Here is a 54,599-nt window from a genome sequence, read left to right as displayed (position 1 = left end):
TTTCAATGGGTTGGTGTGTCGGACCATCTTCACCTTGTCCAATGGAATCGTGAGTCATCACCCAAATTACGCCAGCTTGGGAAAGGGCGGATAAGCGGATGGCAGCACGCATATAATCTGTGAAGATCAAGAAGGTAGCGCCGTAGGGAATTAATCCCGAACTGTGCAGCGCTATACCATTACAGATTGCGCCCATACCATGTTCCCGCACACCAAAGTGGATGTTGGGGTTTTGATATTGCCCTTTTTGGAAGTCGCCCTTGCCCTTGATTTCTGTCAGGTTAGAGTGAGTTAAGTCAGCCGAACCACCAATCAATTCAGGTAAAACCGCCGCCAGTTTGTTGAGGCAAGTTTCTGAGTGTTTGCGGGTGGGCAATCCTTTGTCTTCGGGGGTGTAGGTGGGTAGTACTTTATCCCAACCATCGGGTAGTTTGCCGCTTATGTAGCGTTCAAATTCAGCCGCTTCTTGGGCATACTTCGCTTTGTAGTCCGCAAAGGTTTTGTTCCATTCGGTTTCGTAACCTGCGCCGCGCTCAACAGCTTTGCGTGTGTGGTTGAGAGCGTCTTCGGGTACTACGAAAGGCTCGTATTCCCAACCCAAATTTTTCCGAGTCAATGCTACTTCGTCTCCACCAAGGGCAGCACCGTGAACACCAGCAGTGTTTGCTTTATTGGGTGAACCGTAACCAATGGTGGTTGTTACCTTAATGAAAGAAGGCTTATCGGTTACAGCTTTAGCTTCGGCGATCGCTTTTTCAATCGCCGCTAAATCGGTATTACCATCTTTGACGTGCAGAACGTGCCAACCGTAAGCTTCAAATCGCTTGGAAACATCTTCGGTGAATGCCACATCTGTGGAACCGTCGATGGAAATGTGGTTGTCGTCGTACAGAGCGATGAGTTTGCCTAATCCCAAGTGTCCTGCGAAAGAAGCCGCTTCACCGGAAATACCTTCCATGTTGCAACCATCACCTACAATCACGTAGGTGTAATGGTCAACAATCTTGGTATCGGGTTTGTTAAATTTAGCGGCAAGGTGCGCTTCAGCGATCGCTAAACCGACTGCATTGGCAATTCCCTGACCTAGTGGCCCGGTGGTGACTTCCACGCCTGGGGTCATGAAGTTTTCGGGGTGTCCAGGGGTTTTGGATTCCCATTGACGGAATTGCTTGATATCTTCAATGCTTACACTGTCGTAGCCTGTCAAGTAAAGCAGGGCATACTGCAACATCGAGCCATGACCGGCTGACAAAACAAAGCGATCGCGGTTAAACCATTTGGGATTCTTGGGGTTAAACTTCAAAAAGCGATCCCAAAGTACAAAAGCCATCGGAGCCGCGCCCATCGGTAGTCCTGGGTGTCCCGATTTGGCCTTTTCTACGGCATCAACAGCCAAGAAGCGGATTGAGTTAATACAAAGTTCTTCGAGGGACAGTTCTTTGAGGGATTGGGTTGCAACAGTCATAATCTCTTGTTTTTAACGACGGGTTAGCACTCTTCGTAGGTTCTCTTGCTGGGGTTATTTTAGATTCCCCACAGTATCCTCATCATCCCATTCCCGCTTGTGGATGGACAAGCGGGATCTCCTGAGTTTCTGGTGATAAATCAAGCTAATAATTGGGTCATGCTGAACGCTTAAATTATATCGGAATGATATTTCTGATACTTTGGGCATGGGGCATTGGGCATTGGGCATGGGGCATTGGGCATTGGGCACTTGTACTGAGCGAAGTCGAAGTATTGGGCATGGGGCATTGGGCATGGGGCATTGGTTATTTCCCTTGTCTCCCTCATCCCCCTCATCTCCCTCATCCCCCTCATCTCCCTCTGCCTCCTGCCTCCTGACTTTTTTTAGAGGTATTTCTTAAAGGCCAGTGTGACATTATGACCGCCAAACCCAAAAGAATTGGATATTGCCACCTCGACTTTTTGAGCGCGGCTAGAGTTAGGCACGTAATCTAAGTCACACTCTGGATCGGGATTTTCCAGATTGATTGTCGGTGGAATTTGGTCATTAGCGATCGCCAGTACTGTTGCCACTGCTTCAATACCTCCAGAACCGCCCAATAAATGACCTGTCATCGATTTGGTGGAGCTAATTGCCACCTTATAGGCATATTCTCCCAAGGCTTTTTTGATTGCTGAGGTTTCAGTTGAATCATTCGCTGGGGTGCTAGTGCCGTGAGCATTAATGTAGCTGATTTCTTCGGGAGTTATTCGTGCATCCTTGAGGGCTAGTTCGATCGCTCTAGCGGCTCCGAGTCCACCAGGTACGGGGGAGGTGATATGGTAGGCGTCACAGGTCATCCCATAGCCGATCATTTCGGCATAAATGTGAGCGCCGCGACTGATTGCGTGTTCTAGTTCTTCTAGAATTAAAATTCCTGAACCTTCACCCAAAACAAATCCGTTGCGATCGCGGTCAAAGGGACGGCAAGCTGTATATGGGTCATCATTGCGAAAAGAGAGTGCCTTACAAGCGGCGAACCCAGCTATCGACAACGGTGTGACAGCTGACTCCGTTCCGCCGCAAATCATCGCCTGGGCGTATCCCCCTTGAATTAAGCGAAAAGCATCTCCGATGGCGTTAGAGCCAGCAGCGCAGGCAGTTACAGGACAGGAGTTTGGCCCTTTAGCACCCGTGTGAATTGCCGTTAATCCTGCGGCCATATTGGCGATCATCATCGGGATCATGAATGGACTACAGCGATCGGGGCCACGGTTGAGGTAGATAGTTTGCTGGTCTTCTAATACCTTAATACCACCAACGCCAGAACCGATCATGACACCTACCTGTTCTGCATTCAGGTCATTGATCACTAACTCCGCGTTAGATAGAGCCTGTTTTGCTGCCGCAACCCCAAATTGGGCAAATCGATCCATGCGCTTGGCCTCTTTGCGCTCCAAGTAATCATGTGGATCGAAGTTTTTCACTTCACCAGCAATGCGGCAATCATGGCGAGACGCATCAAATAATGTGATGTAGTCTATGCCATTTCGTCCACTCAATAATCCATCCCAATATTCTGTTGCTGTGTTACCTATAGGTGTAATCGCGCCAACACCAGTTACAACAACGCGTTTACGTGTATGATCTGTCATGATTCAGTTAAAAATGGCGAAAAAGCAGCAGGCAAAAAATTCCAGACTAGCGACTAGTAGCGCAACGCCGAATTCGTAATTCGTAATTCGTAATTCGTAATTACGTTTTAGCAAGGGTTTCAGACATTACAAATGGGTGGCTTATTTACGCCGTGCTGTACTAGGTACTGTTTAGCCAGCGCAGTAAGAGCGTCACCCGAAGGGTCTTAAAGATTTCCTTTATGAGAGACTGGCGTTAGTGTCAGCGTTAGCGACGTTCCTAACGTCACCCTTCGTGTGACTAGGTGAGCCAGAAAAATCTCCCCAATCCCCAATCAAGAGTTAAGCTGATGCGGTAACTTTGTTATTGATGTAGTCTACTGCGTCTTGAACCGATATAATCTGCTCGGCAGCTTCGTCGGGAATTTCGATATCAAATTCTTCTTCTAAGGCCATCACCAGTTCAACGGTATCCAAAGAATCTGCTCCTAGATCGTCCATAAACTTGGACTCGGGTTTGATTTTGGCAGGGTCGTCAACACTCAATTGTTCGGTGACGATTTTCTTGACCTTTTCAAAAAGTTCCGTTTGGCTCATAAATAATAAAAGTCCTTAACCAGTTGCGAGAATCTGCTCATTTAGAGGAGACATTGTTTTGAGCATATACATCTTATCTTGACATCCTCACCGTCCTAAAGGAGCAATGATTCCTCACCACGCTACCACCCCAACGGGAAGTAGTTGCTGAATGGGGTTGACGCTTCAACAAGCACTGCCTCTACTGAGGTCTTACACGCTCTCCACGTCCGTTTTAAGTCTCGGAATGCCCTCCCGCGACTAACGAACACAAGCAAAAAATGACTTGCTTTCAGCTTCTGGGATAGATTTTAGACAATTGCCCAGTTGCTTTTCTCTACGCCTGCTCTCACCGTAACTGTTTCAACGTGTCTTGAGCCTAGAGTTCTATTTTTAACTCCATTCGCAGTTTATCAAAAAGCCGCCCTAGAAGTGCGTAGCTCTGTGTCCCATTTTTTCAGTTAAGCGCAATCGCCCTTATACTACTAAGTTTTTCTGTAAGAAAACCTTTCTTCTAAAAAGAATCGGGTAAGTTTTCTCTTAACACTACGTGAGTTCGACAAATCTTGTTTGACCTCTCCCCCAACCCCTCGACCTTGGCGTCAGCCTGCCGTTAGGCAAGCCCAGAGGGGATTCAGAAGGCAGAAGGCAGTTCTTGCTGAAGGCAGAAGGAACCCAAGAAAGTTAATTGGGTGAGATTGAAAACTTGGACATTTTATACCTCGCTGCAAGCAGTCTCGGTATAATTATTTATTTTTACTGAGCTTTAAACTCTGAAACTTTAGTTCTCATTATACTTTCTTACCTTCTGCCTTCTGCCCTCTGCCCTCTGCCTTTCTTTGTAAAAAGCTTAATTTTTCGTTGCCCCTCCCTTTCCGTTTCGGAGAGGGAGGCTGTCCGGGAGAGGTTCATCGAACTCACGTTAACACTTGGTCAATGGAGCGTGCTACGCGATCGCTGATACCGTGTAAATGCTTCGGCTTTCCAATTATTGCTAAAATTTTTTACAATGTCTCGATCAGTATTTACAGCCTTCCTAGCAATCAGAATATGTAGACGCGGCGGCTTTGAACCTAGACGGTTAAATAATTCGTAATTCGTAATAGAGCCTCCGGCACGCACTCGCGTTCGTAATTCGTAATTAAGTTTTGTGACGGGGATTTAAACCCACTCGTACAGAATTCATACTGAATTCTGACTCCTGAGTTCTGAATTCTTCTTATAAAACAGTTATTGTTTAGAGCGATCGCTCTAACCCAAACATACTTCTATGCTATCTCACACCCTGAAATACGCTTACTTCCCCGGTTGTGTTGCCCAAGGCGCCTGTCGGGAACTTTACCAGTCAACTCAAGCGCTGACGCAAGCACTGGGGATTGAATTGGTTGAACTTAAAAAAGCTGCTTGCTGCGGTTCTGGCACATTTAAAGAAGATTCTCAACTGCTAGAAGATACAGTCAATGCCAGAAATATTGCTTTAGCAGAAGAATTAAATCTGCCCTTACTTACTCATTGCAGCACTTGTCAAGGTGTTATCGGTCACGTCAACGAACACCTGAAAGAATGCCAAACTACTAACCCTGCTTACATTGAACAGGTTAATGGCTTGCTCCATAAAGAAGGCTGTTCACCTTATCGCGGCACTGCTGACGTTAAACATCTCCTTTACGCCTTAGTAACAGATTACGGTTTAGAGGAAATTACCAAACGTGTCACCCGGAAGTTAACTGGATTAAAATGTGCGGCTTTTTATGGCTGTTATCTCCTCCGCGCCCAAAAATCTATGCCCGATGATGACCCGTTCCAACCGGAAGCGATGGAAAATATGTTTCGGGCCGTGGGTGCAACACCAATTTATTACCGAGGGCGGACGCAATGTTGCGGTTGGCCGCTTTCTAGTTATGCTACTACCCAATCTTTCAAAATGGCGGGGATGCATATTCAGGACGCTTTGGCATCTGGTGCTGACTGTATAGTTACGCCTTGTCCTTTGTGCCACTTAAATTTAGATTCGCGTCAGCCAGAAGTGGAAAAGGTGATTGAACAGAAACTAGGTTTACCAGTGTTGCATTTACCTCAGTTAATTGCCTTGGCACTTGGGGTTAGTCCAAAAGAATTGGGTTTAGAACGTCACATTGTTTCCACAAAGCCAGTGTTGGAGAAATTAGGATTTTAGTTTATGAATTAGAAGTTTCGAGTTCTGAAGCTCAACTGCCGAGTAAAAAGGTGCAACTGCCGAGTAAAAAGGTGCAACTGCCGAGTTAAAAGGCTCAACTGCCGAGTTAAAAAGTTCAACTGCCGAGTTAAAAGGCTCAACTGCCGAGCTAAAAGGCTCAACTGCCGAGTTAAAAGGCTCAACTGCCGAGTTAAAAGGCTCAACTGCCGAGTTAAAAGGTTCAACTGCCGAGTTAAAAGGTTCAACTGCCGAGTTAAAAGGCTCAACTGCCGAGTTATATTATCGTATAGGGGCACGGCATGCCGTGCCCCTACGGGTGTACCTCACATAAACGAGAACCGCTATAAGTAATCAAGCGGACATGATATTAAAACCTCGTTTCTAGTCAGAGACTAGAAATGCTGCTCTTGGCGGCTCTGCCGCCAGTGAGGGAGGCGGAGCCTCAACGAGGGGCATTCCCAGTCGGAGACTGGGAACGAGATAGCGCAGCCGAAGTATTACGAATTACGAATTAATACAAGTGCGACTACAGCTTGAACTAACTCTTCTGAGTCAAGGGGCTTTGTAACCTGCCGTTGATAGCCACTGGCGATCGCAGTTTGTCAAATCAATCGTCTCGTCAGTCATTCTCAGTTTCTCAAACTCCTTAATGTTTGGATTGCACTTCTGGGTAATAGCGATCGATCTGAAAAGTATTTTCGGAAATTATCCAACAGAAATATTGGTGCCAGTCGTCAGAATACAGGAAACGTATTCTGTGCGACACAACGACCGGCTCAGTGCATCGCTGGCGGATGAATAATCGGCGTTTAATTCAGTGGTGGTAACAGACTTGTGCCGAGCGCAGTCGAGGTAGCGCGGCCGTTGTGCGGGTCCCAATCCCCGACTGATGGTTACGTAGCTCTGCCGAAGTATTGATTCTGATTCCTGAATTCTGACTTCTGAATTCTTCTTCAATCATTGCTATTTTTAAATTTACGTTGCAATTGTTTTAGCGATTGATACATATCTGGCAAGCGGCCATAAACAGCACATACTTTGAGATATAGTTTATGAGGAATGGCTGGAGTTCCAGAGACAATTTCTCCTGGTGCAACATCGTGTAAAATGCCAGTTTGAGCCGATGCGATCGCCCCATCACCCATTTTCGCTTGATTGGCAATTCCGACTTGCCCAGCTAGGATTACCCGATTCCCAAGTTTGACAGCGCCCGCCATCCCAGCCTGACCTGCGATCGCACAACCAGAACCAATTTGGCAACCGTGACCTATTTGCACTAAATTATCTATTACTGTACTGCGACCGATGCGGGTTTCTCCGACGGCTGGGCGGTCAATGGCGGTATTGCAGCCTATTTCTACGCTATCTTCTAAGACTGTATAGCCAGATTGTTGCATTTTGAACCAACCAGTCCGAGTAGGAACAAAACCAAAGCCTTCTGCACCGATGACAGCACCACTGTGAATGACGCAATCTGCACCGATGCGGGTGCGTTCGTGGATGGTACAGTTGGCGTGTAAGGTGGTGCGATCGCCGATTTTGGCATCTGGATAAATCACCACATTCGGATGAATGATTGCGCGATCGCCAATTTCTACGCCTTGTTGAATCACAGCATGGGGGCCAATATAAACATCACTACCAATTTTTGCGGTGGAGTGAATCACAGCAGTGGGATGAATTTCTGGGATGGGGCGATATGGTTGGTAAAAAAGTGCGATCGCTTTGGCAAACAACAGTCGCGGATCTGAGGTCGCTATCCAGACAATACCGCTTTGGTGTGCAAGCACCTGTAATTTTTCGTCTTGGGGCAAAATTAAAGCACTAGCATTGGTCTTGCCGATAAAAGACCCAAATTTTGCACCTTCTACGTAGCTGATAGTGCCGTTAGTAGCTTCATCAATGGCTGCTACCCCGGTAATTTCTGGGTCATGGTCTGGGTTGCTAGTCAGGCTATGATTGGTGGCGGCATCACCAAATTGGCGGAGGATTTCGCTGAATTTCATTGTTGGGTGTGTTCAAAATTGATCTACAAAGGATGGTAGCTTTATTTTTGCCATTTTGTGCTAGTCAGATAATTAGTAAACCTCTTACGAAAATACTTGAACCGCCAGGGACTTAAGTCCCTGGCTAATAGCAAAAGTCCGTTTCAACGGACTAAAACTAGTGTTATTAGTCGGTTGAAAACGACTTGAGCTATTAGCCCAAAAATTTATTTTTGGACGGGTGTTTGACTTTTGCAAGAGGTTAATTAAGGGACTTCCAAATACAAAATACTCAACTACTTCTTGTGGATTGGATAATTTATTTGTTGGAAATCCCTAATTAAGATAGAGATGATTCATCCTCCAGAAAGTTCGAGGTTTTGAAATGATTAATAATATACAAGAATTAAGAGAGCGCTTGTTTACTAGTGGAATAGTAAAAAATGAGCAAGAGCTACAAGGATGTACCTTAGAGGAAATTGCATACATTGAGAGTAAATATGGAGTTTTGCCAAGGACTTATAGGGAAATCTTAGGCTTACTTGGGCATAGTGCCGGAAAGCTTGTTAGCAGATCGGAATTTGAGTTTTACTTCCACCAACTTATCAAAATGAATGAGTGGCAGCGAGAGACTATTCTTGAGTCAATTGCTGAGGGAGAAGAATGTACTATCTTAGCTGAAAATGCCTTCTGTATCGTTGCTAGAAATGGAGACCCATGTTTTATTATTGCCGATGGACAAGATGATTGTTCTGTTTATATGCTACATGAAAATGGTACAATCGAAGAAATACACACATGTGTTATGGATTGGATAGAGGTATATGTAAAAGATGCTGAACATTGGATAAGGAAAGGAGTAAGATAAACTTTCAAAGTTATCTTTTTGATAAGAAATTTTAACGATAACGGTTATAGTAGTCTGATACATTAATTTTGATAAGTTCATAGTAAGGACTTTAGTGCTTACTACGAACTCTCTTAAACTCTCATAATCTCTGTGGTGGCACTAATCGCTACTCGCCATTGCCACTCCTGCTAAATACCCGGTTGTCCAAGCACTTTGGAAGTTAAACCCACCGGTGATGCCATCAATATCTAAGATTTCTCCGGCAAAATAAAGACCGGGAATTAATCTACTTTCCATTGTCTTGAAGTTGACTTCTTTGAGGTTGATGCCGCCACAGGTAACAAATTCTTCTTTGAAGGCTCCTTTGCCGTTGATTAAATATTGTCCCTGAGTAAGTTCTTGCACCAGTTGATTTAAGGTTTTACTAGATATTTCTGCCCAACGGTCTTCTGTGGTAATGCCTGCACGAGCAATGATATATTGCCAGAGACGATGCGGTAGATCAACGCCGCGATGCAATGCGATCGCTTTCTTTCCCCATTCATCTTTAACTGCTAAAACTTTTTCTCGCACTTGTTCTTGGTGCAAATCAGGCAGCCAATTAATCAATAATCTGGCTTGATAGCGGCTTTCGTGCAGAACTCTCGCACCCCAAGCAGAAAGCTTCAAAACGGCGGGTCCACTCAAACCCCAATGGGTAATTAGCAATGGCCCAGTTTGTTGTAATTGCGATTTTCCACCCGCAGATAACCGCAATTGGGCAGGGTTAACGCTAACTCCAGCTAATTCCCTCAGCTTTTGATCGAGAATATTGAAGGTAAATAACGAGGGTACTGGCGGTTCAATTTGATGACCTAACTCTCGGACAATTTTATAACCCACAGGGCTGCTGCCGGTTGCCAGAAGTAAGCGATCGCATTTAATTGTCTCTCCCGACTTCAGAAGAATTTCAAACCCCCCATCTGCTGCGGTTCTCACTGAAGTTACATGTGTACCGATACGGAGTTTTACCCCAGATGTCGCCACGGCTTTAATCAGACATTCCACAATGGTTTCTGAACTATTGGTGACAGGAAACATCCGGCCATCAGCTTCAGTTTTGAGATAGACTCCACCAGCAGCAAACCAAGCTACTGTATCTTGAGGCCCAAACCGAGTCAAAGCACCCCGCAAAGCTTTTGCACCTCTGGGGTAATTTTGCACTAACTCCTCAGAGTCAAAGCAAGCATGAGTAACATTGCAGCGTCCGCCACCAGAAATTAGCACTTTTGCTAGGGGTTGGCGACTGGCTTCGAGTAAAGTAACTTCGGCATCAGGATTGACTCTAGCACAAGCGATCGCGCCAAAAAATCCTGCTGCCCCACCCCCAATAACTACAATTTGTAACGGTAGCAAATTCTAAAATTTCTCAATAGCACGTACTTTACTAGGCTAGCCGTTATCTTCACTCTTCAACTAGTTCAAATTGGTCTTTTGTAGCACCGCAAACGGCGCATACCCAATCATCTGGTATATTTTCAAAAGCTGTTCCCGGTGCGATGCCGCTATCTGGATCGCCTACTTCTGGGTCATATTCATAGGCGCAAACAGTACATATATACTTTGCCATGCTCCTTTCCCCTAGTAAATTATTGGCATTGCTTTACTATTAAATACTTTTGGTAGTGAGTCAAAATAGGCACGCTACAATTCTTAAACGAGACTACGGCATGAAAATTATCAAATTAAACCGCAACGCGAGAGTCATTAGTCCTTGAGTTACCACGCCGACTCTTTAACGTGGTTTGAATTAGTCCTAATCATTAGTTTTTTTCGCCCACCCAACGGCCACGCTCAGGGCATCGCCAGGGGCGAAGTATGTACCAAAAACTCTTGTATCTTAGACTAATGACCAATGACCAATGACCAATGACTAATGACCAATGACTAATGACTCCTTTATAAATCAGATTAAAAACGCCACCATCTCCTTTGGGCGTAACTGATAATCGCGATCGCGATCGCCCCAAGTAGCAATAGCCAAATAATTCCACCTGGAATAAAAGTGAGAATACCAAAGCCTCTCAGTACCCAGACGGCAACGCTAATGCCGAGAAGGATACCAAAAATCTGGATTAATCTACGATTTAAAGAAGATTGACTCACCTACTTTTCCTCTCAACTCAACAGACATTACATTTGATATTGACAATAAGATATGAAGTTACGATGAAATTACGGTTTCATCATAAATAACACATGAAAATCGAGAAATGCTATTCAAACGTTGGGGTAAGTGCTTGATATTAGATCCCGTTTGTGCAATTCTAGCTGTTAACAATGCAGTTTTTCATCTACAGATATTGCTTTGATTAAACTGACTTAAGTCTTGATTGTGTTAATTGTGTTAAGAAATACAGCTTTGATCGTAAACTGTCTGAAATAATTACCAAAAAATCACAGTTTCCAGAATAAGTATTAGACTGGAACTAAAATTTAATGGGTTGGATCTAAATCAAGTTTTATAGCTTGTAGTTTTAACTCCATTTAGGTGGATGAGTTGAGGAGTAACTTAAGTCTTATGTCTGCGTCTTATATATCAGACTCAATTATTGCAGGTTCAGATATGGCTTGGAATCAAGACAAGCAAAAGTTGCTGGTAGAGGGTGAAATTTTGGTAGAAACGCGATCGCACAAGATGTGGGGTGGCGCTGTCACAGCCTGGATGTATTTGCCGATGGTGCGATCGCAAGTCTGGCAACAATTAACTGATTACCCTCGGTGGGTACAATATTTTCCTGACATCATCAAAAGCGAAGTTTTGTATAAGGACGATACCAAACATCTGTATCAAGTAGCACAAAAAGCCTTTATCTTTTTCACGGCTCAAGTTGAAATTTATCTCAACGTTATAGAAGTGCTGGGGCAGCAAATCCAATTTCGCATGGTAAAAGGGACTTTTGAGGACTTTAACGCCAATTTAGAACTCAAAGATTGCGGTAATGGCACAATGCTAGCTTATACTGTGCAAGCTACACCTCTGATTCCAATTCCATCTATTTTCATTCAACAAGCAATGAACTTTGAGTTACCTACAAATATGCGTAAAATGCGACAAGTGCTTTGTAAGAGTCAAAATAATTCGTAATTCGTAATTCGTAATTATTACGCCACGAATGTTTCACAAAAAAACGCCAAGACGTTCTTATACCAATTTAATGTGAAGTTGCACATATCTTGATCCCTCTAAATCCCCCTTAAAAAGGGGGACTTTGATAGATGTTTTTCCGGTTCCCCCCTTTTTAAGGGGGGCTAGGGGGGATCGAATTCTATGCAGCTTCATAAAAAATTGGTATTAGTTGATTTTGCTTCTTGGCGTGAGATTATCTTCAATTAGCTACTAAACACCTCAACAGGTAAGCGACTAAACGATAACCTTTCATTCTGCACATCTACAAAAATAGTGTCGCCGTCGTTGAATTCGCCGCGCAAGATGTGTTTAGCAATTTGAGTTTCTAACTCTCGCTGAATCGCTCGCTTCAGTGGACGCGCCCCATATACGGGGTCATACCCTACTTCTGCTAAAAAGTCAAGTGCAATATCTGAGAGTTTGAGGGATATTTTGCGATCGCTAAGTCTTTTCCGCAATCTCTCCACTTGCAATAGCACAATTTGCCGCAATTCCTTCTTATCTAAACCGTGGAAGATGATGATTTCGTCAACTCGGTTCAGGAACTCTGGACGGAAGCTATTTCGCATCGCCTCCATGACTCGACGGCGCATTTCGTCGTAGTGGGCGTTATCTCCAGCGACATCGAGAATATACTGTGAACCGATGTTGCTGGTCATGATGATAATAGCGTTCTTGAAGTCCACCTTATGACCTTGGGCATCAGTGACGCGACCATCATCAAGAATTTGCAAGAAGATATTAAATACATCGGGGTGTGCTTTCTCGATTTCATCAAAGAGAATCACTGAGTAAGGACGGCGACGAATCGCTTCTGTAAGTTGTCCGCCTTCTTCATAACCCACGTATCCTGGAGGCGCACCAATCAGCCTGGAGACGGCGTGTTTCTCCATATACTCCGACATATCGATTCGCACCAGCGCATCTTCGCTATCGAACATATACGCCGCCAGCGCTTTCGCCAATTCAGTTTTACCCACACCCGTCGGCCCAAGGAAAATAAAGCTAGCAATGGGACGATTCGGATCAGCCAATCCAGCGCGCGATCGCTGAATTGCATCCGCTACAGCTGTGACTGCTTCTTCTTGTCCAATCACGCGACCGTGTAGTTCATCTTCTAAATGCAGCAGTTTCTCTTTCTCCGATTCCACTAATTTGCTAATGGGAATCCCTGTCCATTTAGAAATAATTTCAGCAATATCAGCTTCTGTGACTTCTTCCCGTAATAGTGATTTACCACTTCTTTGAGTGCTTGCCAATTCAGCTTCTACTGCTTCCAATTGACGATGCAAACTGGTTAAAGTGCCGTATTTCAACTCGGCAGCGCGGTTAAGATCGTAGTCGCGTTCTGCTTGCTGAATCTCTAAGTTAGCCTGTTCAATCTCTTTTTTAACGGACTGAATTTTGTCAATGATATCTTTTTCAGACTGCCATTGAGTATTCAGTGTTCTTTGTTCTTCTTTGAGATCGGCAATTTCTTTTTCCAGTCTTTCTAGACGTTCACGAGAAGCTGCATCACTTTCTTTTTGTAGTGATAGCTTCTCCATTTCCAATTGCAGAATCTTGCGATCAATTTCGTCGAGTTCTTCTGGTTTGGAGGTAATCTCCATTTTTAATCTAGCTGCGGCTTCGTCTACCAAATCAATTGCTTTATCTGGGAGGAAGCGATCGCTAATATAACGACTCGACAATATAGCTGCTGCAACTAAAGCACTATCAGAAATCTTTACCCCGTGGTGGTTTTCATAACGTTCTCTCAACCCGCGCAAAATCGAAATACTATCTTCCACACTGGGTTGATCCACATAAACTTGCTGGAAGCGTCTTTCCAGTGCGGCATCTTTTTCGATATATTTGCGGTATTCATCCAAAGTTGTCGCCCCAATGCAGCGTAATTCGCCCCGCGCCAACATCGGTTTTAACAAGTTACCCGCATCCATCGCGCCTTGGGTTGCACCAGCGCCGACAACGGTGTGAATTTCATCAATAAATAAAACAATCTTACCGCCAGATTCGGTAACTTCTTTTAATACCGCTTTCAGACGTTCTTCAAATTCACCCCGAAATTTTGCCCCTGCAATCAAAGCACCCATATCTAAAGCGATTAGCTTGCGGTCTTTGAGAGATTGAGGTACATCACCTGCAATAATGCGCTGTGCTAATCCTTCAGCGATCGCAGTTTTACCAACACCAGGTTCACCAATTAACACAGGGTTATTTTTGGTGCGGCGTGACAAAATTTGGATAGTGCGGCGAATCTCATCATCCCGCCCAATCACTGGGTCAAGTTGACCTTTACGGGCGGCTTCGGTGAGGTCGCGCCCGTATTTTTCCAGTGCTTCGTATTTGCCTTCTGGATTTTGGTCGGTCACTTTTTGGCTCCCCCGAATTTGTTTAATAATATCTTTTAGTTTGCTTTCGTCTAAACCGAATTCTTGGAATAAACCTTTGCCAAAGCGGTCATCTTTAGCGTAAGCCAGCAATAAGTGTTCAATTGAAATATATTCATCTTGAAACTCTTTGCGATATCCGTCTGCTCGATCTAGAAGTGTATCCAAGCTGCGTCCTAAATAGACAGAACTGCTGCTACCAGATACTTTCGGCTGACGTTGTAAAAATTGTTCAGTGCGATCGCGCAGTTTTTGAAGGTTAACACCCGCCTTGGTGAAAATCGCAGTTGCTAGACCATCTTGTTCTAGCAGTGCTTTCATCAGATGTTCACTTTCTATCTGCTGTTGTTGATATTGCTTAACAATATCGGGGGTATGAGCGATCGCTTCCCAGGCTTTTTCTGTAAATTGGTCAGGATTAGTAGGTTGCATAGGCTTTTTCAGTTAAAAGGGCGGTTGTAAACCGCGTCTACACAGGCAAAACCCACCTCCGTGGGTTACAAAAAGCTTTATTCTCTCTTAGTCCACGAAGGTGGACTTCGTTTGTATAGCCGCGAATTCTATTCGCCCTGGCTCTAAGTTGACACTAATGTACTACCAGAACCCCAAGTAAAGAAAATTTCTGCTTTCAATAGACATTGTAAGAACAGGAGAGCGATCGCCTAGATCGGTGTTCACGTCTTGTAAAAGTGGTATTTTCCCCTAGTCCCCATTTCTTATAGGCATCGCCGTTATAGCAAATGCGATCGCCGTTATAGCAAATGAGGTCGCCGTTATAGCAAATGCGATCGCCGTTATAGCAAATGAGGTCGCCGTTATAGCAAATGAGGTCGCCGTTATAGCAAATGTGGTCGCCGTTATAGCAAATGCGATCGCCGATATAGCAAATGCGACCGCCGATATAGCAAATGTGGTCGCCGTTATAGCAAATGCGATCGCCGTTATAGCAAATGCGATCGCCGTTATAGCAAATGCGAGCTTAGAGGATGTTTGAAAAATATTGGGCGAATAGAATTCGCTACTACACAAACGAAGTCCACCTTCATGGACTAATACAAAATCAAGGATTTTAACGAACTTTGGGGGTTTGGCTCGTTGTGCGATCGCAGTATAAACCACATCTATTTTGAGAACCATAGTTTTTAAAAGTAGTGGGAGCATCTTGCTCCCTGCTCGTAGTAGCGGGCAAGATGCCCGCACTACTCCAGGTTTCAAAATGGACGAGGTTTAATACCGATTCAAAAACTCTCTTGCTGTATCAATGCAGCTGTTCTGGCTGTTGCTGCTTTTAATTCTGCCTCAACCAAAGTATCCAGATCTGCTTGTAGCTCTGGTGGCAATGCTTGCCCATGATCTCATCCTAACCGCCACAAACTCATCAATTCCGATAACCGTTCTTGTTGTTTAGCGCTGAAAAATGGGTCAGGGCTAAAATTTTGAATGACAAGCAGTGCGCTGAACTCCGTTTCACCCAATTGAGTAGTTAACGCATCTAGGGCTTGCCCCGCAGTTTTGCCAACAGAGTGCTTATCCCCTGCAATGGCGCGATAAGTTTTTTCACCATCAGCATCAAAGATTGGCAAGATTGCTACTGTAGTCATGCTTGGAGTTTGGAATCCTTTGCCTCAAATTACAACTCTACACCACCCAACGTTTGAACTCACCGGATGGCGATAATTGATACTGCCGAGAAGAAAATGACCTGATTGGATTGCGATCGCTTCATAACGAATTAAATGACAAAAATGATTTTGTCTTAACCTCTCACGGATGCTCTACGGTCGGTGTAGCTACTTGTTGGGCTGCTGGCGACAACTAGAGTATATCAGATATGATATAAAATGGTATGGATAACGATGATAAACCTTTGGTTTGGCTACGCGGCGAGGTTAAAACTCCACCTTTTAGTCAAGAAGCTCGTGTTGAGGCAGGTTTTCTGTTGAGGTGCTTGCAGCAAGGTGAGAACCTGGAATTGCCTCACTCACCACCAATGCCAAGTATTGGAGCGCATTGCCATGAGTTACGCATTCGAGACGTGGACAAAAATTGGAGAATCATTTATCGAATTGACGACGATGCCATTTTGATTGTCGAGGTGTTCAATAAAACTACACGAACAACACCTGAGCAAGTGATTGAGAATTGTCAAAAGCGATTGAGTAAATACGATATAGATACACAGGATTAGTCATGGATCAACTAAAAAAGGAACGTCTAGAAGCAAAGGGTTGGAAGGTTGGCACAGTTTCAGAATTTTTGGAACTAACGCCAGAAGAAAATGCTCTGATTGGAATCAAATTAGCACTCAGCCGGAGTTTAAAAGCACGACGACAAAAAGTAATGACACAAGTTGAATTAGCCGAGAGAATTCACTCAAGTCAACCGCGTGTTGCTAAGGCAGAGAATGGTGATGCTTCAGTTTCAATTGAACTGTTGATACGTGCGATGCTGGCAACAGGTGCAAGCCTTCAAGAAATTGGAAAGGTTATTGCTGAAGCTGGGTATGTATAGATTAGATTGCAAGATAGATCATAAATTCGGAAGTTAATCCTACTAACATCAGGCTATTCAGTAATTCATTTCGCAATTCTTGTTTGCAATTAACACTATCACTATCCAAATGTGAATGATGAAAACACGGCTTGGGTTGTTTACATAGGATATTTAATAGAAAATTCATACTTGCTTTATAAATTAGTTTTTACTTAAAGGGTCTTACCAGATAAAGGTCTAGCAGAATTACTGAACCAGTTATAGGTAATAGACAAATAGAATGTGGTATCTGATGAACCTGCTAAAAGGTAGTTATACTCTTGCAGGCAAAAATCAGATTTTAACCATGCAAAACTTTTAATTAAGATATCAGTTTTATGAAACGAATTCTAGGATTAGCAATTGTTTCTTTAATAGCATTTCCTTCGACTGCATTGGCTGCTGATTGGGTTTTAGTTAACGAATCATCGGATGGTACTCGTATTTTTATTGATAACGAGTCGTATGAAAAACGAGGAACCATAGCGTGGTATTGGCAGTTAGTGAAGCAAGAATCCGGTGTCGATGAAGTTACTTTCAAAACATCCTATTTTTCTATGGATTGTCGTAATCGGAAAGTTCGGCTCAGAGAAGGTTTTCAACATGACAGCACAGGTAAACTCATTTTTAGTCATAGCTATGGGGATACCGGGCCTTTAATGCAAATTATTCCTGACACTACTGGTGAGAAGATTTTTAGAGCAGTATGCTTTCGCTAACTAACAATTGATAAGTTTTTTATAGAAAGCAGATTAAAAAATAAAACAAGTACAATGAATTCACAAGTAGCTATCAAAGAAACGCTCAAAGCTTTTTCGATTAATATTGATGACATCCTAGAGATGCTTATTAAACAAAATTATTCCCAAGAAAGAGATTTGGAGCAGGTAAAGTTATATTTAAAAGATGTGAAATGATCAAGTAGATATTTTATAAGGTCAACTACACTTAATCGCATTGAAAACAGCTTACCCCCGAAAGCTAAAGCTTACTATTTTTTTCTTAGAATGTATGGGTAACTGTCTTAACAATATCTATAGAGACATGATCATAAACAGAATTACTCCTTCATAAGCATAAATTTAAATGCATATACCAAGCATGACGTATTAAAATTCTTCTACCTTCCCTCACCATTCTCTTCCTGCCCCCACACAGAGTTACCATAATCCCAGGTCGCCTAGTGGATGCTGAAAATGATTGACCCCTACGACTTTGAAGATGATGACTTTGACTTTGAGGATGAGGATTTATTAAAAATAAAACCCATTAGCCAAATGACTGAAGGGGAAAAGCTAGTGCGATTCGTTGATTAGTGAATCACGGTATCCAGTCCGTACATAACTAATCCAGTCCGTCAGCAGATCACTGACATTAAAGGCTGAACTCTCGGATTGATGCAAGTGCAAGCCTTGCCATTCAGACTCAGAATTGACTCCTTACCTGCCCACACCGAACAAGCTCGGTTCTTGTAGAGTGAAGCTGGGAACAGGGCGCAATCAGACGACCGTTGCGGGTTTACACTGGCGCTAACAGGGAGTTCCCACGATGAAACAGAGCCTAGAAAAGCGACTTAATCCTCCGGCAGGGCGCAACACAAAACCCCTGACCCCACTGGAGCTAATTCCCGCCGAACATGAGCTTAGTATCGGCAAGAGTCTAGGGAATCCAGCAGTCGAAGTGGCTACATCTAACGGAACAATCAATCTCTCCGAGGGAACGAATAAAAACGAGTTGTGGGTCTAGGGGCAGTCGAACCCCAAGTAGCCCAGACGAGAGGAGGAATCCCCACAATTCGGGTAGGACAGACCGTAATTGGTCTGAGGTGTTCAGAATACACTAACTAGAGAAGAGTAAATGATTAGACACAGTTACAAAACTAGTGAATCTTGGGTAGCACTACCGTGGAAGAAATTCCGCCGAAATCTATTCCGCCTTCAAAAGCGCGTGTACAAAGCGGTTCTTGTTGGAGACAAACGGAAAGCTAGGTCACTCCAAAAGCTTATTCTTAAAACCACCTCGGCTCGATTTCTTGCAATAAGACAAGTATCTCAGCTAAATGTTGGTAAGAAGACGGCTGGTATTGATGGTAAGAAATCCCTCTCATTTGAAGAACGCTTCAACCTTGAAGAACTACTGAAAATGAACAGTGGAAATTGGAAACATCAAGGCTTACGGGAAATCCCCATCCCTAAGAAGGACGGGACAACCAGAATGCTTAAGATACCCACCATCGCGGACAGAGCTTGGCAATGCCTCGCAAAATATGCATTAGAACCAGCACACGAAGCCACTTTCCACGCTAGGAGCTACGGGTTTAGAACTGGGCGCTCTGCCCATGATGCACAAAAGTACATCTTTTCAAACCTCAACTCCAAGTCCTATGGAATAGAAAAACGAGTAATTGAACTCGATATCGAAAAATGCAACGACCTGATTAACCACTCAGCAATAATGGACGAACTCATTGCCCCCAAAGGCTTAAAACTCGGAATCTTCCGATGTTTAAAATCAGGAGTAAACCCAGAATTTCCCGAACAGGGTACACCTCAAGGAGGAGTGGTCAGTCCTTTACTAGCCAACATTGCACTCAACGGGATTGAGAGTATACATAGATACCACTACAACTACAAACGAGGAAACAGAATCACTGATAAAACCTCGGACAGTGATATCACCGAGCCATCAGTCCGTTACGCGGACGACATGGTTATTATACTCCGACCCGAAGATGACGCGACAGAGATACTTGAAAGAATCAGCGAGTTCCTCCGCAAACGCGGAATGAATGTAAGCCAAAAGAAAACCAAAGTTACCGCCGCGACAGATGGGTTTGATTTCCTCGGCTGGCACTTCAAAGTCCAGAAAAACGGAAAGTTCAAAAGTACTCCCTCAGTGGACAACTTTAAAGCATTCCGTAAGAAAGTAAAACACATCGTCAACAACTCGAATTATGGTGCTACCACAAAGGCGGAGAAATTAGCCCCGGTAGTAAGAGGGTGGAGAAATTACCATAAGTTCTGCAAGATGGACGGGTCTAGAAACTCGTTATACCACATTCAAAAGAGAGCTTACACGGTATTCAACAAGGAAACCAAGCAAAACAGCTACTCTAGCAAGAAATTACTAGACAAGGCATTCCCAGCAGTTTCCTACTCCGAAAACAAGCACATTTCTGTCAAGGGAACTAAATCACCTTACGACGGAAATACAGCCTATTGGAGCGAGCGCAAAAGTAAGCTCCATGACGGCGAAACCTCTAAAGCTCTTAAGAAGCAAAACCATAGATGTGCCTCCTGCGGTTTAAAATTCATCGATGAAGAACGGATTCATCTGCATCACATCGATGAAAATCACGCCAACTGGAAGAAAAATAATCTGGAAGCAATTCACGAGAGTTGCCACGATTACAAACACATGAGCAAAAGCGCAAGCTGAGAACATCGGAAGCTGGGTGCGGTGAAAGCCGCACGCCCAGATTTAACAGAGAGGTGCCCCGGACAATACCGGGCATCGACTCTACCCAGAGGTTTAAGCGATTCTTCGACAGCAGCAGCCGTGCGATGTTGCAAGACTGTCTATTTCGCATCGTCAATTACGAAGATGGTACGGGCACGTTAGAAATTCTTTGCCCTAACGAAGTTGTAAGACAACGACTTTCCAAGAAAAAGCGCAAAATTACCAACAACATCAACACCTGCTGGAGCCATATCAGATGGTTTTCGCTATGTGTCCAGCAAGATAGTGAGTTGGATTGTCAGAAGTTTACCCGTAATGGTGATTTAGTGACATCTTAGCTGGGGAGTGGGGAGTAGGGGGAGATGAGGGAGATGAGGGAGATGAGGGGGATGAGGGGGATGAGGGAGATGAGGGAGAAATTAAGCAATAACAAATGACAAATGACAAATGACAAATGACAAATGACAAATGACAAATGACAAATGACAAAAAAACAAAAATTTCCTTACCTAGTTGGTTCTAAGTGGACGGCACAGCAAAAAGTTGATGGCTGGCGCCACTTCCAAGTTGTCAATCGAAAAAATCAGGCTAAGTGGGTTTACGCCGAAATGGTTGCTGCTTGTGATCCGAAAGTCCGTTTCTGGATAAATGCCAAATTATTACAAGATAACTCCCAGTGGCAAGCTGGCTGGCAAACATTACAGGAAATCGAGGAACTTGAAGGTAACGCATCCTAATTGCCTTGCCTCGTTCCCAGTCTCTGACTGGGAATGCCCATCAAGAGGCAGAGCCTCTTGATTTAGTAATTTAATAATTTTTTACAAAATCACCCTAACTTACTCTCAAGCAGCAATTAAAGGGTGTTAGCTACCGACTGAAAACTACCAATTTATCTGCGATACCTTCTCTACGAGACGCTACGCGAACGGTGAGCTACGCGATCGCAAATTGCAGTACTATTTCCAGCATCGCGCTGCATATAACTCTCTTTACCCTTGACCCTGCGCCCCAATGCCATGAAAACACGTTGTACAACCATCAGCTAATTCTATGAAAACCATTCCAAAAACCCAATTACAGCTTTTTGTCTTTTGTAACTATTTTTATAAAAATAAGTAATAAAAACTTTTTATTTACTATTTGTAGAGTTATTAAAGTCTTTTAGCTTGATAAAACCATAAATACACATAATTAGGCTCTAATTCATCAGATTAGACCGATTTACAGATTAAGAGCCACTTTCTTTTCTATGCAATTTGCCCAATAATTACATCAACAGACCTCACGCATCGCCATCTCAGGAAAGGTGAAGGCAAATGTTTGAGCCACAAGTTTGACAAAAAGCTATAAGAGGCAAACAACAGTGAAACTAGCAGTCTACGGAAAAGGTGGTATCGGTAAATCCACGACTAGCTGTAATATATCCGTCGCCCTAGCTAAACGTGGCAAGAAAGTGCTGCAAATTGGCTGCGACCCCAAACATGACAGCACCTTTACCCTGACTGGGTTTTTGATTCCCACAATTATCGACACCCTCCAAGAAAAGGACTATCACTACGAAGATGTCTGGCCGGAAGATGTGATTTACAAAGGCTACGGCGGTGTTGATTGCGTAGAAGCTGGTGGCCCACCTGCGGGTGCTGGGTGCGGCGGCTACGTAGTCGGTGAGACCGTAAAATTACTTAAGGAACTCAACGCCTTTGATGAATACGATATAATTCTTTTCGATGTTCTGGGTGACGTGGTTTGCGGTGGTTTTGCAGCACCACTCAACTATGCAGATTACTGCCTGATCGTTACAGACAACGGCTTTGATGCTTTGTTTGCTGCTAACCGAATTGCTGCTTCAGTCCGCGAAAAAGCCCGAACTCACCCACTACGTCTAGCTGGGTTAATTGGCAACCGCACCTCCAAACGCGACTTGATTGAAAAATATATAGAAGCAGTGCCCATGCCAGTTCTAGAAGTTTTGCCTTTGATTGAAGATATCCGTGTTTCCCGTGTGAAAGGGAAGACTTTGTTTGAGATGGCAGAGCAAGATCCTTCCCTAGACTACGTTTGCGATTACTATCTCAACATCGCCGATCAAATTCTGGCGCGTCCCGAAGGTGTTGTACCTAACGACACACCAGATCGGGAATTGTTCTCTTTGTTGTCTGATTTTTATTTAAATCCGGGTAAACCCCAGGTTCCTAATTCAGAAGAGGAACTAGACTTGATGATTGTATAAATCACCAAGTTCTCAGGATGGGGGACAATAATATGGCTTTCTTTCACAGCTTTACGGATTCATTAAAGCAAAAATGGTTGCAATTTTTCCAGAACAACCGGGACTGGATTACCCTGCACATGCAAGTAGAATCAGTGTACACCCCTGATGGCGGGAAGCGACCACCTTCTTACCTCATCCTGGGAGTAGTTAACGCCCTAGAGCCAAAGCTAGCGCAGTTAATGTTGCCCTTTGCCAAACTTAATCCTGACGCCGATACGCTGATTGAGGTGCTGGATTTGCATTTTGACCCAGATTTCGCTCTCGGTAATCGCTTTGCCATCAACCCAGAAGAGGAAAAATACGGAGATGATTCAGCAGATGTCATTGACGAAAAGCCTGAAGACGAAACATTGACACATTCTCATACAAATGGGTTTGGGTTGGTGGCGGCAGTTGAAGAGTTCCCAATTGTGGATTCTGATGAGCAAAGCCTGGGGATCGGCGAGTTGGAGGAAACCGAAAATGCCTTTGGCGATATTTCCTTATCCAACGTAGACGACTCAAAAGATGAGTCTCTCGAAATCCCTAGTTTAGAAGGGGATGAGTTTGGGGAAATTGCCTTCGATGCAACAGATGCAATCGAAGTAAACCTGGATGACGACGAGGTGCTTGAGGATAGTCCACTAGATGAGAATGCGTTTAAAGACGTGTTATCGGATGTCTGGGGCGATCAAACAGCTTTGCAAAAGGAAAAGGCTGAAGAAAGTAACGATTTTTTAGGGGAAGAACTGCCAGCAGGCGTTTTTGATGAATCAGAAATTGCCCGTCTCTTCCCCAACGCTTAATTACTAAGTTAGGAGTTAAAAAAAGTTAGGAGTTAGGAGTTAGTAAAAAAACTCATAAACCACATCTATCTTGAGAACCATAGTTTTTAAAAGTAGTGGGAGCATCTTGCTCCCTGTCGGTACTAGCGGGCAAGATGCCCGCACTACTCCAGGTTTCAAAATGTACGAGGTTTAACTCATAACTCATAACTTAATTACTCCTAATTTGAAAATCAAGGGGAGAATAAACGAATATGACTGTCGCTCAACAACCAGAAGCTTTAAACTTTGAATGTGAAACTGGGAATTACCATACCTTTTGCCCAATTAGCTGCGTGGCGTGGTTATACCAAAAAATTGAAGATAGCTTCTTTTTGGTGATTGGGACAAAAACTTGTGGCTACTTCTTGCAAAACGCGATGGGAGTGATGATTTTTGCTGAACCTCGCTATGCAATGGCTGAGTTGGAAGAGGGCGATATTTCGGCACAGCTGAATGATTATGAAGAGTTAAAGCGGTTGTGCTTGCAGATTAAACGCGATCGCAATCCGAGTGTAATTGTCTGGATTGGCACTTGCACTACCGAAATTATTAAAACTGATTTGGAAGGCTTGGCACCGAAATTAGAATCCGAAATCGGGATTCCCATCGTTGTAGCGCGTGCAAATGGTCTAGATTACGCCTTCACCCAAGGAGAAGACACCGTATTAGCTGCTATGGCTAACCGTTGCCCTGATAAGGCTCCTGTGGCGGAAACAGAGAAAAATGAACGTAATGCGATCGCAAAATTGCTCAACTTCGGTAAGAAGAAAGAAGATGTCGCCCAAGATGAATCTGAGTACGTGGATCACACACCACTGGTTCTCTTTGGCTCCCTTCCCGACCCCGTAGTTACTCAGTTAACCTTGGAACTGAAGAAACAAGGCATCAAAGTTTCCGGCTGGCTACCCGCGAAGCGCTTCACAGAATTGCCAGTACTGGAAGAAGGGTATTATGTCGCTGGTGTCAACCCTTTCCTCAGCCGCACAGCTACCACCTTAATGCGCCGCCGCAAGTGTAAACTCATTGGCGCACCCTTCCCCATTGGCCCCGATGGCACCCGCGCTTGGATTGAGAAAATCTGCTCGGTGTTCGGTATTACTCCCAAGGGTTTGGATGAACGGGAAGCACAAATTTGGGCAGGTTTGGAAGATTATGTAAAACTGATTCGCGGTAAGTCTGTATTCTTCATGGGTGATAACTTGCTGGAAGTTTCCCAAGCACGATTTTTAATCCGGTGTGGGATGACGGTTCACGAAATCGGTATTCCCTACATGGATAAGCGCTATCAAGCTGCTGAGTTGGCATTGCTGGAGAAAACTTGCCAGGAAATGAATTCACCTCTGCCAAGGATTGTGGAGAAGCCGGATAATTACAATCAACTTCAGCGAATTTATGAGTTGAAACCAGACTTGGTAATTACTGGTATGGCTCACGCTAACCCACTGGAAGCACGCGGTATTAATACTAAGTGGTCTGTGGAGTTCACTTTTGCTCAAATTCACGGCTTTACGAATGCGCGTGACATGTTAGAGTTGGTGACTCGTCCGCTACGTCGAAATAATAATTTGAAAGACTTGGGTTGGGATAAGTTGGTGAGAGAAGAAGCGAAAATTTAAATTTTGGTTTGGATTGAGCAACAGCATAACATCATACAAGTGGAGGCGAACACTTTAAAGTTCGCCTTTTTTTAATGAATTAATGATAATTCTTAGGAATAATTGCGTAATTACACCCATCTTTTTTAAGATTGTAAAGTTATATAGTGATCTAACACAGTCATGACTTATGGTAGCGCTTCTGAAATAATATGACACAAGCTGGAAGGAAATTAGAGAAATTTGCATTTTTGCATAACCAAGCTTTTGAAGAGAAACTAGACATGTTAGCGCAAAAGGCAGAAGAAGAAAATTGGCAATATGAAGATATTACTGGCTCAACAGTTAATAATATAATTGGAACATTTGAAACAAACTATCCAATATTAAGAAATTACTTAAATTACACGTTTAAACGTGTTGATGAAGAAAATAAAGTAATTTACGATACTGGTGATGAAAAAACTGCTAAATATGCCTGTTTTAACACAGGATTAATTTCAACAAATTTAAGCAAGCCTATATTTGGCTTATTTGAAGTTCACGAAAATTATAAGAATAATGAGCGCTTGATAAAATGGCATTTATTTGGTTTTTTTGACCGTAGCCAAGTAGAGTTTACTAGAAAATTTGCTGTATTACCTAAGTTAGCAAGATATGTTGATTTCAGTAATTCAGAAGATTTTTCCAATTATGTATATAATCCTGATTTGGAATTAGATATAGCTGATGAGAATCAAATAAAGCATATTATTAGTCGTGATAATATATCTCGATTTCCACAAGAATTTCAGGAATTACCAGGAAATTATAGGTTACGTATATTAAATGATGCAATTAGAAGGGCTAAAGAATTAGCTGAACAAAGTAATAGGATAGCATTACCCCAATGGCGCCCTAATCAAAGACAATTGCAAATACTTTTACCACTTTTTCTTGATTCAGGTAATGAAGATGAAGCTAGTGTTGCACTTCCGATTCAAACGCAAGGAAATGTATATGCGGTCAAGACTGTACTGCCTTTAAGTTGGGCTTATAGTAATGCAAGACTTCTATCTAGATTTAGAAGAGATTGGCTAAAACCAATAAAAGCCGAATCTATGAAAAATGAAGAAGATATTGATTCTGAAAACTAGATAATGACAATCACTAGTATTCAAAAATTAAATACTCGAGTTTTATTTTTTTTAATTAACGAACCGCCCACGCTAACAAAGAAAAGTGATCGAGGAGTATTACAATGGTGAATACAGGATTTGGGGTTGGATTTTGAGATACAAAATAATCTCTTATAACAAATTCAACCATTAGAGTGAATTATGCTTAAAAACATTATAGAAGTTATTCCTTACGATAATTATCAACTATATTTGAAGTTTGAAGACGGAAAAGAAGGTATTGTTGATGTTAACCAGTTAATCGAATTTACAGGAATTTTTGCAGCTTTAAAAGATTTAAACTATTTTAAAACTGTTAAAATTAACGCTGAATGGGGAACAATTCACTGGGAGAATGGCGCAGATTTAGACCCAGATGTTCTTTATTCTGTGGTTACTAACCAATCTATTCCCACCTATAGAAATCTGGAAGAATATGAAAAAACTTGGAGTTAAAACAGAAGCAATTCCAGAAATCGGTGATTTATTAAAGCCTAGTAAATTTTTTTCAGTAACTAAATTAGATGATGTAGCAGGTTGCTTAAAATATCAGGGAAAACCTAAAACTATTGAGGATATGGATAATGCAATTCGCCAAGGTGTAGAGGAATCGTGATTTAAAAGTAGAAAACTTGCTCAAACCTGATTAAAAAAGCTAACAAGTTTCTATTCCCTAACTCCAGAACTCACCATGACTCAAAAAACCTATCAACTACCCCTAACCTTCGAGCAAATTCTTAATCTTGTCCTACAACTTCCCGCACAAGATCAAGAACAACTTATTCAAGAAATAAAGAAAACCTCTTCAAATAATAAAGATGCAGATTTACTTAGTGTTTTTGACAGAATCGGCAGAAATGCTCAAGCCAAAGGATTAACCGAAGAGACTCTAGAAGAATTACTTGTCGATGAATCATAAACTAATTGTCTCTTTAGCTTTTTGTTCAGATGATTTTTCAAAAAAGAGTTTGTTTACCATGCTTGATAATAAACTAAAGGTAAAGGCTAAAATGCCTAAAAAAATGCGAATTGTTTTGTTCATATTGACTTAATTAATCTCTAAGTATTGATGGATTAAGAGTGACTTTATACTTTATATAGTCACTTAGCTTTTAACGCTTCAAAAGCTAAAATTTCTATAGTTTTATAGGTGTAAGTAAAAAAACAAAACTGATTAAAAATGATATAATCTTGATACTTTCACTTACCCAATTTTTGAGCATACATAAACGAGAACCATTGGTTATTTCAAATAAACTAGGACACTCATAAAAAGAATTGCTCCCAAAAATAATTGATAATGGAAAAACAACGAACTTTAATAATTGTTCTGACACTGCCCATACCAACATAAAAATAATAATATATAATATCGCAATTAATATAAAATTATTTTTAACGTCTTTTGGAAGACCGTCAAGCATTGAATCACTTACTGCTATTATTCTTATTTTCTTTTGAGGAGAAGACATTGGTCTACTATATAAAACTTATTTATAATCTTATATTTTCAAAATATTTACCTGAGAGAAAACCCTTAATTTAGCCTGCTAAAAAGTAATCATGTTCTTTGATTTCAGTAATTACACACTTTACATTATAAATAGTTATATAAAAATAAAAATAAACTTGTTTAAAATTAGTGTAATTCATTAAATTCCCAGTTTTCTCCTAATTACTAAACCTTAGCAAGCTAATACCTACCCTTTACTCAGTGTTCCCAATTTGAGTTCTATTCTCTCTAATAGCGAAGCGATCGCTCTTTTTCACGAACCGCCCACGCTAACAAAGAAAAGCAAGCGATCGCAGATATAGTAATCCTATGTTCTTGTGGTAAATCTCTATTTAGAGATTCCAAAAAAGCTTTGATTTTATTGGAACGATGGTAAGTTGCTCCGTCCCAAAAAATTAGTAATCTTTTGAAGCTTTAGTTTTAATATTCAGTTTTTTTTTGCGCCATTTGTCCACGCTTTTTTTAACTGCTTCTATTTCTGCAAAATCTACTTGCACAGTTGCAATTTCAAATTCAACACCCAAAGCGGTGCTGACTTCGAGAATTTCTACAAAACTGGCACATTGATAATCTGTATCCTCATATTCTTTCACTCTTTGTTCATCAATTCCTAATATATCAGCAAGTTCTTGCTGACTAATTTGGGCTGCTATCCGAGCTTTAATTAAAGCATTTGGCAGCTTATTTAAAGAATCAACTTTAATTTTTAAAGGTTTGCTGATGTCGCAATTAATAAGTCTTTCGTATTCTGTGATTTCTGATTTTAGCTCGTCAACTTGACTTTGATATGAGTCTCGGTGAAGCTTCCATCGCTCTGCTTCTGCTTTCAAGTGTTCATTGCTATCCAATGACACTATAGACTGTTCAAAGCGTTGCAACCAATCTAAGGAATGTTGATATTGTTGCTCGTTTTTGATCATCATGGTTTCCACCTTTGTAAATCTATAGCAATAATTCCTTTGCGCGTATTCGTTCTGGTATCAAATTGAAAAAAATCTATGTAGGCTGTACCAGAATCATTAGCTGGATAATTTGAGGGAAAGATTTCACCCTTGTACTTAATTTTTTGTTCGGCACGCCGCAGCGCAAAATTAAATAAAGTAGGAGCAATAGATTCTAGGTAATTTATATCAACTCCATTGTCCTCCCAACAGGCATCGAAGTCTCCTGGTTTTTGTTTACTGGTGACGAAACTACCATCAATATAAATAGTTATACAGCCAGCTGCTTTTAGTTGCGTCATTGCCAGTTCCAGACCGTCTATCATGCGCTGTCTAGTCAAACTTGTACCAAATATTTCTTGAAATTCTGACCATTCTGCCCAATGCACCCCTGATGGTAAAATACCACTTTCGTCAAATTCTGGAATCATTTCTCACACCCTAACACAGCTTAATTATCCAGTTATGAGTGTCCCATAATTATTTAAAAATCCCAGTTTTAACCAAAAACCACATAAGGACTAAAGTGATCGAGGAGCATTACAATGGTGAATACAGGATTTGGGGTTGGATTTTGAGAGAGTTTATTAGCTGCTACAATAATTAAAAATTTTGCAGGGTGCGTTAGCGATGGGTAACGCACCTTGAGCTTTTTTGACAAACCGCCAAAACACTAAGTATCCCAAGGAAGAAAAACAAGCGATCGCACAAATTCATCTCACTCGATACAGTTACAATATGATGATAAAGATGCGAAAACTGTAGTACAAGTCATTATGCTAATTGAACCACCATTTGAAGAAGACGAAACTACCTATCTTCTGAAATCAGAAACTAACAAGAAACATCTAATCAAAGCTTTAGAAAATGTAGAAAAAGGTAACTTAATTTTTGTTAATTTAGATGAACATGAAAAAATTGTATTTGAACCACAAACTTATGAAATTGAAGAAGATTGATTATTTTGACTTGTAAATCTCATTATTACAATAAATTTTATTGAGGCAGGGATATTTTTTTACTTCAGGCGATCGCACTTTTTCAACTAGAGGGTGGGAAGCAAAACAAGAGAGCGATCGCAGATACAATCATAAGTAAAAGGCAATCTGGTAGAAAATGACTGAAATTGTCACCCTTCAACTCCCTGAAACACTGGCACAAAAAGCAAAGGAAATCGCAGCTTTCACACATCGGCGACTTGAAGATGTATTACTAGAATGGATTGACCGCGCTATTACCGAACTACCTATGGAGTCATTACCGGATGATCAGGTTTTGGCTATGTGCGATATGCAGATGGAAGGTCAGCAACAAGAAGTTTTCAGTGAATTGTTAGCGCGTCACCGCGAGGGACAGCTTAATGATGCAGAAGTTCGTCAACTAGATGAACTCATGCAGGTCTACCGACGTGGCTTAGTAAGTAAAGCAAGAGCCTTAAAAGTGGCTGTTGAACGCGGCTTGAAACCAGCCCTCAATTAACAGCAATGGCCCGCTTTTATATTTCTGTAGAAATAGAACGTCGTGTCCGCACAGATGCTCAAAACCGTTGTGGCTATTGTTTAAGTCCTCAGCGTTTGGTAATGGCACGTTTGGAAATTGAACACATTATTCCCATCTCTAAAGGTGGTAGCAATGATGAATCAAACTTATGGCTAGCTTGTCCCTTGTGTAATCGCTACAAAAGTGATAAAACTACAGGGGTTGATCCAGAGACGAGCGAAACTGTAAGGCTATTTAACCCTCGTACTCAAGTCTGGTTAGAGCATTTTGGCTGGAGTGAAGATGGTCTACGTATTGTTGGCAAAACGGCGACTGGTAGAGCAACTGTTGTAGTTCTACATTTGAGTGATGATCCAGATGCACTGGAAGTTCGTAGTTATTGGGTACTTGCGGGTTGGCATCCTCCAGAAGATTGAACAAACCGCAGATCAGAGAGCGATCGCTATTTTTAATAAATTCAATTAACTAACAGCAAAATCTGTATATTTACGCACAGATGGTAACTGAAAACCTAAAACAATATCTTCTTTTGGGACACCTAATTCAACCAATTCATTAGCAATTCCTACCTCTGTTCCATCTTGCTGAATCCAGATTTTATCGTCAATAATATCTAGATGGAGAACAGGCCCATATATGCGGTCTTGATCACGCCAACCTACATAAACTAATTGATAATGATCCTGATCTGGATCAAAAATTGTCTGTGCTTGAATGCGATTATCCCAAACAGTGCTAGCGTGTTGTTGAAGCAAGTTCTTAATATATTGTCGATATTCGTCTAGCTTTGCCATTCTGATATCGCCTCCTGTTCAATATTATAAATTAGTAAACAGAGTTGATTAATTTTAATAACAGATTGGATAAATGGAAGTATAAAAAACTCATTGTAAACAGTACTAGGAACTGCTAAATATAAAGTGCGATTGGCTTCTTGTTTTTGTAAAGCAATTCGGTAAATGATAAATTGTCCTAATGCAGCATAAAGCTCTGTGATTTTTGATGGGTTCAGAAAACTTTTAATTTCAACCGCTATTTTTTGTCCTTGTTTTTCGGCTGCAATAACTTTTTCTGCTCCTAAATCAACATATAGCTCAAGGGTTCCCGCCTGGAGAGCATAAGGATCATGAGTGATTAACCACCCTTCTTTCTCAAGTGCTGTTTTGACAACTGTATGAAAAGCATCTTTAGCAGACACAGGTTTAATTCCAATTTATGGCGGTGCTTGATTTAAGAATTCCATTTCAACAATACATTGACAACCTAGCGAAACAACCATTTGAAGTGCGCTTCTTTAATAATGAGCAAAAGTCATAAAAGAAAATATCAGTCACAGCGCCGAACAATCATCTGTTTTTCCTGTCTTCAATGCCCAATGACGCCAGTCGCTCATGGGGGAAACCCCCAAGACCGCGCTGGCTCCCCAATCCCCCTTGCCCTAATTGCATACTTCTATGTGATGAGAAGTATCTACACCAACCCAAACAACTGTCACTAGCAGGTTAAACTAGGTCTGTTAACCAGCTGCTCCACGTTCCTTATGAGGCTTTTATGGGAGCTAACCTCAAACAGATTGCCAACTATTTAGATAACCTTGGTTGGGACTACCGTTTAGATGATGAAGAAGAACGAATTATAACAGGTGTGGAGGCTGATAACTTAGAAGATTTTCTAATAGTTGTCCAACTGGATGAAGAGGGAAAATTTTTTCGGGTATTTGCACCTCAAGTTCTGGCAGGAATCCAAGACCATCCTCACAAGGCAGCTATCCTACAGACAATGCTTGCCATTTCCTGGGAAACCAAAATGTTGCAATGGGAGTATGATCCATCAGATGGCGAAATCCGTGCCATTATTGAGTTCCCCTTGGAAGACTCGATTCTCACAGAAAGGCAATTCCACCGTTGTCTGAGTGGGTTAATTCAGATTGTGGATGGCATAGCGGTACCCCGCCTGAAAGAAGTTATGGACACAGGCATTGATCCGGGGAATATAGAACTTGGGGAAAGACTGTTACTCAGTATCCAAGAAGAAGCCCCTGGATTGCTAGATTTACTGGAAAAAGCAATGGAAGCGCGAAAAAAGCGAGGAAGTTTTAAGAGCGAGTGAGCCGGATCATCACTTAAATAGCTATACTCCAAAGTGATACCCTCACTATATACACTGAAATTTTCTGGGGCTGGATATTATGACATCATATGCAACCTCCTCTGCCAAAGCGGAAATGAGTGAACTTCGGCGGTTGAAAGGCTTACTACCGCCAGAATTGCAAAGCTGGGTCACGGTTGAAGGCACAACTGAGGTCAATCCACCCCTGGTTCGTTGCGAAGAAATTGGTAAAGACCAGGTAGAAATTCAAATTGACTTGGTGAAATGGGATGCCCTCGCAATGGATCAGCGTAATCTGCTGTTCTGGCATGAAGTTGCTCGCGTTCAAAATGACACAATTCCTAAAGATGGTTGGGAAATGGCAGCACTAGCCATCGGTTTAGGTGGTGCTGTAGGTGAATTATGGGTACAAGATGGATTGCTGCTGGTGTTAGCTTTGTCGCTGTGTGGTGTGTCAGGCTGGCGACTGTACCAAAAGAATAATGGGGAAAAGCAAATAAAAGAATTGCTCAATGCTGATGAGAAAGCGATCGCTTTGGCAACTCGTTTTGGTTATAGCCTCCCCAATGCCTACAAGAGTCTTGGTAGCGCCTTGAAAACCCTGATTGACAATACTCCTGGTAAGCGCCAACGGTCGAGATACGAAGCAAGGCTCTCCGCCCTCAAACGTAGTGCGAATAAGGCAAAAGCTAAATCCAAAACCACAGATGAGGACTCACTGTAGAAACCAGAAATTAGGTTGGGTGGGTATTGCCCACCCCATAAAATACCTAAATTAGTTTTAAACAGACTTGAAACGCCGCTTTAACTAGAACATACCCAAACCAAAAAGTATTAGTCCAGCCTTTGCCGTTCATTCTGGTACTTTTTTTTGGTGGCACAAATCCCTTCAGACTTTCACCTCAAACGTTTTCCTCATTCCCAGTCGGAGACTGGGAATGCCTACTGAGGGGGCTGCTGCCTCCCAGATTAGCAGCAGCCCAATGACCTCATAAAATCTTACTTTTTTCTTGATGACATCTTTGTAAAACTCAAATTTTACAACTGGTTCAGCATTTTATGTGTCTGGGGGATCACACGCACATGCTTGACAAACCGCTTCATTAAAGCCTGCCACGTCAAAACTTGATCGCTCGAAGGCGCAAGCACAGGGATTGGGGAAAATTGTTCAGATACTGCCAAAGGCGTAACAGGTTGTAAAAATACTGAGATATCTGGACTAACCTCCGCCACCAGCAAAGCTGAACGTTCCAACTCGGCGGGATCTGTGTTTTGAGACACAATTATCTTGACAAAAACATTTAAATATGAATCATGACATAATTGGAGAAATTTAGCATGTTCTTGCCAATGACTTTCCCCGCTAACACTGGGCAATTTGAAATCCATACCAACAGAGTCTAAGTAGGGGAGAATCATCGCTAGTTGTTCTGGGCGATGTCCGCCAGTTTCTAAGTATATAGGTAGACCTGTTATGGCTCTGACTTCGGGTAGAAACTGCGTTAAAAATGGGGCATGAAGAAGTGGTTCACCTCCCGTTAAGCTAATGCTATCGTGTAGACAAGGTAGATTTTGTCGTTCCACCCATTCCATTAATATTGGTAATGGGACAGGGTTAGAGTGGATTTCAAAGTCGCGCAATCCAGGCGATCGCTCTATCCGACAAGTCTCAGGTACATTCCAAGTCTGGGCACTATCACAAAAGTGACAGCGCAAATCACACAAAGCAAAACGAATAAAAATCTGACGTGTCCCTACATTCAGTCCTTCTCCTTGAATGGCAGAAAAGACCTCAATCAGGCGTGCAGTAGGTGTAACGGTAGTTTTAGCAATCATTTTGATCAAAACAACGCGATCGCGCTGCGTCGGCACAACAGCAAGGATGTTTTTTGGCTTCTTGTTCTATTGTGAATCGTCGCTAGCGATCTCCAATCTCAGCCCCGGTAAATAGCAATTAGTCCTTATTACTACTGATTCTGATATTAGATTAAGTAATTTTTTAGGACAAATAATGTTTGGCAGATTACATTATACATGGCAACGAAAGTGCAGAGCTTCATGACTAGCCAACCGACAGATGTCGATTTTCCAGTTAATTCCCTAAACGACACGGCTATAGTGCAGATGCCGACGCGGTTGAGCGTGCTGGAGGCTTTAGGCTTTAAGCAAACTTGCCAAGGCTTAATTCAGCCGAATTCACATCCTAAGCAAATCATCATTGACTTTCACCAAACTACTTTTATCGATAGTAGTGGTTTAGGTGCCCTGGTCAGTAATTTTAAATACGCCCAGGCGAAAGGGATTACATTCACGCTGCGGAATGTAACACCTCAAGTAATGGCAGTCCTAAAACTCACCGGATTGGATCAAGTTTTTCCCCTTGAGTCTGTGGACGATGGGTCGCTAATAGAACAAGAAGACTTAGTAGATAATCGGAAGACAACTTCCCGTAGAGTAGAACAGTTACCCACTACTCACCCTTCTGTGGCATCTTGGATGAAACGGTTATTAGACATTGTAGGATCAGTAATTGGTTTATTAATTACAGGAGTTTTGTTTATTCCGATTGCGATCGCTATTCAAATTAATGATCCTGGTCCCATTTTCTTTAGTCAAACCCGTTGTGGTTGGATGGGGAAGCAGTTTAAGATTTGGAAATTCCGCTCTATGTGTGTGGATGCGGAAGCGAAGAAATCCGAAGTTAAAAACCAAGTGCAAGGTGCTTTTTTCAAGAATGAGAATGACCCCAGAGTTACTAAGATCGGGCGCTTTTTACGGCGAACTAGTTTCGATGAACTACCCCAATTTTGGAACGTTCTCAAAGGAGAGATGAGTTTAGTAGGCACTCGACCACCTACACCCGATGAAGTGGAACGCTACGAAGTACCGGAGTGGCAACGTTTCGATGTTAAACCGGGTATGACTGGCGAATGGCAAGTAAATGGACGTTCTACAGTCCGTAGTTTTGAAGATGTAATTCGCCTGGATTTGCAGTATCAAAAAAATTGGAGTTTGGTGTACGATTTAAAGCTAATTTTCAAAACTATAGCTATTCTATTTAATAGAAACAGTGGCGCTGTTTAGCTAACTACTCTTATTCACAATTTTTTGTTAACTCGCAACTCTCACGATAATTGCTGGATACACCAAGCCTATTTTAGGCTTGGGTAAATTTTAGGTTTACCTATAGCAGCACGCAAGTGTTATCCTCTGCTTAGGAACGTGGATTAAATAAAATGCAAAACTTCACCCTGTATCTAGCTTCCCTCTCCTTTATAAGGAGAGGGATTGAGGGTGAGGTAAGCCAGGGACATAAATAAATTGTTTAATATATATATATTGTTTTGTTAAAACTCACCTGTCATTGTTTGATCCTCATTTTCTAACAAAGGATTACTGAATTGCTTTTCTACTAATTCTGTGAGAATTTGATTACAATATTTAGAAATTTCTGGGTATTTTTGTGCTATCCATGCCACAGATGTAATTCCTAATGGATCGCTAATATCTACACCCATTTTCATCATTTGTATAGTTTCTTCTATCGCTTCATATAGAACGGCTTGTAATTGAGGAAATTTCGTATCCCGGTATGCATATTTATGTACGGAAAGAACATCATCAAAAGTTAAACCATATTCTTTAATAGAATTAATATTTTCTGCTGAAGGAAGATATAAATATCCTCAAAACAGGAGTCGCAACGATTATCATATTTTTCAGCCTAATGCAAAGGCGCAAAGATGCTAAGAAAAACTCTGCGGCTCTGCGCTTTTGCGTGAACTTAACCCACAACCTTACTCAACACCAACTAGTTCTACCTGCTGTGCTTCTGGCAACAAACGCTTCATGCTTTGCTTAACAAACCCTTGCAAAAAACCAATCTGCTGATTTTGCCCAAACACCTTTTGCAAGGTTTGCCGCAAATTCTCCAAATTTAAACCAGTCCCAGAATCTATTGCTATTTCCTGCTGTTGGAAATATTCAACTAGACTTAACCCTGCTACTCTAGTCAGATAAGCTGCACTGACTCCCTGCACTAGGCCACCAGCAACAAAGGTAACGGCATTACTTTTCAGAACAGTACTAATCGCCTTTGTAGAAAGTTCAACTAAACCCAATTTCAGCATCAAACTTCCCATTGTTCCAGCTACAGTTTGCGCCTGTTCTAGGGAAAATTTCTGCTGATAGATATTACCCAAATCCATTACCATTTGAGCATTAATTGCCGCAGTCGCTAGAATATCAAGGGCTGGTACTGGGTTAGCAAAGGCAGCAGCAGCAGCTATCCATTGATATTGTTCAATAATTGGGGTGGCGCGATCGCATCTAGTTCCATTCAACCAGTTTTTCGCCTCAGCTTTCAACAACCCAGCTTTCCTCATGGTAGTTACCCAAACCAGCCGTTGTCCCTGCTGTGCCAAAATTTCACCCAACTGCTGGGTCAACTGCTGGATATCTGGTGCTGGTTGTTCCATCCACTCTTCCACTGAACCATCAGCCTCATGCTTTCGGACTTTCATGGGAATGGGAGAGGCCGCAGTTGCAACTACATTTCCCTGCATTCGCTGTTTCAATGACAGCAAGACGCTGGCGCTTTCATCGGCTAAATACTGGTCTTGTTTGTTGAAAACCAACATTGTGGGCTGATTTGTTGCCTTTAGCTGCTGTAAGGTTTGAAATTCTGAGTCTGTCAAATCACCGTTTGTCAGGAATAGAACAAAATCAGATTTTGCTACTTCTGCTAAAACAGCTGCATCTGAATTCTCAGTCGCTTCTCTAAACAAAGGTGCTGTCTCTTGTAAAGACACCAAACTTCGTGTCTCGACATTTGGCTTTAGCACTTGAATCAAAGTGCTTTTACCCACGGATTTACCGCCAGTCACAGCCACTTTAATTTCTTGTCTGTCTAATTCCAACAACAATTGGGCAACTTGTTCTCTGAGTGTCTCTAACGCCTGATGGTTTTCTGCTTCTTGTGCTAGTTGGTTAATTACAGTTTCAGATTTAGCGATCGCACTTTCCACAGTCGCCCGATCAACGAGCATACCATCTAGCTGCTCTAAACTGTTTTTCGGGCGATTTTGTTGGAATAACCACAAACCCCCACCAACCGCTAAAGCACTCAACAAACCAAACTCACCCACCTGCACTATAGAATCGTGCCAACTGTCCAACATCCACAGGGAAAAGGACAGTCCCAATCCTCCCACTAAAATTGGTCGCTGCAACTTCACAACCATTATTCTCCGCGCTTTTTGGATGGCTATATCTTCCAGAATAGATCAAAAATCTGCTTCTCCGAATTTAACAGGCGATCGAACACAACTTTCTTTACCTACAGATGCCTGTAAAATTAACTCCCAACCATCACTATGATCAGTAGGTCAAGCTAATTCAACATAAAATGCTACAACTCTACGCAAATCTTTACTAAGCTAACATTGAGTTATTATCCCAAGAGTCTAAGATTTACAGGAAAAATAAATATGAATACAAAACTGGTTGAATGTATAGCGCAGATTATTTTGTCCTTATCTGAAGAAGAACGCCAACTTTTAGAAACAAAAATTACTGCCGCAACGCCATCTTTGAAAGTTCCTCAGTCAATTCAGAAAGATATATTAGACTTAGAAAATCGCTTAAAAATATTTGAAGCACAATATAATATGTCATCAAGCAGTTTTTACCAGCAATTTCAAGCTGGGAAATTAGAGGATGTAATGGACTTTTTTGAGTGGAGTGTATTCTATGAAATGTGGGATAATACACAGAAACAATTAGCACCCACTCAGAGTTAATTTCCTGATGGAACTCCAGGATTATATTAGTAGGGTCAAAACAAAACTGAATAGAAGTTCAGTAGTGTATGCAGTTGTGATTATTGATCAAAGAACTTTAGTGAATCGGGGTTACTTTCGCGCCAGATTAACTTTAAAGAACGGTGATTTTCTGGAAATTGCTGAGTCTTTTACTATCATAGAAGGACGTTTTGTTACCCTTGGTTATCGTTATCAATGGATGGATGAAACCAAGGAAAAATTGAGAAAGCGTTGGGATAACGTAAAGCATTTTCCCGACTTACCTAACTTCCCGCACCATGTCCATATTACCGATGAATCCAACGTAGAACCAAGTCAATGCCTGAATATTCTAGAATTAATTGACTTGATTAAAAACCTCTAGCTTAGGAAGCTATGGACGACTTCTCTAACTAGAGTCAGCTAATGTTTGAGATCAATAAAATTAACAATTAAATTCGGTATAAAACCTCATTAATTGGTTAATTAAACAACCTCACCAAAGTCATAAGTAGTTAGGAGTAAATAAATTAAAGTTTGTAGTAAGGACTTTAGTCCTGATAATCCTTGTTTTGAGCAATGAATCGCTCACTACGAACTAGGATTTTATTTTATGAATTATGCCTACCTACTTAGAGCCATCACAAAATATAATTAGAGCTTATCTTTAATCTCTTTCCAGACATGGATAACACCTTCAATCCAGCCTTGGGTATAAATTTCAGATTCAAAGTAGTCCTCTTCTATTTCATATCTTGCAAACTTAAAATGCTCGACCCACATCATTACAGTTGGTTCATTTTTAATTCCAGGAATTGACTCCTCTATATCCCCTCCCTCACCAATATACTTAAGTGTTAGATAATCTAGTTTCTCGGTTGCGTCTATTAACCCATCTTTGAAACCAGTTTGCTTCCACTTAGCACTAGCTTCCTGTTTCTGTTTTCGCAACCTTGTGATCGCTTTTTCCATTGCTGGAATATCCGTCCTTACCTTAATTTCCTCAATCTGAACTGCTAAATCAATCGCTTGTTGACATACACCAGAAATGTTAAGGCTCTCCTTAAACATCTGCAAACGCTCGTGAAGATTATCGGGAAGTGTGATTGTGATTCGTTGAGCCATATTCATACATACCAGCTTAAACAGTACATACTAAATATATTAGTATGTACTGAATTAAATAGTCAATACTAATCCCATATTTATTTTTTAATAAATACTAATTTTGCAAGTCAAGTATTTACTGCTATCTTTAAGAATCTTTAAACGCTACCTAAAGCAAAACCCCGGAATCTTTTCAAATTCCGGGGTTTTGTTTTAATTTGGTGGCGGGAAGTGGATTTGAACCACTGACCTTCGGGTTATGAGCCCGACGAGCTACCAGGCTGCTCTATCCCGCGTCGCTCTTGACTTTTCTAGCATAACCTAAAGTCAAGAGTTTGGCAACTACAAAAATGATAATTCTCCAATTACTTCTAAACGCTTGTATTTTCCCAAGGTGACAAACTTTTCTGAGAGGCTTTGTGCGGCACTGGGACTAATCCAACCCATTTGCTGGAGTAAGTGAATAGCAACCGCATGTTTTGCCCGTTTTGCCCCATCCATGACTTTGATTGCCAATCCCATACCTTCACCGAGTCTACCAATGCACTGCACTCCTTCTGCACCAGCTTTGCTCACTAGTTCTCCTGGAGCTAAACGCATCAGTTCGGTATCAAATTCTCCATCTCCTGCTACCATCGCGGGGTGATGAGTCATAGCACGGACAATGCGCTCCAGATCCAAATTTGTACTAGAGGCTAACAGCGCATACAAAGATGCCATGTGACCGAGTTGCATCAGATAAGTTGGTGCGCCACAGTCATCATGAGCGCTGATAAACTCCTCAGCTGGCATTCGCAGTAACTCTGCTACTTTGCCCAAAATTAATTGCTGTATTGGGTGCTTGCGTTCCAAGTAGTTATTCAAGGGCCAATGGCGTTGCTGACAAACGGCTAACATTCCTGCATGTTTACCAGAGCAATTGTATTCCAAGGTACTCCGCTTGCCTTCAGGAATTGGACATTGGAGTAGAGTTGGGTCAAGATCAGCCCGCCAAAGGATGTTAAATACTTGTCGGACTTGCTCTATTGTTCCTTTGTGGGAACTCGTGATAATTGCTAAGTCGCGATCGCTGAGATTATAGCGTTCTAGTGTACCTGTGGTGGTGACTGCGAGTGCCTGAAATGGTTTCAGGGCTGAACGGATAAATGCAGCAGTTTCAGAATTTCCGGCAACGGTTAGAACCCGTCCTCGTTCGTCGCATACAACAGCTTGGACTATATGCCTGGATTCAATAATACCTTCCCGCAGCAGCCGGACTTCCAGTGCTGCGGCTTGAGTTCGTTTTCCCATTGTCATGGGTTAATATTTATTACCTTTTTTAATTAATTGGTCATTGGTCATTAGTCCTTAGCTAATGACTAATGACCAATGACTCTTTAAAACAAATGCCAAACCATAGTACCAGTAACGTACATTCCCGCCAAGCCAGCAAAGGTAAATTGTAACCGCCGCAGAATCGGTTTGATTTCGTATGCAACAATTAAGCGATCGCGGTTGAGGAGATCCTGTGGCTTTGTCCAAGTTTGACCATCATACCAGCCTGACTCTTCATAAAATACTGTGGGACTGCAAAGGCGATCGCACACGTAGAACCAGCCTAAGTATAACCTTACCAGTGCTAGCACTACCCCGACACTCGCTCCGGCTCCAGCACAGAGGATAAAATGTGCAATATACTTGTGAGGAGGAAAACTTGCCGCAGCTATCGGCGCTGCTAAGAGCCAAGATAAACCCCAAATCCAAACAATTTTCGTGATATACTCGCGCCAATTTAGAGTGCTATCACGAAAAAGCCAGGAAGTTTTTAACTCTTCGTATTCATTGAGCGGTTGTTGGTCTGTAGGAACTGGGCAATTTGAAACCGAAGACCTAATCATGTTGGCTTACCTTCACCCTCATCAGATTCTGGAAGGGAAATACGCTCTGCATGAATCCAGAACGCTTCTAAATTATAAAACTCCCGTTCCTTGGGCGTCATGATGTGAACGATCACATCACCGTAGTCTTGTAGTACCCAACTCCCCTCGGCTTTTCCTTCTGTCCTTAAGGGACGCCGTTGCAACTCAGTTTCGACTTTTCCTTCAATTGCTTGAGCGATCGCCCTTACTTGTACCCTAGAATAGCCAGTCATGATCACAAAGTAATCAGCTAGGTAGGATACCTCTGCTACTTTGAGCAATACAATCTCACCTGCTTTGCGGTCTGATGCCGCTTCTGCGATCGTTGCAGCTAATTTTCCGCTCGCTTCTTCGGTTTGGGCGTAGCTCTTGACCACACTCTTCGTCAGTGGGACAGATTGTAATGGGAAATTTCCTTGGAAATAATCAGTCATTAAACCTCAGGTGCTTTCTTTTGAAACAATTGTTTACATTTACTGACAAACAACAAACAATTGATCTGAAAATGTGTCAATAGGTTTTTTTGAATACTAACAAAAAAACAGGTGTCTATGGGGCTAGTACCGCAAGGCGGAATTCAAAATTCACTCATTCAAAATTCAAACAGGTATACAGCGTAAGCATTTTATTCATTTGGAATGGGTGGTTTATTTACGCCGTGCTGTGCTAATTTGATAATTGGCTGTTTAAATTTCGACATCGCCAATCAGCAGTCGCAAATGTTATTGTGCAGCCATAAATCAATCAACTAATTACCCACGAATTGAATGAAGTGAAGCCGTGGGATTTTTAGTCTCAAAATCTCTTACTACCTAGATTTGACGGTATAATTGCCATTTTTATATACGCAATTATACCTAAATTTAGGCATAGGATGTAACTCTGCTGTGGAGATTAAACTTCTTGTTTTGTAACTATTGTGGACTGAATTGCTCCACGATTTGCCGTCAATGAGTAACACAACGACTCATACTGATTTAAAGCTTGCTCAAAAGCATAGTGTTCAACGGCATATTGGCGACTTTTATAACCCAGAGTTTTGACCTTTTCGGGGTTTTGGTACAAATCTAAAATTGCCATTGCTAAAGCTTGGGGATCTTCTGGAGGAACGATCACTCCGCCGCCACTTTGTCTGATGGCTTTTGCTGCTGTACCATTGTCAGGGACAGAGGCAATTAAAGCCCGACCACTGGCAAGTAGCACTTGAATTTTTGACGGCATATTGAAGGATACAATATTTTTCTTTTGGACTACCAAGCCAACATCGGCAGCTGCCAACATTTGTGGCAAAGATTTGCGGGGTTGAAATGGTAGTAGTAAAACATTATCTGCGCCGCAGTCTAGACATTCCTGTTGCAATCGCTGTAAACCTTTTGCCTCTCCAACGATCGCAAAAACAATATCTGGGATATGGCGCAACAAAGAAGCAGCTTTAACGACGCTTTCTAAGCCTTGGGTTAGGGCAATGTTACCAGAATAAAGTACTACAAATTTCCCATTCAGATTATGTGCTACGCGGAAAGGGTTATCTTCTTTAGGCAAAGGGCGGATAAAATTTACATCAACCCAGTTGGGAATTTGCACAATTTTGTCAGCTTCTACGCCCTTAGAGCGCAAATTGTCCACAAACCCATCGGCGATGACGCTAATTTTGCTGGCACTATGGTAGGCAAATTTTTCTAATAATCTAAACAACTGGATGAGCAATTTATTTTTCAATAGACCGACATGGACGGCTGCTTCTGGTAATATATCTTGTAGATTTAAGATCACAGGACAAGCACGTAACCATCCTAAAAGAGCAACTGGTACACAACTTGGCAAGGATGGCGATGTTGAGAGAATAACATCTGGACGCCAACCGATGAGGGCGGGTACAAAACTAGTGACAACGAAACTAGCATCTAGTAATACTCGATCTAATAGGTTGGGTTGTGGACGAATCCAAACGTAACTGCGTTGAATTTGAACGCCATTTTTGTATTCGTTGAGATACCACTTGCCCCGATATTCCTGGTAAATTTGACGCTCAGGGTAGTTTGGCATAGCGGTGACTACGCGCACTTCATGCCCACGCTTCACTAGTCCCTCTGCTAGTTCAGTCATCAGTGGGGCAATACCAATTGGCTCTGGATAGTAGTTGTAGGAGTAAATTAAAATTCGCATATAAATTAGTCCGAAGTATCCCGGTTTTTTATTTAATGACAAATATTTGTCTTAAACATGATTTGGAGCTTGGAAACTCCTATATCTAATTGTGGCTTCAGACTGTTTTTATGTCAGGTATTTTCCTTAAAGATTGAGTAAATTTTGATATTAAATACTTAGAGAAGCTGTGAATTTTTTTGACTATTTAAGCAGCATTTCAAATGTACATTTCTGATTGGTACGTAAGTAGAAACTCTAAGTCTTACAATATTAATTAAGACTGTTTGACAAGAGAGCGGTTATCGATTAGATGAAAACACCAAAGTCCTTGCTGTAAAATCATTTCAGCAAAGTTTTTGTGTCTCACTCAACTGCACACCGCTATAGTGGTTATTGAATGAGCGATCGCTCTTGTATTTTCTTCTTTTTTGCTGGTTCAGGATTCCTAGATTTAGGTTTTGAAACTATTATGTGAATGAAATTTTTTCCTCATTCATGGCATGGCTGCATACCGCTATTCACAACAGGTTATCAATCTACCGTTGCCAGAATACGGCTATGATGATGGAGGTATATCCCAGATAGAGAAAGAATTATTCTCATTGGTTTCCGAAATAATTTTATCAAGGATATACGAATATAAGTTGGTAATCAAAAGTTACTAACTAAGGTATATTTTCCTTGGAAAAATCATATTTTACGTATTGCTTGATGCGAGGGTTAAATTATGGAAAGCGAAGAATTTTTCCAGCGATATGATGCTGGAGAGCGGGACTTTAGCGGTGTTGATTTGAGAAGAGTTATGAATTTCCATTACAGAGTACCCATCTTTAGGGATGCCATACTCAAAGGTGCGAATCTGAGTGGAATCACTAGATATCGTATTGATTTCAGTGGAGCCGACTTGAGTAACGCCTGTTTGGAAGGAACCGACATCGAGTACGCCAACTTGAGGCGAACTAACTTGAGTGGTGCTAATTTGAGGAATGCTAATTTGGCTGAAACCGACCTCAGTTTTGCTGACTTGAGAGGTGCTGATATGACTGGAGTTGATCTGAGTCGCGCCAACCTGACTGATGCCAACTTGCTGGGGGCTAACTGGAGTTCCATTATTCAAGAAGGAACCCTTTTCTGTAATACCACTATGCCAGATGGGAGTATTTATAGCGATCGCACCAGGGTAATTAAGGTTGAGGAATTGCTGCAACGTTATGCCAGTGGGGAGAGAAAGTTTTACGACATAGTTATCCATCGCGCCAACCTCGAAGGATCTGATTTGCGCGACATTGAACTGGGTGGAGCTATCTTGAGTCACGCTAACTTGAGGGGAGCTAACTTGGAACGGGCTAATTTGAATTACATCAATTTCTGGGGTGCTAACTTGAGTCAAACCAATCTCTTTCTTACTGAAATGAATCATGCTGACTTGAGGGACACCGACTTGAGAGGTGCTGACTTGGGAGGCGCTCAGATGGTCGCTGTTAACTTGAGTGGCGCTAACTTGGAAGGAGCTAATTGGGAGGATGCTTGGCTCTTGGATGCCATATTGTGGAACACTATCTGTCCCAATGGGGAAGTCGTTGTTGAACGCTGTTCCATTGGTGGTGAACGCCGAAGTCTCTGTTAAAACAGGTATATATTCTTCACTGGCTAGAAGAGAGGCTGTGGGTCGTCGTTTCAAAGCATTCCTAATATTTTCATTACGAATATTAGATAAGAAGTTAAAACTATCACCGCTTGTTCCCTGAGCATTAAGAATATTTTCAAGTTCCCAAAGTTCTATTCGCCAAGTATCGGGATTTCGCCACAGTTCTGTGCTGATTATTGGAGCAAGGTTAAAACCTAATATAATACTGATGAAGAAAAGCTAAACTGCACCTGATGCATCTGGAGAACAGGGATAAGCGTAAAAATCCGTAGGCGCAGCCCAACCTAGACATCGCACTTCTTCTCTTTCCCTACGCTCTACGACTTAGTGGTAGAGGTCGCTGTGCTAAAACTTCTTTATAAAGTTCTTCCAGTAGAGTAATATTTTTACTAAGGGTATAGCGTTCTAATACGCGCTGTCTGGCTTTTTGCCCCAGTAAGGTTGTTAACTCTGGATGGTCTTGGAACACTGGCAAGAGGGTTCTTAATTGCGATCGCGCTGTTTTTGTATTAATAACTACACCTGCGCCCTTTTCCAATACTTCTCCATCTGCACCCACATCTGTTGCTAAACAAGCTAGCCCACACGCCATTGCTTCTAACAGAGATAGGGACAAACCCTCTACCAATGAAGGTAAAACAAATACATCTGCGCCCCGCAAAATTTCGATGCGTCGGTCTTCATCGGCGACAAATCCCAACCAGATAATGCCGTATTCTGAACCAAAAAACGGCTCTAAAGAAGACTTCAAAGGACCGTCGCCAACAATCAATAACTTAGTACCAGGTTCCATTGCAGACTGCTTCCAAGCCCGGAGGAGGGCTTCGACATTTTTCTCTGGGGCTATGCGACCTTGATAGACAAACAAGCGTTCGGCTTTAAATTCTGTTTTGACTTGAGAAAGTCCTGGAGAATACTTAGCGGTATCAACACCGTTGGGAATTACGGCAATATTTTCTTTCCTCACACCCATCCCTGCCAATAATTCTCGCTGAATCTGGGAAAATACAATCACGCGATCGTAGTTAACTAAAAAAGGTGCGTAGAGCTGATAAGCCAAAAGTTGTGTTCCCGATATCAGCTTTGCCCCCTTGCCAGCAAAGGGTGTGTGAAAAGTGGCAATTAGGGGCAACCTCAGTTCCTCACAGATTTCCGGTAGAAAAAAGTCTAGAGGAGATAGCGTCAAGGAAGCATGGACTATATCTGGCTTGATTTTCCGCAGCGAATCGGTTAAAACTTTGGTCGCTTTAAAGGTGGGAATTGTGTAAACCTGGGACTTGTAAATGAAAGGCAGGGAAACCTCTCGAAGATTTGGCCAGTTGTCAGGTTCAGACTCTTCTTGGGCGAAGTGAAGAAAGCTAACTTGATGTCCCCTATCTAGCAAGGCATTTGTAATTTCTCGACTGTAGGTGACATTGCCGCAAAAGGGCGATTTTTTTCCAATCCAGGCTATACGCATTCTTTATTTAGCTGTAAGAAAAGCGGGTTTGATATATTACTTGTGTATTTTTTGTGATTTTTATTTTATCTAGCTATACTTGCTGGTTTTTTTAGTTATTACAGATTCCCACCACGATGTAGTTTAAAAAGCCTATTTAAAGCTGATTAAACCAGTGGATTTATGGATTTATTTATTTTACTTATAAGCTGTTAGTTTCTGATATTTAAACAACTTATTCTGACTAATGTCAGACTGATATCCCGCAAGTATGTGATAAATTTTCACTGACGACAGTTTACCATGAACACAAAAGCTTTAAGGAAATTAGTAATTACTTCCAGGTAATGAATAATAACTAACTACTTAAGTAGGTCGGCGCAATTAAAGCTAACTGGTGAAGGCTGTCATTTGTCCTTTGTCCTTTGTCATTTGTACTGACTTGTACTGAGCGGCGTCGAAGTAGCGACGCGTTGCCCTGAGCTTTGCCGTTCGTGCAGCGTCTCGTAGAGAAGGGTCGAAGTATTGGTCATTAGTAAGGGCTTTAAGCCTATTTACGTTTCGTAACATACTTGGGTTTTTTCGCGCCAACTTACTTGTGTGAGTTATACCAAGTTAATATCCCTCCTGAAAAGACGATCGCTGCTAATCCCAAAAAAACTACCTGTAATCCCAGAAAGGTTTCTGCTACACCAGCTAAGGCCAAAGGTAAGGAGAGGGCAATATTAATTACATTGTTCTGCAAGCCAAAAACTTTACCACGCATTTCTGGAGGTGTTTCTGTTTGGATCGCAGTTTGCATGGGAATTCCCACTAACGCTCCAAAGATACCTAATAGCGCCACCAGTAACAAGACTAGCCACAGTTGGGTTGTAAATACTGATAGACCAATCAGGGATGCTGTCATACCCATAGAACCATACAGACTTAGTTGGGTATAGGAGAAGCGTTGACCAAATTGACCGAGAATTGTCGCTCCCGCAGCGATACCAACACCGCCGGCTGCTAGTAAAAAGCCGAACTGGGAGGCTTTCATGTTGGGAATTATTTCTGCCATGCGAACGGCTAGAACAGTTAATGCTGCAAAGACAGAAAACAAGATAATCAGCTGAAGCAAAGCATTACGGATGCGATGATTTGCGTTGAGGTAGGCAAAACCATCCCGCAAGTCAGAGAATACGTGAGGGAATTCTGTATCGGGGTCGTGGTGTTTTTCCTTAGTTGCCAGGAGGAATAAAATTAGTCCAGCGATCGCATAACTGCCACCTACCAAAAGTTCTTTACCTAAACTACCATTACCACCAATTTGCAGCCAAAGTCCATCAGCGATCGCTAACAACGGTTCGCCAACGGCAAACCCCACAATCACCGATGCCATCATCGTTGTCGTGTAAAGCGAATTTGCCGAGAGTAAATGCTGTTCTTCTACGATCAAAGGAATTGCCGCCTGTTCTGCCGGGGCAAAAAACTGCGTCAGTGTGGAAACTAAAAAAGTTACGCCCAGGATGATTATAAAACCTACTGGCATCACTCCTATGGGTTTCCAATCATGAGTTAACCACAGCAGGAAGGGAATTGATAAAACCAGGATGCCGCGCCAAACATTCGTTGCCACCAGCACAGCTTTTTTCGACCAGCGATCGACATACACGCCAGCAACGGAACCAAACAATACGGCTGGAATAGTAAAAGCCATCATCAGGACTGATACCCAACCACTAATACTCTGATTGCTTGCTTGAAACTGAGTATTAATCAAGGCAATCATCAGCACCAAATAAACTTTATCTGCTAGTTGGGAAAAAACTTGACCGCCCCAAAGAGCCAGGAAATTAGGGTTTTTTAATACAGGCAAAAACCCCTGCTGTGTTACATTCCCTATAATTGCTTCTCCACCTGAACCAGACCCATCTAATTTCGGTGGTTCTTTTTCTGGGAAAGTAGCTGCTGGCAAACTCTGCCCGTTGCGAGTGCCGTTGCTATCTACCTCAGCAACGGTTAATTTGTCCTCAGATTGTGTTTCCGATTGACTTGGAACATCAGTTTTTGGGATCTCCTCTGTCCAACTTTGATCGTTTTGAGAAACGTCTTTTTGAGACATTTCTTGGCCATTTATTTCACTAGGTGTAGACTTGGAAACGGCACTCAAGTGATTCTTAACTGTAGGATCTAATTCCCTATTCTGTTTTTTGACGAGGCTTGGTGACAAAGGTAGGATCTTTTTATCCAAATCAGACGGTTGCATCATGGTTGGCAGCAAAATAAGAGTCGATCAAGGTAGCAGAGCGAATAGGGCGACCTAATTGATACTGAGCATACTGGCGCAAAATCTGCTCAACAGATAACCAGTGATGATCTCTAGCACCATCAATTTGCATTATCTCTGGTTGTGACAGATGTTGAAGCAAAGCTAGTTCCATAGCACCCAGACGACTAGAAATCACAGGTATTTCTTGCCGATGCACAACAACTGTTTGGGCATTGGGGAGCCAGTGCGTTGCGGAGGTTCCCTCCGTTGAAGCAACTGGCGTCATTGGGAATGGGGCATGGGGCATTGGGTATTGGTCTCTCGCCATCTCCCTCATCTCCCTCATCTCCCTCATCTCCCTCATCTCCCTGTCCCCCTCTGTTCGTAAACGTTTCCAAGCTTCTAAGCAAACCGTTCCACCCGCAGGGATACTAAATCCTACCTGCCAGTTGGGGTCTGTAAAGTCTGGTTTGAGGGGACGCTCAGATAAGCAGCAAACTTGCACTTGCGGCGTCAGTCCTGCTAAAGCTAAAAGGTGAAACACCCCATGAGCCAGATGAGCCAAAACCCCAGATGGATTTGCACTAGACACAGCCTCCAACCGATGGAGATGTTCATTGAACAACTCATAAAGTTCTTCTTGGGGTTGTTCGCTTAAAGCTTGACACAGGACTATTTCTGCTAAATACTGACTGGCAGCCAATTTTCCCAAATCTTTAGCTAAACCAGGATAAGTTTTTAACGTCTGTGCTTGAGTAATTTTATCAAGCGATCGCCCTTTGGCAATCAATAGTTCATTCACAACGAACATCCCACTCCTACCGCCCAGGCTGGAGTTGTGCTTACGTGCCCCTGGAGCCACTGCTCGAATTAGACCGAATTCGCGTGTCAAAATCGTCACTATTTTATCCGATTCTCCCAACGCCTGGGCTTTAAGATTAATACCACTTGCTTTGTAGGTTCTACTCATTAGTTCTTAAGTCATTAGTCACTAGTTATTAGTAGTTATTAGTCATTAGTTATTGGTCAAGGGTCATTAGCTTAGGACAAATGACAAATGACAAATGACAAATGACAAAGGACAAATGACTATTCACCCTTCCCCAGGTTATCGCGCTGGCGGAGCAAATCGATGCCGCGAGATGTACCTAATCTAGTAGCACCCGCTACGATTAAATCTAAAGCTTGATTGATAGTGCGGATACCACCCGAAGCTTTAATTCCCACCCTTTCTTTGGCCAATTCCTTCAAAAATCGCACATCTGCCACTGTTGCACCACCATTCAAACCTGTACTAGTTTTTAAGAATGCCGCTCCCGCCTCCATAGCTATTTCAGCAGCTATTTTTTTCTCCGCATCTGTCAACAGGTTGGTTTCCAAAATTACCTTGACAGTTTGCCCAGTCTCTTCACAAATTTCGGCAAGTTCTCGGTGAACTTCTTCAGTTTTACCAGCTTTCAACCAGCCCAAGTTCATTACCACATCCAATTCAGTAGCCCCACTATCCGCCGCTTCTTGAGCCTCATATAGTTTCACTGCTGAAGTCGTCGCGCCAGATGGAAAACCAATCACCGTACAGACTTTCGGGTTCTTGCCGTGGAGGAGTTCGACTGCTTGTTTGACATAGGCGGGGTATAAGCAAACCGCCGCAAAATTGAATCTGTATGCTTCTTCACACCACTGCTGAACCTGCTCTGGAGTAGCCGTTGGCGTTAACAGGGCGTGATCGATAAATGGCGCAATATCAATGTCTGGATAGTCTGCTGCCATCGTGTCTTCTGCCAGTAATTGATTATTAAACTTTATAAAAAATTAAAACATTTCTTATATATGTATTAAACCATATTTATTACTAGTTTATCCTGAAGACAAACTGCTGACTTGTCTTGGATGTCGGCTTTGTAAATATCCCGTAATTATTATAAGTATTTAAGTTGACATTAAGCAGTACTAAGGTTATGAAGGGAAAATATTCTTGCCAAGAATCTTTATCTGCCAGAAATTCTCCCCTCACCTTATCTGAAAAAGCAAGAAAATGCTTAATGACACGGTATGGTTTACAGAAATATCAAATGGTAAATTTCGTATCAATAGCAGAGCTATATACAGAAATTTATCTTCTGAGATAGTGACTAAACTAGCTCAAAACTTATCGGTTAGTGAAATTTTAGACTGGATCAAAAACGAAACAATTAAAGCTTTTAGAGAAAAGTACTCACTAAATCCCCAAGTCGGTGCTCTCAACAAGGCGATAGGAGGATGGAACGAGTTAATAGCAACTAGCTTATTGTCTGAAATTATCTTGGATATTAACGAAGGCACTGGAGTATGTGTTGCGGCTTTTTCTATGCCTAATTCAAAATTACAACTAGAAGGAATCGATGAAGCATATTCAAATTTTTTAAACTTATTTACCAAAGAGAATTTTGCTAATGTAAATAATGCTTTATCAAAAATTAAACCTTTTAAAGACAAAATTTTTATGCCTAGTCCCGACTATATTATAGTTGTTATTGAAAATCAGGTAATTGCACCCATGATTAACTCGCTTTTACAGCAACAGGCAATAAATCCAGATAGTTTAGTACTCTATAATTTTTTCAAGGGAAAACTACATATAGAAGAAGTTAAAGCAGCAGTTTCTCTCAAAACTTCAAATCGTCCAGATCGACGTTATCAACCTTTGTTTGAAGCAGCTATGATTAAAGCTATTGCTTATGTATTACAGCAAAATTGGAAATATTACATGGTTGTTAGTGAGCTAACTCCTGCTGATAGAAAAATATTTAGTACAGCAATTGCTCCTCATGGTGTGGCACTAGAACACACTTTTTATCTGGTAGATGGTACATACCCATACACTAGAAAAGCAGATTTAATGCCGTTAGTTGCAGCGGCTATTGAACATTAGTTAGTTCTGTAGCAATTTAATTAAAAGTCAATGGTAACTCCAATTGTTTGATTTCATCTTCAGAATGGTATTCTTTAGTTACTAAGAAATCAAAAATAGTTTTAGCTAACGCCTTCGATGCCAAGTATGGTACACCATTACCAATAGTTTTAAACATATTCGTGAGGGACATATTCTCTGGAAGTACAAAGTTTGCAGGCAAAGATTGGATAGCTAAAGCTTCCGCTACAGATATTCGGCGGATTTTGTAGGGATGCAAATGTACTTCATTATTTCCATAGCAAGCTGTCGGAGAGTAACGCCATCTGTGAAGACGCTTAAAAGACTTTTTAGAATCATCTCCTTCATCAATAGCAGCAAATCTTGTGATACCTGCCCTTGGTTGAAAACAGTTTTCAGCATTGGGATGCTTCAGCACATTATTTTTTCTAAACCAGTATTCTACGGTAAGTTCTTGAGGGATACCATCAGGACAAAGCATTATGGAATTTTCTTGGAATGGTTCGGACTCACGCCAAGGGTAAGCAAAAACCTTTTCTTGAGGATATAAAATGTGATTGTCCCAAGGAAAATTTATCTCAGTTAATAACTTTTCACTACCGAGTTTTATTCCTATATCCTTGATAAAATTATTTCGGAAACCAATGAGAATAATTCTTTCTCTATCCTGGGGTACACCATATTCGATAGCATTAATTAACCGCTCTGTTAATATATAGCCTGTTTTCTGTAATTGTTGCTTGAGAGATTCAAAAAATAAACGGTGTTTTGTCGTCTTCCATAAACCCTTAACGTTCTCAAATAAAAAGAAATCGGGAAGATTGCGGCAAATTAATTCAACATAAGAAGCAGAAAGCTTGCCATTATCTCCTAAACGTCCTCTATTTTTACCACCAATAGAAAAATCAGGACAGGGAGGACCGCCGATGAAACCAATTATATTATGAGATTTGCGGCAGTCTTTGACTAATTCTTGAAGGTGTTGTGCTTGTAATCCTTGAGTAAGTTTGGTTATGTCTCCTGCTTCGCCATGATGATATCCGTATTCTGGCAACGGTAGATTGAGAACCTGCCGTGAATAGCGGTATGCTGCCATGAATGGAGAAAAAATTTCATTGACATAAACAATATTAAAACCGCTGGTTTCAAAACCTAAATCTAGGAATCCTGAACCAGCAAAAAACGAGAAGATACAAGGGCGATCGCTCATTCAATGACTAGTATTGTGAAATAGTCCATCAATATCATAAGGCTTAAGGATTTATACTTACACATTAATCAGAAATCAACACTTAAGAAATAGTAAAAATAATCATTCCAAAATTACCTTGACAGTTTGCCCAGTCTCTTCACAAATTTCGCCAATTTCTCGGTAAACCTAGAATTTATCATATTCCTCTGGTTCTACATTAGGCACTTTATTCAAAACTTGCTGGAATTTTTGCCAATTACCGCTTTTGGCTTTTTCTTCTAAATAGTCTTTGGTCATCCATGCGGAAACTTGTGCAGATAAGGCAATGGTTGCAAGTTGTTCAATGGAAATATTTTCTCTAGCTGCTAAAGCTTCAATTTGTTTATATAAAGATTCGGGTAGCTGTACATTTAAGTTAGTCATGGGATTTCTCCTACTATTTGCAAGAATTCTTTGGGTGAAACTACCCTCAGTCCAAATTTTTGTGCGTCTTGTAAATCTTTTTGATTGTAAGTGATGATAAAGTCGGCTTGACATTCAACAGCTAAATCGATGAGAAAATCATCATCAGGGTCGCGTGCTATTGGCCGCCATAAATAGAAAATACTACATCTATTAGCGATTCTACAAATAGCTTCAATAACTTTGTCAATATCTTCATCGCTCAATCTAAGCTGCTCTTTTTCTCGTTTGAGAATTTCTTCATACTCGAAGACTAAGGTGGTAGAGACATTTAACTGCCAACGCCTATCATTAAGAATTGTTAATAGTTTGTAAGATGCACCACGGTTAGATCGTAAACCACTAAGCAGTACATTAGTATCAAGTTCAAGTTGGTACGCATTTGTCATTATTTCGCTATTAGTAGCATTTTTACCGTAGTGACCAGCTTGTAGTTTACCTATCGATCAATTCATCTTTGAATTATCTACTAAAGACCATCCCAAAGTGGTTGGCTGTTCATAAACCCGCTTTAGGGTATTCACATCTCTTTTAGAAATAGGCGACGGGTTACGAACTTGGGAAAAGTATAAAGCATCAGTTTGTAGCGGACTATGACCCCAAATTCCCAGCGCGTGACCGAATTCATGGCGGGCTGCGGCTTGGATATACTCACCTGTTTGACTGGGACTTAGCAAGATGGTGAAGCGGTGGGATAAAACATTGTTGCTGGTGTATAACTCGTAAGTAGTTTGTGCCGATCGCGCACGGGATATATTACTACCAGGGGAAATTTGTAGAGGTGGCGCTTTTCGCACAATCGTAATATCAGCAATTTCTGCCTGTTCGACTACTGTTAAAGGTAAATAACTACTCCACTCCTGTACGCCCTGCAAGACACTGTTAACCCATGCTTGAGCTTGTTTTTCGCTGACGGCTTTTGGTGATTCTACGTAAACTCGAACCGGAAATTGTGACCAGACTAAATAACCAACTTGGGTTGTTCTGACTTGGGAAAAGTAGTCACCACTGTTAGTGCTATCTTGCCACCGTGCGAGTGTGGGCGGTAAGGGATGGGGTTTTGGCGAAGATGAGGTGGGGAGAGAAATTATTAAGTCTGAATATACATATTTTGGAATTTTTGTAAACCCATCACTCGACTGGAGATTAGTAAGAATGATTAACAGCCCTGTGCCAATAAATAAGGCAAGGGCTGTAATTAACTGCCGTGAAATTAAATTTATTAAGGTGTTAAGTATTGGGTGTTCGGTTCTTCTCCCCATTTACCTATCCTTATTTAGGGAGCCAACCAGCACTTAAAACTACTGTTAAACCGAGAAAAATTACTGTCAATGCCCAAGTAATTCGGTTTAAGGTGTTTTCTGCACTTTTGGCGCTGCTAAATAGCTGGGCTTGTCCGCCAATGGCCCCAATGCCATCACCTTTGGGGCTATGCAGTAAAACTAAGATAATCAAACCAGTGGCGGAAAATGCCCAAATGCCTTCAACGATATTAGTAGCTATCATGGTAGGAATCTCATTTATAAAAAGTTTCAAAAAACAGAATTCAGGAGTCAGAATTCAGGAGTCAGAATTCAGGAGTCAGAATTCAGGAGTCAGAATTCAGGAGTCAGAATTCAGGAGTCAGAATTCAGG

At 41.8% G+C, this 54,599-nt stretch carries 63 protein-coding genes, 1 tRNA gene and 2 pseudogenes (1 of these 66 running past the window's edge); 30 read left to right on the top strand and 36 right to left on the bottom strand.

Annotated elements, in window-relative coordinates; translation table 11 throughout:
- A protein-coding gene (gene tkt, locus V7K27_RS30940; RefSeq protein WP_334952394.1) for a transketolase crosses the window boundary here: on the bottom strand, positions 1-1,465 show its 5' portion. 563 nt of this gene lie to the left of the window's left edge; 1,465 of the gene's 2,028 nt are visible here — the first part of the coding sequence; the start codon lies at positions 1,463-1,465; its stop codon lies beyond the left edge, outside the window.
- 208 nt (positions 1,466-1,673) lie between these two features.
- Between tkt and V7K27_RS30935 the strand changes: the two genes are divergently transcribed.
- Positions 1,674-1,868, top strand: coding sequence for a hypothetical protein (locus tag V7K27_RS30935; protein ID WP_334952392.1), 195 nt, complete (start codon positions 1,674-1,676; stop codon positions 1,866-1,868).
- Here the strand turns inward: V7K27_RS30935 and fabF are convergent.
- Both fabF and acpP read right to left on the bottom strand, forming a co-directional pair.
- Positions 1,852-3,102 (bottom strand): beta-ketoacyl-ACP synthase II, encoded by a 1,251-nt coding sequence (gene fabF / locus V7K27_RS30930; protein ID WP_334952391.1) that lies wholly within the window; start codon positions 3,100-3,102, stop codon positions 1,852-1,854. The two genes, V7K27_RS30935 and fabF, sit on opposite strands and share 17 nt — an antisense overlap.
- Before the next feature lie 321 nt (positions 3,103-3,423).
- Entirely contained in the window at positions 3,424-3,678 is a 255-nt protein-coding gene (gene acpP / locus V7K27_RS30925) for an acyl carrier protein (protein WP_292771358.1), read from the bottom strand.
- A 1,249-nt stretch (positions 3,679-4,927) separates the two neighbouring features.
- Between acpP and V7K27_RS30920 the strand changes: the two genes are divergently transcribed.
- Positions 4,928-5,833: a CoB--CoM heterodisulfide reductase iron-sulfur subunit B family protein gene (locus V7K27_RS30920; protein WP_334952390.1), complete on the top strand. Its 906-nt coding sequence runs from the start codon at positions 4,928-4,930 to the stop codon at positions 5,831-5,833.
- A gap of 953 nt (positions 5,834-6,786) precedes the next feature.
- On the opposite strand, the gene lpxD is transcribed toward V7K27_RS30920, so the two are convergent.
- Complete coding sequence (gene lpxD, locus V7K27_RS30915) at positions 6,787-7,839, bottom strand: UDP-3-O-(3-hydroxymyristoyl)glucosamine N-acyltransferase (protein ID WP_334952389.1); 1,053 nt, start codon at positions 7,837-7,839, stop codon at positions 6,787-6,789.
- A gap of 364 nt (positions 7,840-8,203) precedes the next feature.
- Between lpxD and V7K27_RS30910 the strand changes: the two genes are divergently transcribed.
- Positions 8,204-8,686 carry an SMI1/KNR4 family protein gene (locus V7K27_RS30910; RefSeq protein ID WP_334952388.1) on the top strand — a complete coding sequence of 161 codons (483 nt, stop codon included), beginning with the start codon at positions 8,204-8,206 and terminating at the stop codon, positions 8,684-8,686.
- A gap of 141 nt (positions 8,687-8,827) precedes the next feature.
- Here the strand turns inward: V7K27_RS30910 and V7K27_RS30905 are convergent, their stop codons facing one another.
- The 3 genes from V7K27_RS30905 to V7K27_RS30895 form a co-directional block, all read right to left on the bottom strand.
- A complete protein-coding gene (locus tag V7K27_RS30905) occupies positions 8,828-10,063 on the bottom strand; it encodes an NAD(P)/FAD-dependent oxidoreductase (RefSeq protein ID WP_334952386.1) in 1,236 nt (411 codons plus the stop codon).
- A gap of 49 nt (positions 10,064-10,112) precedes the next feature.
- The gene (gene rd, locus V7K27_RS30900) at positions 10,113-10,277 is read right to left on the bottom strand and encodes a rubredoxin (protein WP_334952384.1); all 165 of its coding nucleotides are present in this window, start codon (positions 10,275-10,277) and stop codon (positions 10,113-10,115) included.
- 341 nt (positions 10,278-10,618) lie between these two features.
- A complete protein-coding gene (locus tag V7K27_RS30895; protein WP_334952382.1) occupies positions 10,619-10,813 on the bottom strand; it encodes a hypothetical protein in 195 nt (64 codons plus the stop codon).
- Between the two features lie 415 nt (positions 10,814-11,228).
- On the opposite strand from V7K27_RS30895, the gene V7K27_RS30890 reads away from it, so the two are divergent.
- Positions 11,229-11,795 (top strand): SRPBCC family protein, encoded by a 567-nt coding sequence (locus V7K27_RS30890; protein WP_334952380.1) that lies wholly within the window; start codon positions 11,229-11,231, stop codon positions 11,793-11,795.
- A gap of 245 nt (positions 11,796-12,040) precedes the next feature.
- On the opposite strand, the gene clpB is transcribed toward V7K27_RS30890, so the two are convergent.
- From clpB to V7K27_RS30875, 3 genes are all read right to left on the bottom strand, one after another.
- The gene (gene clpB, locus V7K27_RS30885; protein WP_334952379.1) at positions 12,041-14,659 is read right to left on the bottom strand and encodes an ATP-dependent chaperone ClpB; all 2,619 of its coding nucleotides are present in this window, start codon (positions 14,657-14,659) and stop codon (positions 12,041-12,043) included.
- Positions 14,660-14,929: 270 nt separating this feature from the next.
- A complete protein-coding gene (locus V7K27_RS30880; RefSeq protein ID WP_334952378.1) occupies positions 14,930-15,364 on the bottom strand; it encodes a hypothetical protein in 435 nt (144 codons plus the stop codon).
- Positions 15,365-15,582: 218 nt separating this feature from the next.
- Entirely contained in the window at positions 15,583-15,828 is a 246-nt protein-coding gene (locus V7K27_RS30875; protein WP_334952377.1) for a hypothetical protein, read from the bottom strand.
- A gap of 245 nt (positions 15,829-16,073) precedes the next feature.
- Between V7K27_RS30875 and V7K27_RS30870 the strand changes: the two genes are divergently transcribed.
- The 7 genes from V7K27_RS30870 to V7K27_RS30840 all read left to right on the top strand — a co-directional run bounded on the left by V7K27_RS30870 (position 16,074) and on the right by V7K27_RS30840 (position 20,556).
- The gene (locus V7K27_RS30870) at positions 16,074-16,415 is read left to right on the top strand and encodes a type II toxin-antitoxin system RelE/ParE family toxin (RefSeq protein WP_334952376.1); all 342 of its coding nucleotides are present in this window, start codon (positions 16,074-16,076) and stop codon (positions 16,413-16,415) included.
- Between the two features lie 2 nt (positions 16,416-16,417).
- Complete coding sequence (locus V7K27_RS30865; protein WP_334952375.1) at positions 16,418-16,738, top strand: helix-turn-helix domain-containing protein; 321 nt, start codon at positions 16,418-16,420, stop codon at positions 16,736-16,738.
- Positions 16,739-17,097: 359 nt separating this feature from the next.
- A complete protein-coding gene (locus tag V7K27_RS30860; protein WP_334952374.1) occupies positions 17,098-17,478 on the top strand; it encodes a surface-adhesin E family protein in 381 nt (126 codons plus the stop codon).
- Positions 17,479-17,532: 54 nt separating this feature from the next.
- On the top strand, positions 17,533-17,676 hold the full coding sequence (locus tag V7K27_RS30855) for a hypothetical protein (protein ID WP_334952373.1): 144 nt from the start codon (positions 17,533-17,535) through the stop codon (positions 17,674-17,676).
- A gap of 631 nt (positions 17,677-18,307) precedes the next feature.
- The gene (locus V7K27_RS30850) at positions 18,308-18,505 is read left to right on the top strand and encodes a hypothetical protein (RefSeq protein ID WP_334952371.1); all 198 of its coding nucleotides are present in this window, start codon (positions 18,308-18,310) and stop codon (positions 18,503-18,505) included.
- 111 nt (positions 18,506-18,616) lie between these two features.
- Positions 18,617-20,197, top strand: coding sequence for a group II intron reverse transcriptase/maturase (locus V7K27_RS30845; RefSeq protein WP_334952370.1), 1,581 nt, complete (start codon positions 18,617-18,619; stop codon positions 20,195-20,197).
- Positions 20,198-20,250: 53 nt separating this feature from the next.
- Complete coding sequence (locus V7K27_RS30840) at positions 20,251-20,556, top strand: hypothetical protein (RefSeq protein ID WP_334952368.1); 306 nt, start codon at positions 20,251-20,253, stop codon at positions 20,554-20,556.
- Here the strand turns inward: V7K27_RS30840 and V7K27_RS30835 are convergent.
- Complete coding sequence (locus V7K27_RS30835) at positions 20,525-20,707, bottom strand: hypothetical protein (protein ID WP_334952363.1); 183 nt, start codon at positions 20,705-20,707, stop codon at positions 20,525-20,527. The two genes, V7K27_RS30840 and V7K27_RS30835, sit on opposite strands and share 32 nt — an antisense overlap.
- Between V7K27_RS30835 and V7K27_RS30830 the strand changes: the two genes are divergently transcribed.
- Positions 20,701-20,955: a TIGR02450 family Trp-rich protein gene (locus tag V7K27_RS30830; protein ID WP_334952361.1), complete on the top strand. Its 255-nt coding sequence runs from the start codon at positions 20,701-20,703 to the stop codon at positions 20,953-20,955. The genes V7K27_RS30835 and V7K27_RS30830 overlap by 7 nt on opposite strands.
- 170 nt (positions 20,956-21,125) lie before the next feature.
- On the opposite strand, the gene V7K27_RS30825 is transcribed toward V7K27_RS30830, so the two are convergent.
- The gene (locus tag V7K27_RS30825) at positions 21,126-21,257 is read right to left on the bottom strand and encodes a hypothetical protein (RefSeq protein WP_334952359.1); all 132 of its coding nucleotides are present in this window, start codon (positions 21,255-21,257) and stop codon (positions 21,126-21,128) included.
- A gap of 324 nt (positions 21,258-21,581) precedes the next feature.
- Here V7K27_RS30825 and bchL point away from each other — a divergent pair, with 324 nt between their 5' ends.
- Both bchL and V7K27_RS30815 read left to right on the top strand, forming a co-directional pair.
- Entirely contained in the window at positions 21,582-22,448 is an 867-nt protein-coding gene (bchL, locus tag V7K27_RS30820) for a ferredoxin:protochlorophyllide reductase (ATP-dependent) iron-sulfur ATP-binding protein (RefSeq protein ID WP_196528135.1), read from the top strand.
- Positions 22,449-22,480: 32 nt separating this feature from the next.
- Entirely contained in the window at positions 22,481-23,275 is a 795-nt protein-coding gene (locus V7K27_RS30815; RefSeq protein WP_334952358.1) for a DUF5331 domain-containing protein, read from the top strand.
- A gap of 52 nt (positions 23,276-23,327) precedes the next feature.
- On the opposite strand, the gene V7K27_RS30810 is transcribed toward V7K27_RS30815, so the two are convergent.
- Entirely contained in the window at positions 23,328-23,462 is a 135-nt protein-coding gene (locus V7K27_RS30810; RefSeq protein ID WP_334952356.1) for a hypothetical protein, read from the bottom strand.
- A gap of 46 nt (positions 23,463-23,508) precedes the next feature.
- Here V7K27_RS30810 and V7K27_RS30805 point away from each other — a divergent pair, with 46 nt between their 5' ends.
- The 5 genes and pseudogenes from V7K27_RS30805 (at position 23,509) to V7K27_RS30785 (ending at position 26,967) form a co-directional block, all read left to right on the top strand.
- Positions 23,509-24,912 carry a ferredoxin:protochlorophyllide reductase (ATP-dependent) subunit N gene (locus V7K27_RS30805; RefSeq protein WP_334952355.1) on the top strand — a complete coding sequence of 468 codons (1,404 nt, stop codon included), beginning with the start codon at positions 23,509-23,511 and terminating at the stop codon, positions 24,910-24,912.
- Positions 24,913-25,103: 191 nt separating this feature from the next.
- Positions 25,104-26,027, top strand: a complete 924-nt coding sequence (locus V7K27_RS30800) for a DUF3825 domain-containing protein (protein WP_334952354.1) — start codon at positions 25,104-25,106, stop codon at positions 26,025-26,027.
- A gap of 183 nt (positions 26,028-26,210) precedes the next feature.
- Positions 26,211-26,504 (top strand): DUF2442 domain-containing protein, encoded by a 294-nt coding sequence (locus V7K27_RS30795; protein ID WP_334952353.1) that lies wholly within the window; start codon positions 26,211-26,213, stop codon positions 26,502-26,504.
- A gap of 22 nt (positions 26,505-26,526) precedes the next feature.
- A pseudogene (locus V7K27_RS36615) lies at positions 26,527-26,664 on the top strand (AbrB/MazE/SpoVT family DNA-binding domain-containing protein); the annotation flags it as partial.
- A 75-nt stretch (positions 26,665-26,739) separates the two neighbouring features.
- On the top strand, positions 26,740-26,967 hold the full coding sequence (locus tag V7K27_RS30785; RefSeq protein ID WP_334952349.1) for a hypothetical protein: 228 nt from the start codon (positions 26,740-26,742) through the stop codon (positions 26,965-26,967).
- A gap of 217 nt (positions 26,968-27,184) precedes the next feature.
- Here V7K27_RS30785 and V7K27_RS30780 read toward each other — a convergent pair whose 3' ends face one another.
- The 3 genes from V7K27_RS30780 to V7K27_RS30770 all read right to left on the bottom strand — a co-directional run bounded on the left by V7K27_RS30780 (position 27,185) and on the right by V7K27_RS30770 (position 28,933).
- On the bottom strand, positions 27,185-27,520 hold the full coding sequence (locus V7K27_RS30780; protein ID WP_334952347.1) for a hypothetical protein: 336 nt from the start codon (positions 27,518-27,520) through the stop codon (positions 27,185-27,187).
- A 436-nt stretch (positions 27,521-27,956) separates the two neighbouring features.
- Positions 27,957-28,484 (bottom strand): helix-turn-helix transcriptional regulator, encoded by a 528-nt coding sequence (locus V7K27_RS30775; RefSeq protein WP_334952345.1) that lies wholly within the window; start codon positions 28,482-28,484, stop codon positions 27,957-27,959.
- On the bottom strand, positions 28,481-28,933 hold the full coding sequence (locus tag V7K27_RS30770) for a DUF6932 family protein (RefSeq protein ID WP_334952343.1): 453 nt from the start codon (positions 28,931-28,933) through the stop codon (positions 28,481-28,483). The genes V7K27_RS30775 and V7K27_RS30770 overlap by 4 nt, the downstream gene beginning before the upstream one ends.
- 345 nt (positions 28,934-29,278) lie before the next feature.
- Here V7K27_RS30770 and V7K27_RS30765 point away from each other — a divergent pair, with 345 nt between their 5' ends.
- The 3 genes from V7K27_RS30765 to V7K27_RS30755 all read left to right on the top strand — a co-directional run bounded on the left by V7K27_RS30765 (position 29,279) and on the right by V7K27_RS30755 (position 30,418).
- Positions 29,279-29,461, top strand: coding sequence for a hypothetical protein (locus V7K27_RS30765; RefSeq protein WP_334952341.1), 183 nt, complete (start codon positions 29,279-29,281; stop codon positions 29,459-29,461).
- Positions 29,462-29,618: 157 nt separating this feature from the next.
- A complete protein-coding gene (locus V7K27_RS30760) occupies positions 29,619-29,981 on the top strand; it encodes a hypothetical protein (RefSeq protein WP_334952339.1) in 363 nt (120 codons plus the stop codon).
- A 5-nt stretch (positions 29,982-29,986) separates the two neighbouring features.
- A complete protein-coding gene (locus V7K27_RS30755; protein ID WP_334952337.1) occupies positions 29,987-30,418 on the top strand; it encodes an HNH endonuclease in 432 nt (143 codons plus the stop codon).
- Between the two features lie 45 nt (positions 30,419-30,463).
- On the opposite strand, the gene V7K27_RS30750 is transcribed toward V7K27_RS30755, so the two are convergent.
- Entirely contained in the window at positions 30,464-30,796 is a 333-nt protein-coding gene (locus tag V7K27_RS30750; protein ID WP_334952335.1) for a XisI protein, read from the bottom strand.
- Positions 30,784-31,200 carry an element excision factor XisH family protein gene (locus tag V7K27_RS30745; RefSeq protein ID WP_334952334.1) on the bottom strand — a complete coding sequence of 139 codons (417 nt, stop codon included), beginning with the start codon at positions 31,198-31,200 and terminating at the stop codon, positions 30,784-30,786. Before V7K27_RS30745 ends, V7K27_RS30750 begins: the two co-directional genes overlap by 13 nt.
- Before the next feature lie 353 nt (positions 31,201-31,553).
- On the opposite strand from V7K27_RS30745, the gene V7K27_RS30740 reads away from it, so the two are divergent.
- Together V7K27_RS30740 and V7K27_RS30735 are read left to right on the top strand one after the other, a co-directional pair.
- Positions 31,554-32,111 (top strand): hypothetical protein, encoded by a 558-nt coding sequence (locus V7K27_RS30740; RefSeq protein WP_334952333.1) that lies wholly within the window; start codon positions 31,554-31,556, stop codon positions 32,109-32,111.
- A gap of 79 nt (positions 32,112-32,190) precedes the next feature.
- On the top strand, positions 32,191-32,835 hold the full coding sequence (locus tag V7K27_RS30735; protein ID WP_334952332.1) for a DUF3318 domain-containing protein: 645 nt from the start codon (positions 32,191-32,193) through the stop codon (positions 32,833-32,835).
- Positions 32,836-33,149: 314 nt separating this feature from the next.
- Here the strand turns inward: V7K27_RS30735 and V7K27_RS30730 are convergent, their stop codons facing one another.
- Positions 33,150-33,947, bottom strand: coding sequence for a 7-carboxy-7-deazaguanine synthase QueE (locus V7K27_RS30730; RefSeq protein WP_334952563.1), 798 nt, complete (start codon positions 33,945-33,947; stop codon positions 33,150-33,152).
- 198 nt (positions 33,948-34,145) lie between these two features.
- On the opposite strand from V7K27_RS30730, the gene V7K27_RS30725 reads away from it, so the two are divergent.
- The gene (locus V7K27_RS30725) at positions 34,146-35,195 is read left to right on the top strand and encodes a sugar transferase (protein WP_334952330.1); all 1,050 of its coding nucleotides are present in this window, start codon (positions 34,146-34,148) and stop codon (positions 35,193-35,195) included.
- Between the two features lie 263 nt (positions 35,196-35,458).
- On the opposite strand, the gene V7K27_RS30720 is transcribed toward V7K27_RS30725, so the two are convergent.
- The gene (locus tag V7K27_RS30720; RefSeq protein WP_334952329.1) at positions 35,459-35,638 is read right to left on the bottom strand and encodes a hypothetical protein; all 180 of its coding nucleotides are present in this window, start codon (positions 35,636-35,638) and stop codon (positions 35,459-35,461) included.
- Between the two features lie 270 nt (positions 35,639-35,908).
- Positions 35,909-37,354, bottom strand: coding sequence for a YcjF family protein (locus tag V7K27_RS30715; RefSeq protein ID WP_334952328.1), 1,446 nt, complete (start codon positions 37,352-37,354; stop codon positions 35,909-35,911).
- Positions 37,355-37,600: 246 nt separating this feature from the next.
- On the opposite strand from V7K27_RS30715, the gene V7K27_RS30710 reads away from it, so the two are divergent.
- Positions 37,601-37,912 carry a hypothetical protein gene (locus V7K27_RS30710; RefSeq protein WP_334952327.1) on the top strand — a complete coding sequence of 104 codons (312 nt, stop codon included), beginning with the start codon at positions 37,601-37,603 and terminating at the stop codon, positions 37,910-37,912.
- Between the two features lie 7 nt (positions 37,913-37,919).
- Positions 37,920-38,297, top strand: coding sequence for a toxin-antitoxin system TumE family protein (locus V7K27_RS30705; RefSeq protein ID WP_334952325.1), 378 nt, complete (start codon positions 37,920-37,922; stop codon positions 38,295-38,297).
- A 269-nt stretch (positions 38,298-38,566) separates the two neighbouring features.
- Here V7K27_RS30705 and V7K27_RS30700 read toward each other — a convergent pair whose 3' ends face one another.
- From V7K27_RS30700 to V7K27_RS30675, 6 genes are all read right to left on the bottom strand, one after another.
- Positions 38,567-39,037: a hypothetical protein gene (locus tag V7K27_RS30700; protein ID WP_334952324.1), complete on the bottom strand. Its 471-nt coding sequence runs from the start codon at positions 39,035-39,037 to the stop codon at positions 38,567-38,569.
- Between the two features lie 201 nt (positions 39,038-39,238).
- Positions 39,239-39,315: transfer RNA gene (locus tag V7K27_RS30695), tRNA-Met, on the bottom strand.
- Positions 39,316-39,361: 46 nt separating this feature from the next.
- Positions 39,362-40,315, bottom strand: a complete 954-nt coding sequence (locus V7K27_RS30690; protein WP_334952323.1) for an asparaginase — start codon at positions 40,313-40,315, stop codon at positions 39,362-39,364.
- An 80-nt stretch (positions 40,316-40,395) separates the two neighbouring features.
- A complete protein-coding gene (locus V7K27_RS30685; protein WP_334952322.1) occupies positions 40,396-40,896 on the bottom strand; it encodes a CGLD27 family protein in 501 nt (166 codons plus the stop codon).
- Positions 40,893-41,351: a ribosome silencing factor gene (gene rsfS / locus V7K27_RS30680; RefSeq protein ID WP_334952321.1), complete on the bottom strand. Its 459-nt coding sequence runs from the start codon at positions 41,349-41,351 to the stop codon at positions 40,893-40,895. Before rsfS ends, V7K27_RS30685 begins: the two co-directional genes overlap by 4 nt.
- A 460-nt stretch (positions 41,352-41,811) precedes the next feature.
- Positions 41,812-43,083 (bottom strand): glycosyltransferase family 4 protein, encoded by a 1,272-nt coding sequence (locus tag V7K27_RS30675; protein WP_334952320.1) that lies wholly within the window; start codon positions 43,081-43,083, stop codon positions 41,812-41,814.
- A gap of 379 nt (positions 43,084-43,462) precedes the next feature.
- On the opposite strand from V7K27_RS30675, the pseudogene V7K27_RS30670 reads away from it, so the two are divergent.
- Both V7K27_RS30670 and V7K27_RS30665 read left to right on the top strand, forming a co-directional pair.
- Positions 43,463-43,655: pseudogene (locus tag V7K27_RS30670) on the top strand (modification methylase NmeDIP); the annotation flags it as partial.
- Positions 43,656-43,792: 137 nt separating this feature from the next.
- Positions 43,793-44,692: a pentapeptide repeat-containing protein gene (locus V7K27_RS30665; RefSeq protein WP_334952319.1), complete on the top strand. Its 900-nt coding sequence runs from the start codon at positions 43,793-43,795 to the stop codon at positions 44,690-44,692.
- A 331-nt stretch (positions 44,693-45,023) separates the two neighbouring features.
- On the opposite strand, the gene V7K27_RS30660 is transcribed toward V7K27_RS30665, so the two are convergent.
- The 4 genes from V7K27_RS30660 to deoC form a co-directional block, all read right to left on the bottom strand.
- Positions 45,024-46,172, bottom strand: coding sequence for a glycosyltransferase family 4 protein (locus V7K27_RS30660; protein ID WP_334952318.1), 1,149 nt, complete (start codon positions 46,170-46,172; stop codon positions 45,024-45,026).
- Between the two features lie 571 nt (positions 46,173-46,743).
- Entirely contained in the window at positions 46,744-48,396 is a 1,653-nt protein-coding gene (locus V7K27_RS30655) for an MFS transporter (protein WP_334952562.1), read from the bottom strand.
- Positions 48,383-49,369 (bottom strand): DNA repair protein RecO, encoded by a 987-nt coding sequence (gene recO, locus V7K27_RS30650; RefSeq protein WP_334952317.1) that lies wholly within the window; start codon positions 49,367-49,369, stop codon positions 48,383-48,385. The genes V7K27_RS30655 and recO overlap by 14 nt, the downstream gene beginning before the upstream one ends.
- 119 nt (positions 49,370-49,488) lie before the next feature.
- The gene (gene deoC / locus V7K27_RS30645; protein WP_334952316.1) at positions 49,489-50,169 is read right to left on the bottom strand and encodes a deoxyribose-phosphate aldolase; all 681 of its coding nucleotides are present in this window, start codon (positions 50,167-50,169) and stop codon (positions 49,489-49,491) included.
- Positions 50,170-50,434: 265 nt separating this feature from the next.
- Here deoC and V7K27_RS30640 point away from each other — a divergent pair, with 265 nt between their 5' ends.
- Positions 50,435-51,310, top strand: a complete 876-nt coding sequence (locus tag V7K27_RS30640; RefSeq protein WP_334952315.1) for a Cfr10I/Bse634I family restriction endonuclease — start codon at positions 50,435-50,437, stop codon at positions 51,308-51,310.
- Between the two features lie 16 nt (positions 51,311-51,326).
- On the opposite strand, the gene V7K27_RS30635 is transcribed toward V7K27_RS30640, so the two are convergent.
- From V7K27_RS30635 to secG, 5 genes are all read right to left on the bottom strand, one after another.
- Positions 51,327-52,520: a DNA cytosine methyltransferase gene (locus tag V7K27_RS30635; protein ID WP_334952314.1), complete on the bottom strand. Its 1,194-nt coding sequence runs from the start codon at positions 52,518-52,520 to the stop codon at positions 51,327-51,329.
- A 168-nt stretch (positions 52,521-52,688) separates the two neighbouring features.
- A complete protein-coding gene (locus V7K27_RS30630) occupies positions 52,689-52,925 on the bottom strand; it encodes a hypothetical protein (protein WP_334952313.1) in 237 nt (78 codons plus the stop codon).
- Positions 52,922-53,353: a putative toxin-antitoxin system toxin component, PIN family gene (locus V7K27_RS30625; RefSeq protein ID WP_334952312.1), complete on the bottom strand. Its 432-nt coding sequence runs from the start codon at positions 53,351-53,353 to the stop codon at positions 52,922-52,924. Before V7K27_RS30625 ends, V7K27_RS30630 begins: the two co-directional genes overlap by 4 nt.
- A 57-nt stretch (positions 53,354-53,410) precedes the next feature.
- A complete protein-coding gene (locus V7K27_RS30620) occupies positions 53,411-54,226 on the bottom strand; it encodes a peptidase (protein WP_334952311.1) in 816 nt (271 codons plus the stop codon).
- A gap of 10 nt (positions 54,227-54,236) precedes the next feature.
- Entirely contained in the window at positions 54,237-54,470 is a 234-nt protein-coding gene (gene secG, locus V7K27_RS30615; RefSeq protein ID WP_334952310.1) for a preprotein translocase subunit SecG, read from the bottom strand.
- Between the last annotated feature and the right edge of the window lie 129 nt (positions 54,471-54,599).

The organism is Nostoc sp., from assembly GCF_036919575.1.
Classification (GTDB): Bacteria; Cyanobacteriota; Cyanobacteriia; order Cyanobacteriales; family Nostocaceae; genus Nostoc.
The sequence above is the reverse complement of the archived record's forward strand: the minus strand, read 5'-3'. Positions and strand labels throughout refer to the sequence as shown.

What these genes read in the sequence shown, in the direction of transcription:
- V7K27_RS30935 (WP_334952392.1), top strand. Translation starts at nt 1,674, where the DNA reads ATGGGGCATTGGGCATTGGGCATGGGGCATTGGGCATTGGGCACTTGT.
- fabF (WP_334952391.1), bottom strand. Translation starts at nt 3,102, where the DNA reads ATGACAGATCATACACGTAAACGCGTTGTTGTAACTGGTGTTGGCGCG.
- acpP (WP_292771358.1), bottom strand. Translation starts at nt 3,678, where the DNA reads ATGAGCCAAACGGAACTTTTTGAAAAGGTCAAGAAAATCGTCACCGAA.
- V7K27_RS30920 (WP_334952390.1), top strand. Translation starts at nt 4,928, where the DNA reads ATGCTATCTCACACCCTGAAATACGCTTACTTCCCCGGTTGTGTTGCC.
- lpxD (WP_334952389.1), bottom strand. Translation starts at nt 7,839, where the DNA reads ATGAAATTCAGCGAAATCCTCCGCCAATTTGGTGATGCCGCCACCAAT.
- V7K27_RS30910 (WP_334952388.1), top strand. Translation starts at nt 8,204, where the DNA reads ATGATTAATAATATACAAGAATTAAGAGAGCGCTTGTTTACTAGTGGA.
- rd (WP_334952384.1), bottom strand. Translation starts at nt 10,277, where the DNA reads ATGGCAAAGTATATATGTACTGTTTGCGCCTATGAATATGACCCAGAA.
- V7K27_RS30890 (WP_334952380.1), top strand. Translation starts at nt 11,229, where the DNA reads ATGTCTGCGTCTTATATATCAGACTCAATTATTGCAGGTTCAGATATG.
- clpB (WP_334952379.1), bottom strand. Translation starts at nt 14,659, where the DNA reads ATGCAACCTACTAATCCTGACCAATTTACAGAAAAAGCCTGGGAAGCG.
- V7K27_RS30880 (WP_334952378.1), bottom strand. Translation starts at nt 15,364, where the DNA reads ATGGTTCTCAAAATAGATGTGGTTTATACTGCGATCGCACAACGAGCC.
- V7K27_RS30875 (WP_334952377.1), bottom strand. Translation starts at nt 15,828, where the DNA reads ATGACTACAGTAGCAATCTTGCCAATCTTTGATGCTGATGGTGAAAAA.
- V7K27_RS30870 (WP_334952376.1), top strand. Translation starts at nt 16,074, where the DNA reads ATGGATAACGATGATAAACCTTTGGTTTGGCTACGCGGCGAGGTTAAA.
- V7K27_RS30865 (WP_334952375.1), top strand. Translation starts at nt 16,418, where the DNA reads ATGGATCAACTAAAAAAGGAACGTCTAGAAGCAAAGGGTTGGAAGGTT.
- V7K27_RS30860 (WP_334952374.1), top strand. Translation starts at nt 17,098, where the DNA reads ATGAAACGAATTCTAGGATTAGCAATTGTTTCTTTAATAGCATTTCCT.
- V7K27_RS30855 (WP_334952373.1), top strand. Translation starts at nt 17,533, where the DNA reads ATGAATTCACAAGTAGCTATCAAAGAAACGCTCAAAGCTTTTTCGATT.
- V7K27_RS30850 (WP_334952371.1), top strand. Translation starts at nt 18,308, where the DNA reads ATGAAACAGAGCCTAGAAAAGCGACTTAATCCTCCGGCAGGGCGCAAC.
- V7K27_RS30845 (WP_334952370.1), top strand. Translation starts at nt 18,617, where the DNA reads ATGATTAGACACAGTTACAAAACTAGTGAATCTTGGGTAGCACTACCG.
- V7K27_RS30830 (WP_334952361.1), top strand. Translation starts at nt 20,701, where the DNA reads ATGACAAAAAAACAAAAATTTCCTTACCTAGTTGGTTCTAAGTGGACG.
- V7K27_RS30825 (WP_334952359.1), bottom strand. Translation starts at nt 21,257, where the DNA reads ATGGTTGTACAACGTGTTTTCATGGCATTGGGGCGCAGGGTCAAGGGT.
- V7K27_RS30815 (WP_334952358.1), top strand. Translation starts at nt 22,481, where the DNA reads ATGGCTTTCTTTCACAGCTTTACGGATTCATTAAAGCAAAAATGGTTG.
- V7K27_RS30810 (WP_334952356.1), bottom strand. Translation starts at nt 23,462, where the DNA reads ATGAGTTATGAGTTAAACCTCGTACATTTTGAAACCTGGAGTAGTGCG.
- V7K27_RS30805 (WP_334952355.1), top strand. Translation starts at nt 23,509, where the DNA reads ATGACTGTCGCTCAACAACCAGAAGCTTTAAACTTTGAATGTGAAACT.
- V7K27_RS30800 (WP_334952354.1), top strand. Translation starts at nt 25,104, where the DNA reads ATGACACAAGCTGGAAGGAAATTAGAGAAATTTGCATTTTTGCATAAC.
- V7K27_RS30795 (WP_334952353.1), top strand. Translation starts at nt 26,211, where the DNA reads ATGCTTAAAAACATTATAGAAGTTATTCCTTACGATAATTATCAACTA.
- V7K27_RS30785 (WP_334952349.1), top strand. Translation starts at nt 26,740, where the DNA reads ATGACTCAAAAAACCTATCAACTACCCCTAACCTTCGAGCAAATTCTT.
- V7K27_RS30780 (WP_334952347.1), bottom strand. Translation starts at nt 27,520, where the DNA reads ATGTCTTCTCCTCAAAAGAAAATAAGAATAATAGCAGTAAGTGATTCA.
- V7K27_RS30775 (WP_334952345.1), bottom strand. Translation starts at nt 28,484, where the DNA reads ATGATGATCAAAAACGAGCAACAATATCAACATTCCTTAGATTGGTTG.
- V7K27_RS30770 (WP_334952343.1), bottom strand. Translation starts at nt 28,933, where the DNA reads ATGATTCCAGAATTTGACGAAAGTGGTATTTTACCATCAGGGGTGCAT.
- V7K27_RS30765 (WP_334952341.1), top strand. Translation starts at nt 29,279, where the DNA reads ATGCTAATTGAACCACCATTTGAAGAAGACGAAACTACCTATCTTCTG.
- V7K27_RS30760 (WP_334952339.1), top strand. Translation starts at nt 29,619, where the DNA reads ATGACTGAAATTGTCACCCTTCAACTCCCTGAAACACTGGCACAAAAA.
- V7K27_RS30755 (WP_334952337.1), top strand. Translation starts at nt 29,987, where the DNA reads ATGGCCCGCTTTTATATTTCTGTAGAAATAGAACGTCGTGTCCGCACA.
- V7K27_RS30750 (WP_334952335.1), bottom strand. Translation starts at nt 30,796, where the DNA reads ATGGCAAAGCTAGACGAATATCGACAATATATTAAGAACTTGCTTCAA.
- V7K27_RS30740 (WP_334952333.1), top strand. Translation starts at nt 31,554, where the DNA reads ATGGGAGCTAACCTCAAACAGATTGCCAACTATTTAGATAACCTTGGT.
- V7K27_RS30735 (WP_334952332.1), top strand. Translation starts at nt 32,191, where the DNA reads ATGACATCATATGCAACCTCCTCTGCCAAAGCGGAAATGAGTGAACTT.
- V7K27_RS30730 (WP_334952563.1), bottom strand. Translation starts at nt 33,947, where the DNA reads ATGATTGCTAAAACTACCGTTACACCTACTGCACGCCTGATTGAGGTC.
- V7K27_RS30725 (WP_334952330.1), top strand. Translation starts at nt 34,146, where the DNA reads ATGGCAACGAAAGTGCAGAGCTTCATGACTAGCCAACCGACAGATGTC.
- V7K27_RS30720 (WP_334952329.1), bottom strand. Translation starts at nt 35,638, where the DNA reads ATGATGAAAATGGGTGTAGATATTAGCGATCCATTAGGAATTACATCT.
- V7K27_RS30715 (WP_334952328.1), bottom strand. Translation starts at nt 37,354, where the DNA reads ATGGTTGTGAAGTTGCAGCGACCAATTTTAGTGGGAGGATTGGGACTG.
- V7K27_RS30710 (WP_334952327.1), top strand. Translation starts at nt 37,601, where the DNA reads ATGAATACAAAACTGGTTGAATGTATAGCGCAGATTATTTTGTCCTTA.
- V7K27_RS30705 (WP_334952325.1), top strand. Translation starts at nt 37,920, where the DNA reads ATGGAACTCCAGGATTATATTAGTAGGGTCAAAACAAAACTGAATAGA.
- V7K27_RS30700 (WP_334952324.1), bottom strand. Translation starts at nt 39,037, where the DNA reads ATGGCTCAACGAATCACAATCACACTTCCCGATAATCTTCACGAGCGT.
- V7K27_RS30690 (WP_334952323.1), bottom strand. Translation starts at nt 40,315, where the DNA reads ATGACAATGGGAAAACGAACTCAAGCCGCAGCACTGGAAGTCCGGCTG.
- V7K27_RS30685 (WP_334952322.1), bottom strand. Translation starts at nt 40,896, where the DNA reads ATGATTAGGTCTTCGGTTTCAAATTGCCCAGTTCCTACAGACCAACAA.
- rsfS (WP_334952321.1), bottom strand. Translation starts at nt 41,351, where the DNA reads ATGACTGATTATTTCCAAGGAAATTTCCCATTACAATCTGTCCCACTG.
- V7K27_RS30675 (WP_334952320.1), bottom strand. Translation starts at nt 43,083, where the DNA reads ATGCGAATTTTAATTTACTCCTACAACTACTATCCAGAGCCAATTGGT.
- V7K27_RS30665 (WP_334952319.1), top strand. Translation starts at nt 43,793, where the DNA reads ATGGAAAGCGAAGAATTTTTCCAGCGATATGATGCTGGAGAGCGGGAC.
- V7K27_RS30660 (WP_334952318.1), bottom strand. Translation starts at nt 46,172, where the DNA reads ATGCGTATAGCCTGGATTGGAAAAAAATCGCCCTTTTGCGGCAATGTC.
- V7K27_RS30655 (WP_334952562.1), bottom strand. Translation starts at nt 48,396, where the DNA reads ATGCAACCGTCTGATTTGGATAAAAAGATCCTACCTTTGTCACCAAGC.
- recO (WP_334952317.1), bottom strand. Translation starts at nt 49,369, where the DNA reads ATGAGTAGAACCTACAAAGCAAGTGGTATTAATCTTAAAGCCCAGGCG.
- deoC (WP_334952316.1), bottom strand. Translation starts at nt 50,169, where the DNA reads ATGGCAGCAGACTATCCAGACATTGATATTGCGCCATTTATCGATCAC.
- V7K27_RS30640 (WP_334952315.1), top strand. Translation starts at nt 50,435, where the DNA reads ATGCTTAATGACACGGTATGGTTTACAGAAATATCAAATGGTAAATTT.
- V7K27_RS30635 (WP_334952314.1), bottom strand. Translation starts at nt 52,520, where the DNA reads ATGAGCGATCGCCCTTGTATCTTCTCGTTTTTTGCTGGTTCAGGATTC.
- V7K27_RS30630 (WP_334952313.1), bottom strand. Translation starts at nt 52,925, where the DNA reads ATGACTAACTTAAATGTACAGCTACCCGAATCTTTATATAAACAAATT.
- V7K27_RS30625 (WP_334952312.1), bottom strand. Translation starts at nt 53,353, where the DNA reads ATGACAAATGCGTACCAACTTGAACTTGATACTAATGTACTGCTTAGT.
- V7K27_RS30620 (WP_334952311.1), bottom strand. Translation starts at nt 54,226, where the DNA reads ATGGGGAGAAGAACCGAACACCCAATACTTAACACCTTAATAAATTTA.
- secG (WP_334952310.1), bottom strand. Translation starts at nt 54,470, where the DNA reads ATGATAGCTACTAATATCGTTGAAGGCATTTGGGCATTTTCCGCCACT.